A 57,671-nucleotide genomic window follows, 5' to 3' on the forward strand; every position below is an offset into this window, starting at 1 on the left:
GCCTGGCGACAACCACGGCCGGCACCGCCCTCGCCTGGGGCGGTAACTACTCCGGCCAACTGGGCAACGGCACCAACAACCACAGCAACACCCCACTGAACGTCAACCTGCCAACCGGCACCACCATCACCACCATCGCCGCCAGCGCCAGCCACAGCCTGGCGACAACCACGGCCGGCACCGCCCTCGCCTGGGGCGGTAACTACTCCGGCCAACTGGGCAACGGCACCAACAACCACAGCAACACCCCAGTGAACGTCAACCTGCCGACCGGCACCACCATCACCACCATCGCCGCCGGCGCCGGCCACAGCCTGGCGACAACCACGGCCGGCACCGCCCTCGCCTGGGGCGGTAACTACTCCGGCCAACTGGGCAACGGCACCAACAACCACAGCAACACCCCACTGAACGTCAACCTGCCAACCGGCACCACCATCACCACCATCGCCGCCAGCGCCAGCCACAGCCTGGCGACAACCACGGCCGGCACCGCCCTCGCCTGGGGCTACAACTACTCCGGCCAACTGGGCAACGGCACCAACAACAGCAGCAACACCCCAGTGAACGTCAACCTGCCGACCGGCACCACGGTCACCGCCATCGCCGCCGGCAACGACCACAGCATGGCCCTCACCGAACCACCAAGTTCCACCACCGCGCTGGAGGTCTCACCGCGGAACCCGGAACCGGATCAGGACGTCACTCTCACCGCCACCGTCATCTGCACCACCAGCGCCCCCACCGGAACCATCACCTTCCGAAACGGCAGCAGTGACCTCCACACCATGCCCCTGGATGGCACCAACACCGCCACCCACACCACCAGGCTCCCGGCCGGTACCCACACCCTCACCGCCCACTACACCAGCACCAACACCTGCCCCAGCGGTCAGTCGGAGGCCACCACCATCACTATCGACACACCCACCAGCCCCGGCCCCGATACCCCCGATGACCCCGGCCTCCCCACCACCGGCCCAAGCCTGCCCACCACCGGCCCAAGCCTCCCCACCACCATCGGCGCCGCCGCCCTACTCCTCCTCACCGGCACCACCCTGATCCACCTCGCCCGCCGACGCCGACCAACACACCAGCCGCACTGAGCGAGCCATCGTTGGTCGGCCCCCTCAGCGCTACCTCTCCTCCTGGGTGAGTCGGTCAAGCAGATCGCTCGAACGACCCACTTCAGTCTTCACGCCGAGCGCCGCCAAGAAGCCGCGCTCCACGAGGCGGCGAGCCGAGCACGGAAACGGGTCGCCATAGGTGCAAGGGCCGGCATCGGTGAGTTGGTGGCTGCGGTGCAGCCGGTAGCTCAGCCGCCAAACGGTCGGCGACACGCACTCGGCCGGCGGGTCCTCCGGCGGGTCCTCCGGATCGCAGCTGAGCCGCATCAGTCCACCATCAACCCGAACCGCCTACGCCAGGCCCAGGTGAGCAGCGGTGCCGTGAGCCGGATGGAGTCTGGATTCATCGCTGTCCACCTACCCGAAAGTCAGAACGGGCCGCCAACGCAGACTGACTGACGCCGAGCCCGTCCAGCTCTCCACCGTCATTGACGAGTGCGCCCTTCGCCGGCTGGTGGGCAGCCCGGAAGTCATGCGGGCACAACTCGCTCACCTGCGTTCTGTGGCCACCTGGCCGAATGTTGAAATCATGATCTTACCGGTCGATGCGGGCGCACATGCCAGCCCGAACGGTTCCTTCGACGCCTTCCGAATGCGCCGGCCGTACCCGCCAGTCGGCTGCATCGCCACTGCCGCCGGCAGCATCGTGGTCGAGGGAGACAAGGCACACCCACTCTTACGACGCTACGATCGACTGCGCAGCACGGCCCTACACAATGGGGCCGTGCAGCGGTTCCTCTTGGATCTGGAAGCACGTCTGGAGTGAGCATGGCGGCGAAGAGCTGGGTCCACCCGATCGAGCCGAGCAGGGTCGCCTGGCACGTCAGCACCCGCAGCGGTAGTGGCGGCGGCGACTGTGTCGAGGCGGGGCCGGTGCTCGACGGGAGCAGGCGGGTCGCCGTGCGCGATAGCAAGGACCGTTCCGGCCCGGTCCTCGGCTTTTCCGCCACCAGCTGGACCGACTTCCTCACCGGCCTACGGTCCGGCACCCTGACCAGCTAACCCGCCGTCGACCACTTGCGCTGAAGAGCCACGCCGGCCTCCAACTCCAACAGCTTTACCTTCCGGTCGATCCCGCCACCGAAGCCGACCAGTTTGCCGCCGGAGCCGACGATCCGGTGGCAGGGCACGATCACCGGCACCGGGTTCCGGTTGCACGCCACGCCGACCGCCCGCGCCGCCGAGGCGTCGCCGAGCCGCCGGGCCACGTCGCCGTAGGTGAGCGTCTCCCCGTAGTCAATGGCGGTCATCTCCCGCCACACCGCCCGCTCGAACTCGGAGCCCCGGGGGATCCGCACCGGCACGGTGAAGGCGGTCAGCTCGCCGGCGAAGTAGGCACGCAGTTCAGCCACGGCGCGGGCAGCGAGGTCGTCGGCGGGTTCGTCGGCGGCCTCGGCGACCCGCGCGAAGTGCGCTCCGCACACGCTCTCACCGTCGGTGGCCAGGGAGAACTCGCCAATCGGCGAGTCGAGCACGGTCCAGCGCATCCGCCTATTCTCCTTCGCCGGTACGACCCGCGCTTGGGTGGCTGTCCCATAACCGCAGATACGTGATCTTGGAATGGTTTTGTTGGGGCGCTTGGATAATTGGCGCTGTCACCGGCCGAGGTAGTTACGGCAGGAGCAGGTCGTGGATGTTCCAGGCGAGCTTCCCGGCGGACCAGGAGGTGTTCGCGCAGATGGCGACGTCGATGTTGAGGCTCGGGTAGTGGTAGAGGCGGGTGCTGACGCCGTCTTCCTCGCCGGTGTGGCCCCACCGGATGACAGTGCCGTCGTCGTCGAGGATCGACATGACGCCGTAGCCGTAGTGCCAGAGGTAGCCGCGGACCTTCTCCTCGCGCTCGGCGACCCGGGGGGCGAGCATCTCGGCCACTGCCTGATCCGGTAGCAGGGCGCCGGCGCGCAGGGCCTGGGTGAAGGCGATCAGGTCGGCGGCGGTGGCGGTGGCGCCGCCGTCGGCGGCCGGCTCTGGGGTGGTGGCGTAGATGTTGCGGGTCCAGCCGGTGATCGTGCCGGTGCCGTCGCGGGCGGGGACATAGCCGTCGGCGACCCGCGGCGCGTCGGCTTCCAGAGGCAGGAGGTCGGTGTCGGTCATGGCGGCGGGGTCGAAGACGTGCTCGCGCAGGTGCTCGGCGAACGGCGCCATGGTGAGCTGCTCGATGAGCATGCCGAGCAGGATGTAGCTGGCGCCGTTGTACTCGTGCCGCTCACCTGGAGGGAAGCGGGCCGGTTTGTCGGCAAACAGCGGCAGGTAATCGGCATTACGACGCAGCAGATACACCGGGTGCGTGCGGAGCAGTTCGGCCCAGGTGGCCTCCCAGTCGCCGGTCTCGTCGAACCAGTCGGCGATACCTCCGGTCATGGTCAACAGCTGCCGCACCGTCACCTGCGCCGAGATCGTGGTGTCGGCCAGATCGAGCAGCTCGACGATGGGTGCGTCGAGGTCGAGCCGGCCCCGCTCGACGAGTTGCAGGACCCCGACCGCGGTGAACATCTTCGACACCGACGCCACCCGGAAACGGGTATCGAGGGTGTGGGGCACCTGCCAGGCCCGCTGCGCCAACCCGGTCACGCAGGCGTGCAGGGTGTCCTCGCCGCGGCGGATCAGGACCACGCCGGAGAAGCCGTCCGTCTCGGCGGCGCGGGCGACAGCGGCCGGAATGTCGGCCGGTACGGAACTTTCGGGCATCGTGGCTGCTCCTGGGATCGCGAGGTCGGGCGGGAGGACCCGGCGGGATCGTAATGACTGATCATTGTCGCGACCACCGATTTAGGACGTGCGTCCAAGTTGGTGCCAGGCTTGAGCCTGACGTGATGACCTCGCCGGCCTTGAGTAGGGCCGCGGACTGCTTCTCCCACGAGTGCCCGTCCAACGGGTAGCCGTGGATGAGTACCACCGGCTGTCCCTGACCGTGGTCCTCGTAATACACGTCGATGTTGGTGCTGTTCTCGGTCCCGACGGTGATGTACGGCATGACAGGCCTCCCAAACCAAAGACGAGAACGATCGTTCTCGCTTGCGTTGGGTAGTACGTTAGAGAACGAACGTTCCCCTGCGCCAGTCGGGGCAGCATGACCGTCACCACACTTGACCGGGACAAGAGGAAGCCATGCCCCCCACCACCCGAAACCGGACCACCGCCCAGACCGAGCAGATCCGCGAAAATGTCCTGATCGCCGCCGACCGGCTCTACTACAGCCGCGGCATCCACGCCGTGGGCATGGACGCCCTACGCGACGAGTCCGGCGTCTCCCTCAAACGCCTCTACCAGCTGTTCCCCTCCAAGGAGAACCTCGTCGAAGCCGTCCTGCACCGCCGCCGCGGCATCTGGAACAGCCTCGTCGAAACCGCCGTCGCCACCGGCAGTGACACACCCCGGGACCAACTACTCGCCGTCTACGACGTGCTGGCCCGCTGGTTTGACGAGGACGACTTCCGTGGCTGCGTCTTCATCAACACCTTCGGCGAGCTCGGCGGCACCGCACCCCACATCGCCATGCTCATCCGCGAACACAAGGCGAGTTTCCAGGCACGCCTGGCCGAACTGGTCACGAAAGCCGGCGCCCCCGCCGCACTCGCCCACCAACTCGCCATCCTCGCCGAAGGAGCCCAGACCACCGCCGCCATCGCCGGCACCAACGACGCCGCCCACCACGCCCGCGCCGCCGCCACCACACTCATCGACACCGCACTGGCCACGAACCGGCCGGCCACAAGCCACCACAACGACGGGGTAGACCCCCCGGTCACCACCTGACCGGGTTCAGAGGAGGTTCACCCCGAGCAGCAGGGTGCCGGCGCTGAGGCTGGCGCCGCCGGCGACGGTGAGCCAGATGAGTTTGTTGGGCTTCGTGTCCCGGGGCCGGACCACCGAGAGGAAGAAGCCGAGCGGCATCAGGATCGGGGCGGCGACGATGAGCAGCCGGATCAGCGTACGGGTGCCGTCCGCCACGTCGGCCTGTTCGATGTAGGGCAGGGCCACGAGGGCGAAGAGGACCAGCACCCCGGCGTGCGCGTGCCCGGCGGTCCAGAGGCCTCGGCGGACCGGATTGTCCAGGTAGCCGGCGGTGCGCCCGGCGAGGTGCCGGAGCAGGGCCAGTCCGCCGAACCCGATCGTCACGACGGTGATCAGCAGGATTCCGGCGGTGTTCAGGGTGGACGGGGACATGCGGACACCTCCAACTAGTCAATGTAAAGATGCACCCTCGCCCGAATCTTGTCAATAGCTAGATTCCTGAACGGGCAAACTCTCAGCGGTCGCCGGCGTCGGAAGTTACGGAGGTGACCGGTGTCCGAACGCATCGACGGGGAGTTCACCGCCTTCGTCAACGAACGCGGTGGTGTTCTACTGCGGGCCGCCTACGCCCTGGCCGGCAGCCAGCACGGCGCCGAGGACCTGCTCCGGACCGCGCTGGCCAAGGCGTACGCCCGCTGGCCCCGGATCCGGGGGGACGCCGAGCCATACGTACGCCAGATCCTCTACCGGGACCAGGTGTCCGGGTAGCTTGATCAAGCCGACATCGAGCCGTGGCCGCCTCTGTGTCATCAATGGAAGGCGATGACCAGTCCGCTGCGGACCCCGTTCACGGATGAGGCGCTCACCTCGGATCGAAGACGCCGGCGTGCAGGGCTGCGGTGGTCGCGGCGGCAGCACGTCGGGCGAACTCCTCGTCGATGGGTTCGTTCGACTGGATCGAGCAGGACCTCGATCCGCGGTACGGTTCCGGCGTACTTCCCGAGGTCATGCGACCGCTGGTCTTTGTCGACCCTGCTCGGCGATTCCCTACTCGACGATTCCCTGCTCGCGGGACCAGCGCAGCAGCTCGGCCTCGGCCTCGTCCCGCCCCAGCGGGCCCCGCTCCAGCCGTACCTCCTTGAGGTGTTTCCAGGCCTGCCCGACGACCGGACCCGGTGGTACGCCGAGCAGCTCCATGATCGCGTTGCCGTCCAGGTCGGGGCGGACCCGGGCCAGGTCCTCCTCGGCCGCGAGCCGGGCGATCCGCTCCTCCAGCGCGTCGTAGTCGGCGGCGAGCTGGGCGGCCTTGCGTCGGTTGCGGGTGGTGCAGTCGGAGCGGGTCAGCTTGTGCAGCCGCGCCAGCAGATCACCGGCGTCGGTGACGTACCGGCGCACCGCCGAGTCGGTCCACTCACCCCGGCCGTACCCGTAGAAACGCAGGTGCAGCGCGACCAGTGCGGTGACCTTGGTGGTGGTCTCCTTGGGGAAGCGCAGCGCCTTCATCCGGGCCTTGGTCATCCGGGCGCCGACGACCTCGTGGTGGTGGAAGCTGACCCGACCGTCCGACCCCACCGCCTTCGTCGCCGGCTTGCCGACGTCGTGCATGAGCGCGGCCATCCGGAGGATGAAGTCGCAGCCGTCCTCCTCGTACGAGACGGCGTTGCGCACCACGGTCAGCGTGTGCTCGTACACGTCCTTGTGTTGGGCGTGCTCGTCGATCTCCAGCTTCAGCCCGGTCAGCTCGGGCAGGAACCGCTCGGCCAGCCCGGTGTCGACCAGCAGCCGCAAGCCGGCGACCGGGTCGGCGCCGCAGAGCAGCTTGGTGAACTCGTCCCGGATCCGCTCCGCCGTGATCCGGTCCAGGTCGGCGGCCATCCGCACCATCGCCGCCCGGACGTCCGGGTGCACGGCGAACCGCAGCTGTGCGGCGAACCGGGCCGCCCGCAACATCCGCAGCGGATCATCGCGGAACGACTCCTCGGGCGCCGCCGGGGTACGGACCACTTTGGCCGCCAGATCCGCCAACCCGCCGTGCGGGTCGGTGAAGCGATGCTCGGGCAGGCTGACCGCCATCGCGTTGACGGTGAAGTCCCGCCGCTTCAGGTCCTCGGCGAGGCTCGTGCCGTACTGCACCACCGGGTTGCGGCTGACCTGGTCGTACACCTCCGCGCGGAAGGTCGTGATCTCCAGCCGCAGACCGTCGCGCTGCACTCCGATGGTGCCGAATTCCCGCCCGGTCTCCCAGATCGCCTCGGCCCAACCACGCACGATCCGCAGCGTCTCGTCCGGCTGCGCGTCGGTGCAGAAGTCCAGGTCGTCGCCGAGGCGGCCGAGCAGTGCGTCGCGGACCGACCCGCCGACCAGGTGCAGTTCGTGACCGGCGCTCGCGAAGCGGCGGCCTAACTCGTCGGCGACCGGGGAGACCCGGAGCAGTTCGGCTACGGCGGTGCGCTGCGCGGCGGTGAGTTCGCGGCGGTCGGCGGCGTGCGGTGCGGAGTCGGACATGGGAGGGCCAGCCTATCGGTCCGACCGGGCCCGGCGTCCGCCGGGCGCGGATGACGCCGGGCCGACCACTAGTCTGTGTCGAGGCCCTCGCCCGCGGACCCATGGTCGGTGCTGGGCACCGACCAGACCCTGGAGGCGACAACGATGAGCGGCCGGCTCTACCGCAGCGCCAACGCGCTGGGCAACGGTGGCCGACCGACGGATGACGACGCGATCTTCATCTCGGCCGAGCCGCTGAACCAGCCGGCCGCCGAGGCGGTGGCGCCTCCGGACGAGGCGGTGGCCGAGGGGAGCGCCGCGGCGAACAGCCTGGTGATGGCCGCGGGCAGCCTGGTCAGTCGGGGTACGGGCTTCATCCGGAACCTGATGATCGGCGCGGCCCTGGGCAACCTGGTCGGTAACGCGTACACCACGGCGATCTTCCTCCCGAACCAGGTGTACGAGTTCCTGCTCGGCGGAGTGCTCACCAGCGTGCTGGTGCCGGTGCTGGTCCGACGACGCAAGGCCGACCCGGACCGGGGCGAGGCGTACGCCCAGCGGCTGCTCACCCTGGCGGTGGTGGCGCTCGCCGCCGCCGCCCTGATCGCGGTGATCCTGGCTCCGGTGCTGACCGGCATCTACGCCGGCGGCAAGGACGAGGACTACCGGGGCCTGGTCACCAACCTGTCGTACCTGATGCTGCCGATGTTGTTCTTCACCGGCATCAGTGCGCTGATCGCCGCCGTGTTGAACACGCGCGGGCACTTCGCCGCCCCGATGTGGGCGCCGATCCTGAACAACCTGGTGGCCATCGGCACCTTCGGCCTCTACATCTGGGTCTACGGCGCGCAGGCGCTCCAGCCGGGCCAGGTCGGGCCGGACCGGATCCTGTTGGTCGGTGGCGGCACCCTGCTCGGGGTGGCGGTACAGGCCGCGGGGCTGCTGCCCGCCCTACGCAAAGTCGGCTTCCGGTGGAAGCTGCGCTTCGACTTCCGCGCGTTGGGGCTGCGGGAGTTGGCCCGGCTCGGCGCCTGGATGTTCTGCTACGTCGCGGTCAACCAGCTCGGGCTCTTCGTAGTGGTCAACCTGCTCACCCGGGTGGCCGGCGAGGACGACGCCGGCCTGCTGATCTACAACAACGTCTTTCTGCTGCTGATGATGGCGCACGGTGTCATCGCGGTCTCGATCATCACCGCGCTGATGCCCCGGATGAGCGCGGCCGCGGCGGACGGCCGGTTCACCGACCTCACTGCCGACCTGTCTCGGGGCACCCGGATGGTCACGGCCGTACTCGCCCCGGTGGCGGTCTGCTACGCGGTGCTGGCCGCGCCGATCTCCGTGGTGGTGTTCCGGTACGGCGCGTTCACCGGCGAGAACGCGGTGGCCACCGCCACCGTGCTGCTGGTCGCCGCGATCGGCCTGGTGCCCTTCGCGGTCAGCCAGCTCCTGACGTTCGCGTTCTACGCGCTGCCGGACACCCGTACGCCCGCGCTGGCCAACATTCCGGTGGTGGCGCTGCGGGTGCTGCTCCAGGTCGGGCTCTACGTCGTCCTTCCTGCCACCTTCGCGGCGGCCGGCATGATGCTCGGCAACGCGATCTCGTACCTGGCGGCGGTGGTGCTCTCCGCGCTGCTGCTGCGGCCCCGGGTCGGCCGGATCGGGCTGGGCGGGATCATGCGTACGGTGGGCAAGGTGTTGGTCGCCGCGCTCGGAGCCGCGCTGGTCGGTCTCCTGGTGGTCCGCCTGCTGCCGGGCCGACCGGAGGAGCTTGGGTGGTTCGCGGCGGCTGTCCAGCTGCTGATCGGTGGGGCGGCGATCGGTCTCAGCTACCTCGGGCTCGCGATGCTGCTCCGGATCGGGGAGGTCACCGAGGTGGTCGCCATGGTCCGCCGCCGGCTCGGTCACTGAGCGTCCCGTTCTGACCGTTCTTCGCAGCCTGGGCATTCGGACCTGCCCACCGCAGGGAGTGCACTCTGCGTAACCAAGGATCACCAGCCTGGGGATGTGGCTGTGGATAACTTTCGCCCCGCCGCTCAGTTGCCGAGTCATCCTGTGGATAACTAGCCGGGCGGGAAGGCATGTCCGGTGCTGACCCGGGAATCTGGGCCGGGTGCCCCGCCACCTGACCCCAGCCCCTGCGGCAACTACTAGCGGTCAACCTCTAGATTGGCTAGTACATGCGCCAGCAACACCGCCAACAACGGACATAACCGGACAGGTAACCCGAGCCCCGCAGCCGCTACCGGTGCGGTGGGAAGATGACATGCTGGGGAAGGCAGGGAACCCAGGTAAGGTCGCTCTCGACGGGTGTGGCAGGCGTCGGCACAGACGCCGACAACGGCCGGCCGGTTCGTGGGAGGCAGAGCGGAAGCCACAATGCCCAGCAACACGGGTCCATCGATCGACACGATCACCGAGGGAGGACGGGTGACCCAGGTCGGCGAGGGTCAGGAGGCGGACGAGAACGCTCCGCCGATCATGACCTTCGGTGCTCCGATCGCCGGTGACGTACTCGCCGAGCGGTACGAACTCGTTGAGCACATCAACAACGACAGCGCTGGCCGGCTGCTCTGGCGCGGGATCGATGTCGTGTTGCGCCGTCCCGTCGCAGTAGTGCTGCGCTACCCGGGCGGCAACTCTGCCACCGAGATGCTTCAGGCCGCCGTCGCGGCCAGTCGGGTCATCCACCCCAACCTGGTCGGTGTCTACGACGCGATCGACGAGGGCGAGCGGGCATACGTGGTCCGCGAGTGGGTCGACGGACAGTCGCTGCGGGAGCTCGTGGCCGCGGGGGCGCTGGACCCGGCTCGGGCGACCGCCGTCGGTAACGCCGTCGCGAGCGCCCTGGCCGCCGTGCATGCCACCGGAATGGTGCACGGCAACGTCCACCCCGGCACGATCATGATCAGTGACGACGGCCGGGTGGTGTTGGCGGACGCGCGCACCGACGGGGCTGACAGCCAGGCCAGCGATATCCGGGCGGTCGGTGGTGTCCTCTACTTCGCGCTTACCGGCCACTGGCCACACGCTGAGGTCCCGTTACACGGCGCCACCGCCGGGCACGGGCGGGCGGCGACCCCGGATGCGGTTCGCGGGCCGGAGGGTGCGCTCGCCGGGCCGCGCCAGGTGCGGGCTGGGGTTCCGGCGTACCTGGACGACCTCACCATGGACCTACTGGACGGCTCGCTCCCGCCCCCGCCGTCGGATGTCCTCGCCGCGGAGTTGGCCCGGCTGGACGTACCGGCCGATGAGCATTTCCTGGAAAGCAACGGCCCACTGCAGTTCACCGCCGAGACCGGAGACGAGCCGTCACCGCTGGCCGCGGCCGGCGGGCGGAAGCTCGCCATCGGGATCGCCAGCCTCCTCGCCGTCGCGCTCGTCGGCCTCCTGATCGGCATCAGCGCGCTCAGCGGAGATGGGGACGGCGACCAGAACGCGGCACCGGCCGCCATTCCCGCTCCCACCACGCCGGCCGACCAGGACTCACCCGACTCCACAGCGGCCGAACCACCGAAGATCAGCGCTGCGAAGATCATTGACCCGGATAGCGGGGACCGCGCTGAGGTCCGCGACGCCGAGAAGGTATTCGACGGCAGTCTGGATGAGGGCTGGGCGACCCAGACTTACCGGGGGCACCCAGACTTCGGCAAGATCAAGCGCGGCATGGGCATCTGGCTCGACCTCGGTGAGCCCCGCACCATCAAGTCCCTGCAGGTCCAGCTCTCGGCACGGGGCGCGTCGGCCCGGTTGTACACGGGCACTAGCGAGCACCCCTCCTCGAGCGCGGGCGACAATGCGCTCTTCGAGGAGTACGAGCAGAACGCGATCGGGCCGGCCAAGAAAGACGCCGGCACGACGATGACCTTCGACGCATTCGATGCTGACGCGAAATACCAGTACCTGCTCTTCTGGCTGACCGAGTTGCCACCGAGCGACGGTGGTTACAAGGTCGGCATCCAGGAGATCAAGGTCTCGTGATCCGCTCACCGCGTCCCCGGCACCGTCTCCGCCGGACGTGGTGATGACGACGAACGGGTCGACCGAGCGGCCGGTGGGCGACGACAGACCGCCGGCGGTCGATCCCTCCTCCGATCTCGACCTGCTGCGCGCGCACGTCGCCGGCGATCGGGACGCCTTCGCCGAGCTATTTCGCCGGCACCGGGACCGGCTCTGGGCGGTGGCGCTCCGCACCCTCGGCGACCGGGAGGAGGCAGCCGATGCGCTGCAGGACGCGCTGCTCTCTGCCCACCGGGCCGCCGGGCGGTTCCGGGGTGACTCGGCGGTGACCACCTGGCTACATCGGATTGTGGTCAACGCCTGCCTGGACCGGATCCGACGCCGCCAGGCGCATCCGACGGTGCCACTGCCCGACGGCGTACGCGACCTGGCGGGCGCCACTGGGGGCACGGAGCCGGCCGCTCCCATGCCCGACCACGACACCGCCCTGGTGGTCCGGAAGGCGCTGGCCGCGCTACCGGTCGAGCAGCGTGCCGCGCTGATCCTGGTTGATGTGCAGGGCTATCCGGTAGCCCAGGTTGCCCGCATCCTCAATGTCGCTGAAGGGACGGTGAAGAGCCGGTGTGCCCGGGGCCGGGCCCGACTGGCGGCGGCGCTCGGGTATCTCCGGACGGCACCGGAGCAGCTGCTCTCGGGTGAAGGCACGCCAGCCGTCCCGGGACGGAACCAGCAGCCGCGCGGTGGCGTCCGATCAGTGTCGGGGCGACCCCGACGCGAAGCCAACCAGGAGGAGCTGTGACGACTGGGGGGTTCCGGGAGGTCGACCACGAGCTGCTCGCCGACTACATCGGTGGGGCACTCGCGGGCACTCCCGACGAGGTGATCGTCGCCCGCCTGGTCGAGCGGGACGGGGCCTGGGCGGACGCCTACGCCTGGCTCGCGCCGGCGGTCGCGGAGGTCCACGCCGCCCTGGTCGCCTATGGGACGGCGGAGGAGATGCCCGCGGACGTGGCGGACCAGATTCACACCGCGCTGGCCGGGACCGACGATGCGGTGACCGAGCGCACGTCAGCCAAGGGCGCGACGGCCGGCAGGGCAACGCGCCCTTCGGTCGTGCCGACTCAGCCGCACGCTGGTTCACGGCGCCCCGGTGGCATTCCCCAAGTGGCCGCCGCCGGCCCCGGCCGACGGCGCCGGCGGTGGCGGGTCGGCGCTCCCGCCGCACTCGCCGCGGTAGCGGTGGCCGCTGTCGGGCTGCTCGGCCTGGATCAACTCGACCGGGGAACGGGCGGTCCGGGGTCGAGCACCGGCACCACTGAGCAGGCCGCCGCCGGGCCGGTGAGCACCACCGCGCCGCCGATGCAGACCGGTACGGACTACCAGCGGGAGGACTTGGCGTCCCTGGCCGCCTCGCCGCGGCAGTCAGCCGCCCCGCCGCAGCAGTTCTCCGGCGAGGGCACCGCCGAGTCGGAGTCATCCGACGTGGGAATCCAGAGCGACCGGATGGCCGGGCCGATCGGACTCGATCGGCTGGCGGATCCGGGCGCGCTCGAAGCCTGCCTGGCTGAGATCGGCACCGAGCACGACGCTGGTCGGTTGACGGTCGAGGTGGTGGACTACGCCCGCTTCGAGGGCCAGCCGGCGCTGGTCGTCCGGTTCACCGATGCGACTGGTGCCCGCTGGGCCTGGGTCAGCGGGCCCGAGTGCGGGGTACCCGGGTCGGGCACGGACACCCGGTACCGTACGCGGGTAGGGTAGGACCCCTGTCGTGGGGTGTTGTGCCGTGACGTGAGCTGACCCACCGGATGACCGGCTCGGGAATTCCCGGTTCGTACGATGGCGTTCTCTACATCAGCTGCCGACGCCTGATTCAGGGTGTCGGCACCGACTCGCCGTCGGTGCGCGCCGTCGGCGAACACACAGACGAATCGGGAGACGGCAGTGGACGACGTCCGCAACCTGATCATCATCGGCTCCGGGCCAGCCGGGTACACGGCGGCGGTTTACGCCGCGCGCGCGAACCTCGCGCCGCTGGTCATCGAGGGGGCGCAGTCCGGTGGCGCGTTGATGACGACGACCGAGGTGGAGAACTTCCCGGGGTTCGCCGACGGCATTCTCGGTCCCGAGCTGATGGACAGCATGCGCAAGCAGGCCGAGCGCTTCGGTGCTGAGTTCCTGACTGACGATGTCACTCGGGTTGAGCTCAAGAACACCGGCGAGGTCGGCTCAGACGCGGTCAGCACCGTCTGGGTGGGGGAGACCAGCTATCGGGCGAAGGCCGTCGTCCTCTCCACCGGCTCCGCCTGGCGCCCGCTGGGTGTGCCGGGTGAGCAGGAATACCTCGGCCACGGTGTGTCGTCCTGCGCCACCTGCGACGGCTTCTTCTTCCGCAACCAGAACATCATCGTGGTCGGCGGTGGTGACTCGGCGATGGAGGAGGCCAACTTCCTGACCCGCTTCGCGGAGTCGGTCACGATCGTCCACCGCCGGGACAGCTTCCGGGCCAGCAAGATCATGGCCGAGCGCGCGCTGGGCAACGACAAGATCAAGGTCGAGTGGAACTCCGTGGTGGAGGAGATCCTTGGCACCGACGGCAAGGTTTCCGGCGTCCGACTCCGCCACGTGCACACCGGCGACTCCCGGGTGCTCGACGTGACTGGCGTCTTCGTGGCGATCGGCCACGACCCCCGCAGCGAGCTCTTCCGTGGCCAGGTGGACCTGGACGACGAGGGGTATGTGAAGGTGGACGCGCCCAGCACCAAGACCAACATCCCGGGGGTGTTCGCCGCCGGTGACCTGGTGGACCACACCTACCGGCAGGCCATCACCGCCGCCGGTACGGGCTGCGCCGCCGCCCTGGACGCCGAGCGCTTCATCGCCACGCTCCAGAGCTGAAATTCCGAAACACATCCCCCGAGGAGGGAACGTAGTGGGAGCAACCAAGTCGGTCACTGACGCCAGCTTCACCACCGAGGTACTGAAGTCCGACAAGCCAGTTCTGGTGGACTTCTGGGCGGAGTGGTGCGGGCCGTGCCGGAAGGTGTCGCCACTGCTCGAAGAGATCGCCGGTGAAATGGGCGATCAGGTCACCATCGTCAAGCTCAACATCGACGAGAACCCCGAGACCGCCCGTAACTACCGGGTCATGTCGGTGCCGACGCTCACCGTGTTCAAAGACGGCCAGCCAGTGCAGTCGATCGCCGGCGCCAAGCCCAAGGGGGAGCTGGTCAAGCTCATCCAGTCCGCGCTCTGACCAGCATCCGACGCAGACCTACCCTCCGCATCCGCTCCGCCGGGTGCGGAGGGTAGGTCTTTTCCCGGCCGCCACACCTCAGGCCCGGCAAGCGCCTAACCTCAACCCCAGAGACACCACCGCCGGTCATCGGCGGGGCCACCGGCACCGGACATCGGCGGCCTCGCCGGCCCATCCGGCCAGCCAGCGTCCGTGCAAAAGGGGGTCGAGCGTGCGTCCGATCCGACCCGGCGACCGTGGACCGGCGGTCACCGAGATCCGTAAGGTGCTGGCCGGCCTCGACCTGCTCACCCCGGCAGCACCAGCCAGCGACGAGTTCGACGCCCACACCGAACGTGCCGTGCGAGCCTTCCAGCAGTCCCGCGGGCTGAGCGTGGACGGCCGGGTCGGCGCCGAGACATGGCAGGCACTGGACGCGGCCCGCTGGCGGCTGGGTGCCCGCACCCTCTACCACTCCGTTCCGGAACCGCTCATCGGTGAGGACATCCGGTCACTCCAGGAACGGCTCCTCGAAATGGGTTACGACGTGGGCCGGGCGGACGCCATCTACGGTGTCCGAACAGCCCGGGCGCTCGCCCAGTTCCAACGCGAGGTGGGGCTGGCCCCAGACGGTACCTGCGGCCCCCACACCGTGAACTCGCTCCGACGCCTCGGCCGCAAGGTGGTCGGCGGACGCCCACAGTGGCTCCGTGAATCCGACGCCATCCGACAGTCCGGGCCCACCCTGGTTGGGCGGACAGTGGTCATCGACCCGGGGCACGGCGGCAGCGACCCGGGCGTGACCGTGCCCGAGGGACAGCTGCACTGGACCGAGGCCGACCTGGTACACGACCTCGCCAGTCGCCTCGAGGGACGGCTCGCCGCGGCCGGGGTACGAGTGCAGCTGACCCGCGGCCCGGCACAGCGGGACCAGCTGCCCGACGTTGACCGGGCCGCCCTGGCCAACTCGCTCGGCGCGGACGTGTTCATCTCCCTGCACCTCGACTGGCACGCCAATCCGGCCGCCGAGGGGGTGGCCACCTACCACTACGGAACCGACAACGGCGTCACCTCCACCACCGGCGAACGCCTCGCCAGCCTCGTACAGCGGGAGATCGTGGCGCGAACCGGGCTGCGCGACTGTCGGTCCCACGCAAAGGCGTGGGACCTGCTACGGCTGACCCGAATGCCGGCCGTCCGGGTCGAGGTGGGCTACCTGACCTCGCCAGCGGACCGCTCCCGGCTGATCGACCCACGGTTCCGGGACCGTGTGGTGGAGGCGATCGTCGCCGCCGTCCAGCGAATGTACTACCCGATCGAACAAGACGTACCCACCGGGTCGATCGACGTGAGCAAGCTGCGGGCGATGGTGGCGGCTGGGAGCGTGGCCGCCGGGACCGTGGTCGACTGACCGAAGCGGTGCCCTCGGGCGGTCAGCCCGCGCTGGAGCGGGTCGCCGGAGTGGGACGGACCGGTCGGAGCAGGCTCTCCGGGCTCATCGAGCCGAGCAGTTTCTCCAACGCGTACTCGACATCGGACTTCCAGCTCAGTGCGGTGCGCAACTCCAGGCGCAAGCGGGGAAAGCGGGGATGCGGACGGACCGTCTTGAAACCCACGGAGAGGAAATAGTCCGCCGGGGCCACACACGCCCGCGCCGAGTCGTCGGCGTCGCCGAACTTCGCGTCACCGAACACCTCGATCGCCTTGATTCCGCGCTTCGTCAGATCCCGGGCGACCCCCTGCACGAGCATCCGACCAAGCCCGCCACCGGCGAAGGCCGGAATCACCCTCGCCGTCATCAACAGCGCCGCGTCGGGGGAGACCGGTGAGGTCGGAAAGGCCATTGATCGCGGCACGTACGCCGGCGGGGCATACAGCACGAACCCGGCGGGCATGTCGTCCACGTAGATCAGCTTGCCGCAGGCGCCCCACTCCAGCAGGGTCTGCGAGACCCAGGCCTCCTTCTCCAGATCGGGATCCCCGGCCCCGCGAGCCCGGTCAGCGGAGACCGGATCCAGCTCCCAATAGACGCACTGCCGGCACGTACGGGGCAAATCCTCCAGGGTGTCCAAGGTCAGGCTGACCAGACGTCGCGACATCGGCGCATCCCCACAGTAGGCTCGGAGGTAGACCGCCCTTCGGTGTCCCCGACCAACGATCGTACGCCGGATCCGGACACCGCGGGAAGGGATACGCGAAACGACCACCGGGCAGGTGACAGCGGAACATGACCGGCACGACGCTCGACGACTACACCGACCGCTACGCCCGACGGGTCCGAGGCATGACCGCCTCGGAAATCCGGGCACTCTTCGCGGTCGCCAACCGGCCAGAGGTGGTCTCGCTCGCCGGAGGTGCGCCGTACGTCGCTGCTCTTCCCCTGGACGCGGTCGGCGAGATGCTCGGCCGGCTCGGTGCCGACCACGGCAGCACCACCCTCCAGTACGGCATCGGCCAGGGCACCCCGGAGCTACGGGAGCGGATCTGTGAGGTGATGTCGCTCTCCGGCATCGACGCCGCCTGCGGCGCCTCCCCCGACGACGTCGTCGTCACCGTCGGCGGCCAGCAGGCGCTGGACCTGGTCGCGCGCCTCTTCCTCGACCCGGGCGATGTCGTGCTCGCCGAGGGCCCGACCTACGTCGGGGCGCTCGGGGTCTTCCAAGCCGCCCAAGCGCAGGTCGTGCACGTGCCGATGGACAACGACGGACTGATCCCCGAGGCCCTGGAGACGGCCATCGCCGATCAGGCGCGCGCCGGGCGCCGGATCAAGTTCCTCTACACCATCCCCACCTACCAGAATCCGACCGGTGTGACGCTGACCGAGCAGCGGCGCGAACGGATCCTCGACATCTGCGAACGCGCCGGCCTGCTGGTGGTGGAGGACGACCCGTACGGGCAGCTCGGCTTCGAGGGCGATGCCCCGGCCCCGCTGCGCGCCCGTCGCCGCGATGGCGTCTTCTACCTGAGCACCTTCTCGAAGACCTTCGCGCCAGGGCTGCGGGTCGGCTGGATCCTCGCCCCGCACGCGGTGCGGGACAAGCTTGTTATCGCCAGTGAGGCACAGATTCTCTGCCCCAGCGGCTTCGCTCAGGCGGCCGTGGCCACCTACCTCGGCACAATGCCGTGGCGGGAGCAGCTCAAGGTGTACCGGGAGGTCTACCGGGAACGGCGGGACGCGCTCCTCGCGGCCATGGCGGACCTGATGCCGGCCGGCACGGCGTGGACCCGGCCCGGAGGCGGCCTCTTTGTCTGGGCCACGCTGCCGGACGGGCTGGACTCAAAGGCGATGATGCCCCGCGCCATCGCCGCCCGGGTGGCGTACGTGCCGGGCACCGGCTTCTACGCCGACGGCACCGGCAACGATGCGATGCGCCTCAACTTCTCCTTCCCGCCGCCCGAGCGAATCCGGGAAGGCATACGGCGACTCTCCGGAGTGATGGAACAGGACCTCGCCATGCGCCGGGTCTTCGGCGCGGTTGGCCCTCCCGGCTCGCCTCGAGGACGGGCCGGTTCGGACACCCCCGGACCGGACTTGGCATGATTCTGACATGGGTAAGACCGCTGCCGACCCCGCTGTCCTAACCGACCTGCGCGTACTGGTACTCGCCGGCGGGCTCTCCTACGAACGGGACGTCTCGCTACGATCCGGCCGGCGGGTCCTCGACGCGCTGCGCGCCGTGGGGGTGGAGGCGGAACTGCGCGACGCGGATGTCGCCCTGCTGCCGGCGCTCATCGCCGACCCGCCGGACGCGGTGGTCATCGCACTGCATGGCGCCACCGGCGAGGACGGCTCGCTCCGCGGTGTGCTGGACCTCTGCGACGTCCCGTACGTCGGCTGCGACGCCCGCGCGTCCCGCCGCGCCTGGGACAAGCCCTCGGCCAAGACCGTGCTGCGAGAGGCACGCATCCCCACCCCGGACTGGGTGGCCCTACCCCATGACCGCTTCTCCGAGCTTGGTGCGGTGGCGGTGTTGGACCGCATCGTCGACCGGCTGAGCCTCCCACTGATGGTGAAACCCGCGCAGGGTGGCTCGGGTCTGGGCGCCGCCGTGGTCCGGGACAGCGCCGCCCTGCCGGCCGCGATGGTCGGTTGTTTCGCGTACGACTCCACCGCCCTCGTCGAACGCTACCTGCCCGGGACAGACGTGGCGGTATCCGTAATCGACCTCGGTGAAGGACCGCAGGCCCTGCCAGCGGTGGAGATCGTGCCCCGGAACGGCGTATACGACTACGCCGCTCGATACACTGCCGGCCGCACCACATGGCACACCCCGGCCCGACTGACCGCCGAAATGGCCGAGGCGGTCGCCGAGCTCGCCGTAGCCGCACACACCGCGCTCGGGTTGCGCGACCTCAGCCGGGTCGACCTGATCGTTGATGCCGACGGTCAGCCGCACGTACTCGGGGTAAATGTCGCACCCGGCATGACGGAGACCTCACTGCTACCGCTCGCGGCTCAGGCCGCCGGTCTCGACTTCGGTCGAATGATCGGGACTCTGGTTTCCCAGGCTGCTGCCCGGGCAGCCTAAGCCGGCGAAGCGCGTCGTAGTCGGCTGCCAGCCTCAGGACGACGGAGGCGCGTTCGAGGCTGATGGCCGCGGAGGGGAAGCGTCACCGGCCTGCTCCAGGGCACCGGAGTCGCTGCGGCCGGCGGGGCCCTCAACCGCACCGACCAACACGGCTCCGCTCTCGGCGTCCGGGGCTTTCTCGCCGTCCGCTTGAGGTCCTGATTCATCAGCGCCCCGGGGTGGGGTCGACTGGCCCTCCGAAACACCGGCACCGCCCGCCGCAACGTCAGCGTCAGCGGTGCCCGCGGTGCTTCCGGTCTCCCCGATCTCCCCGGCCTCCCCGATCTCCCTGCCGGGCGCCGTGGCAGACCCCGCCGTGACAGACCCCGCCGCACCGACGCTCTCCGCCATGCCGCCGCTTCCTGTCGCGCTCTGCCGCCCGGCCACAAAAACCGAGTTTCCTTCGTTCACGGTCGTCTCCGCGCGCTCCGCCGCTTGGGCCGTCTCCGCCGCCTCAGTGGCCGCGACCCTCTCCACGACGGTCTCCACAGCCGTCTCCGCGGCCTCCGTTGCGGTCTCCGCAATCTCTGCGGCACCGAAGCTGGCCGGTGTCTGCCACTGGATTCGAGGTGGTTCGGCGAGTTGGCGCCCGCCGAAGTCCGCCAACCACGCGGCGACGAGGGCAAGGTTCTCCCGCCACGTCGACTCGGGGATTGGCGGCAGAATCGAATCCCACAGCGGCAGGAAGGTGCCCCGAAGCTGAAGCTGACCGTACGGCCGGGCGAGGAACCAGAGGTGCAGGTGCGCGGATCCGTCACCCCAGCGGTTCACATGCACCCGGGACACGCCGTCGAGAGACCGGATGGCGCGCTCCAGCCGGACCGTCAGCACGCCGAGTTCAGCCGCGAGCAGATTCGGTAGGTCACCTAGATCCAAGTGCGAGCGGGACTCAAGGATCAACACCATCGGTAGGCCGGTAGGTCGATCCATCGCACGTACCCGCCACCGCTCGCTGACCCAGATGTACGCCTCATCCGGGGCGCCGCAAGCGGTGCATTCCCGGTCGCCTTCACCGCGACGGGGCGGCTCGGTCGCGACCGGATCATCGAGTTGTTTGACGCGGAGATCGCCCTCAAAGGGGAAGGAGGGCCATTGGGTGAAGGTCGGCACTGAGGGAGGGGTGTCGGGCACGAGGGTGACCCTAACTGTTTCTGGGACCGCTGTCCCCATCTCCTTCGACCGTCGATCCGCCGGGCCGGCGCAACCGCCACCCACCCATGTCTCGACGTTATCCACAGGAGGTCGGGGGTTATCCACAGCCGCCTTCCACAGGTCAACACGGAGGTTGAGGCGCTGTTTCACGTGAAACAGCGCCACCTGTGGACAACTGCTGTGGATAACGTTGGGAACGAGACCTCTGCTACACCCGGCACCGCCGGCCAGAGTCGCGGGGCGCCACTGGCTAGGTGCGCCCGGTGGTGGACCGACACTGGCGTGGAGGCAACCGCTCGCCAGGTCGATCCGAGTTGGCGCCCATCCGTTGGAGAGTCGGTTCAAGAAGCGGGCGGGCGGAGCGGGCGAGCAGAATGGGGCGGGCGGGAAAGTGGGGGCAGCGAGTCCGGCGAGCGTTGAGTCAACTGGGCCAAGCGGGCGAGCGGACCAGGTAGATCGGAGCGAGCAGATAGAGGGGAGTGGCCGAGATCGGATCAGGCATGTTGCCGAACTGAGCTGCCTCACCTGGTCCACGGTCGGGCCCGCTCCCTGGGTGTCCGTGCCCGATCCGGGTACCCCGCCGAACGACAACCGCCCCCGTTTCACGTGAAACGGGGGCGGCGCCCTGGGCAGAAGTCGACCTTCGCGGTCAGTCCTCGGGCTGCTCCCGCTCGACCCCGATGATGTCGACGATCCGCTCCAGGTCATCCACGCTGCCGAACTCGATCGTGATCTTCCCCTTGCTCCGGCCGATGTCGACCTTGACCCTGGTGTCGAAGCGGTCGGAAAGCCGATCGGCGAGATCAGTCAGTGCGGGTGCGTGCGGCTTCGGCCGGCGCTTCGGCGCTTCCTTCTCGCTGGTGTCATCGCTGAGCGAGAGCGCCACCACCTCCTCGGTTGCCCGCACAGACAGCCCCTCGGCGACGATGCGTTGGGCAAGCCGCTCCTGCGCCTCTGGGTCGTCCAGGCTCAACAGCGCTCGGGCATGGCCAGCAGAAAGCACTCCAGCGGCGACCCGGCGCTGCACCTGGGCGGGGAGGTTGAGCAGCCGGATCGTGTTGGAGATCTGCGGCCGGCTCCGGCCGATCCGCCGGGCCAGTTCCTCGTGAGTGGCGCCGAACTCGTCCAACAGTTGCTGGTACGCCGCCGCCTCTTCCAGTGGGTTCAGGTTGGCGCGGTGAATGTTCTCCAGCAACGCGTCCCGGAGCATCGAATCGTCCCGGGTATCCCGCACGATCGCCGGAATGGAGTTTCGACCAACCGCCTGTGCGGCCCGCCAGCGGCGCTCACCCATGACGAGTTCGAACTTCTCGTCGTCGAGCTGGCGGACGACGATCGGCTGGAGGAAGCCGACTTCCTGGATGGAGACCTTCAGCTCCTCCAGCGCGTCCTCGTCGAAGACCTGCCGCGGCTGCTTGGGGTTGGGGACAATCGCGTCGACCGGGATTTCGGCGAAGTGAGCACCCGGGACCGGGCTAAGTGACTCGGACTCGGGCGCGGGTGGTGGCGTACTCACCGCCGCCAGGCCAGCGGTCGGTGTCACGGCTGGGTTACTGGCGAATGGGGCGGGCCCACTGGGCACCGCCTCGGTAGGAATGAGGGCGCCCAGCCCTCGGCCGAGTCCACCCTTGGGACGATTCTTCATACCTGGCCTCCCCGTGGCCTGTCCGCGCTATGCATTGCGGCTCACCTCGGCCTTGATGCCCCGCTCAGCGATCTCCTGGGCGGCCTCGAAGTAGCTCGTCGCCCCCCGCGACCCGGGATCGTAGGTCATCACAGATTGGCCATAGCTGGGCGCCTCGGATACCCGGACGTTACGTGGGATGACCGCCTGCAGCACCTTATCCCCGAAGTGGTTACGGACATCCTGCTCCACGGCGTCCGCCAGCCGCGTACGCCGGTCGTACATTGTGAGCAGGATGGTGGAGACCTCCAGCCGGGGGTTGAGGTGCTGCCGGACAAGGTTGATGTTGTTGATGAGTTGATTCAACCCCTCCAGCGCGTAGTACTCACACTGGATCGGGATGAGCACCTCCTCCGCGGCAACCAACGCGTTCACCGTGAGCAGGCCAAGCGACGGCGGGCAGTCGATGAGGACGTAGTCGAAGTGGCCCGGGTAGCCGGTGATGGCGCGGGCCAGCCGCGACTCCCGGGCAACCACCGAGACCAGTTCGATCTCGGCGCCGGCCAGGTCGATAGTGGCGGGCACACACCACAAGCTGGGGATTCCCTCGACCGGCTGGGCGACATCCTCCAGGGGTAGGCCGTTGATCAGACAGTCGTACACGTCCGGCACCCCGGTGTGGTGCGGGACGTTGAGCCCGGTGGACGCGTTGCCCTGCGGATCGAGGTCGACCACCAACACCCGGTTCCCGTGCAGTGCTAGCGCCACTGCCAGGTTCACCGTTGTGGTGGTCTTTCCAACGCCGCCCTTTTGGTTCGCGACGCACATGACCCGGGTCCGCTCTGGACGAGGCATCGTCACCTCGCCGCTCGGGTTCAGGATCTGCACGGCGCGCATAGCTTCCATCGCCAACGGTGGGTCATCCTCTTCGCGCGTCGGTGTTTCACGTGAAACGTACGTGTCATCAACCCCGTCCTGCCCGGAGGGCAGATTCGGAGCCTTGGTCGGTTCGGCCGGCCGCCCCGGCATTGCCCGCTGCGGCACAGCCACCTCGACGCGTGCCGACGTGGCTGTCTTCCCCCGTACCGACGCGGCCTGCGCGGCCGCCGGTGAATCGCCAACCCGGGAACTCTCCCCGGCACTGCGGCTCAACGGTACTTCCGGCGACGATTGGCGGGTACGTCCCGGAGTTGGCGCCGCTCGCCGGAAGGCATCGTCCTGCGGCACTCGGGTAGGCGGGCTGACGGAGAGGCTGGGAGCACCCCAACCGGGATCGTCGGTTTCACGTGAAACCAGGTCGCCCGTTGACCCGGTCGCGCGCGGATCGTCGTACCTGCCGTCGTCATGCACCTGTCATCCCTGCCCGCTTCGGATGGTCGGTCCGCATCCTGTCAACGGGTCGCTCAGGTAGTCACACCCGGAGCGTGCGGCCCGTTGGAAGCGGTCGGAATCCGGTGAGCACCGGCGCCGCCCGCTCCACACTATCGACGCGCGGCCAGCCTACGGGGATTGGGCGTGGTCGGTCCACGTCGGGCTTCGCATCCCGCCTGCCACCCGTACCTGTTCAACGACGCAGCTGCCGCTTCGGCAAGGCCACATTCGCCGAATTCCGGCAGCCCGCCGAATGGCTCACGGGTCGGCGGCGGCCACATGAGTCTCGCCGACTCCGCTGGGCGTCGACCGGGATCGGCGATCAAGGGGCCAGCGAAGCGGTGCCCCGACGAATCAACGCCGCCGACCGCCACGGGAACGTTTCGCGGACTTGGGTCGCGGCGGTGCCACCACCCGCTCCCGAACGATCTCGATCACCGTCGTCGGCGGCTCGACAACGCCCGTACCGCACTGGTGCACCTCTGGCACACCGCCGCCAAGCCGCTCCACGACGGCGGCATGCTCGGCGACCTCCTCCGCAGCCGAGGCACCCTTGAGGGCGATCAGCTGTCCGCCCGGTACGGCCAGCGGCAGGCACCACCGGGCGAGCCGATCCAGCGGGGCCACCGCCCGAGCGGTCACCACATCACCGGTGAGCGGCTCGACTTCGCCAGCACCGGCGGCGATCTCCTCGGCCCGGCCCCGCACGACCTGGACCGAGGCCGCCAGGTCGAGCTGCGCGACCGCCTCAACGAGGAAGGCGGTACGACGGGCGAGCGGCTCGACCAGGGTGACCGAGAGATCCGGCCGGGCGACGGCGAGCACGAGGCCCGGCAGTCCGGCCCCGCTACCGACGTCAAGCACGGTCGCGCCCGGCGGAATCCGCTCCGCCACCGCCGCACAGTTGAGCAGATGCCGTTCCCAGATTCGCGGAGCCTCCCGCGGGCCGATGAGTCCCCGAACCACCCCGTCGGTCACCAACAGGTCCACGTACGCAACGGCCAGGCCCAGCCGGTCACCGAAGAGGGTACGAGCCGCGGAGGCCACCTCCGGCGGCGGCGCGGCGTCCCCCGCACCCAGCACGGGGCGATCGCCGACAGGCAACGGCCCGGGTGGCGTACCACCCGGGCCGGACGCGAAGCGCGCCGCTGTGTCGTCGTGAGTCACCCGCTCAGTCCACCGGCCGAACGATGATGCGCCTGCTCGGCTCGACGCCCTCGGACTCGCTCGCCACGCCGTCGATGGCGTTGACCACGTCGTGCACACACTTACGTTCGAAGGCGGACATCGGCTCCAGTCGCACCGACTCGCCGTGCTCCTTGACCTTCTCGACGGCGTTCTTCGCTACTGCGGCGAGTTCCTTACGGCGGCCTGCCCGGTAACCGCCCACGTCGAGCAGCAGCCGGCTGGGAGTGCCGGTCTGCCGGAAGACCGCGAGCCGGGTGAGTTCCTGAAGCGCCTCCAGCGTGGCGCCGCGCTGGCCAACCAGGCTCTGGAGCCGGCCGCCGACCACCTCCACGACCGGACGCCCGCCGGAGACCAACTCGTCGATGTCCCCGTCGTAGTCAAGGATGTCGAGCAGGCCCTCCACGTAGTCGGCGGCGATCTCACTCTGCCGGAACAGGTCGCTCTCACCGGTGGACCGCTGCTCCGTGCCGCCAGACTCGGTCTCGGCCGCCTCGGTCTGGCCCCTCGCCGTCGTCTCCGTCCCCTCGTCGTCCTGGGACTCGTCAGCGCGGGACGTGCTGATCTCGGTCACGGTCTCCTCCGTACTCACTCGGCCGGACCGTCGGGTCCGCTGGTTTCCCGTGGTACCGGCGGAAATGCCGGTACCACGGGCAGGTCTATCCGGGCAGTCTCGCCCATGGCCGCGGGGTGCGGCGGCGTTTTGTCCTCCGGCGCCGGCCCTCCGGCAGCGGCCCGGTTGCGGTACCAAGGTAGATACCGCTGGACACCGGTCGGATCAGCCCTGCCGTTTAGCGGGGCGACCTTTCTGGTTCGCGGGCTGGCCCTTCTGCTGGCCGGTGGCCTGGCCCTTCTGGCTGGCGGGCTGGCCCTTCTGGTTGGCGCCTTGGCCCTTCTGCTGGCCGGCGGTCTGGCCCTTCTGGTTCGCGGGCTGACCCTTCTTCGGGCTGGTGGGCTTGGCACCCGGCTTCGGGGCAGCGACCTTGGTAGCGGCCGGCTGAGTGGTGGCCGGAGGGGTGGACTTGCCACGGCCGAAGAGGCCACCGCTCTTCGCCGGCTGCACCGGACCACGCGTACCAGTGGTGCTGGACTTCGCGCTCGGCGGCGGCGGGAACTTGCGCAACACCCACTGCTGCTGGGCCAGCGTGAACAGGTTGTTGGTGACCCAGTAGATGATTACACCGATCGGGAAGATCGCGCCGGAGATGAGCAGCGACGCCGGGATGCCGTAGAGCATCAACCGCTGGATCATCCGCTGCTGCGGGTCCTCGGCCCAGCCGGTCTTGAGGATCATCTGCCGGCTGGTCAGGTAGGTGGTGCCCATCATCAGCAACACCAGAATGCCGGCCATGACCTTGACGGTGGTGCCGTCGGCGCCCAGCGCGGCGAGTTCTTCGGGGGAGGAGCCGAACTTGCCGGCGATCGGCGCGGTGAACAGCTTCGCGACCGAAACGCTGTCGAACTGGTCAACGGTCCAGCCGTAGAGCGTCTTACCGCTTTCGGCCTTGTTCGGGTTGAGCCGGCGGAGCACGTGGAACAGGCCGAGGAAGACCGGAATCTGGAGGAACATCGGAAGGCAGCCCATGAGCGGGTTGGCCTTTTCCTTCCGATATAGCTCCATCATCTCCTTCTGGAGCGTCTCCCGGTCACCCTTGTGCTTCTCCTGCAGCGCCTTCACCTGCGGTTGCAGCGCCTGCATCGCCCGCTGTGACTTGATCTGCTTGACGAAGACCGGGAAGAGGATCACCCGGACGGTGACCACCAGGAAGATGATGGCGAGGATCCAGGACCAGTTGGTGCCGAGCACCGCGCCTTCCGGCACCCCGACGGCGTCCCAGAGCTGGTGCCAGCGCAGCAGGATCCACGAGATCGTGTAATAGATAGGGTCGAGCAATTCTCAGACTCCAGTCACATCGGCGCGGCGGCGACCGTCCGGCTCCGGCACCGGATCGAATCCACCCGGGTGGAAGGGGTGGCAGCGCATCAACCGCCGGGCCGTCAGGCCGGCTCCCCGAACCGGGCCGTGGCGGGTCACCGCCTCCAGGGCGTATGCGCTGCACGACGGGTAGAACCGACAGCGGGCCGGCAACGCCGGACTTATCCACCGACGGTACGCGATGATGGGCCCAGCCAGCACCCGGGCACCGAGCGAGGTTGGCTGTGGCGGATCTGGTGCCGAACTCACCGGGACCGCCGCCCGCGGGGGGCGCGTGCGGCCGCGATCGCGGCATCGAGGTCGACACCGAGCCGCTGGTACGACCGGTGCGCCGCGGCGGGCAGGGCACGGACGATGAGGGTGCTCCCGGCCGGCAGTCCGGGAAGGCGCTCCCGGACCAGGTGCCGCAGCCGGCGGCGGACAGTGTTGCGGACGACTGCGTTGCCAACCGCCTTGGAGACGACGAAGCCGGCGCGGGCTGGTGCGGATGTTTGCTCCGGACCAGTGTCCCGCGCCGGCTCCGGCGAGGAGACATCCGGCGGGGCGCCAGGCGAGGTCAGATGGACGACGACCACGCCGCGCCCGACGCGTCGGCCACCACGGACTGCCGCGGCGAAGTCAGTGCTGCGCCGCAGACGCTGCGCGGCGGTCAGCACGACTCTCCACGCCCTGCCGATCGGACCTGGCGGCCTCAGGCCGCCAGGCGAGCACGGCCCTTGCTGCGACGGGTCGAGATGATGGCGCGGCCGGCACGGGTGCGCATGCGCAGCCGGAAGCCGTGGGTCTTCGCGCGCCGGCGGTTGTTCGGCTGGAAGGTGCGCTTGCTCACGTCAGGCTCTCCGTTGTCCTACCCCTAGGCGAGGGATCGCCGGGGTCGCGTCTGGTCCGAGGTCGTCCCAGTTTCAGGTCGTGTCACGATCCGGGTCGTGTCATGATCCGAATCAGGTCATGATCCGGAACACCTTCGCGGCGCCCCCGATCAACGCTGCCCGACGCTGCGGACAGCAAGCATCCATCACCCTAGCAGAGGGTGAGAGAGCAGCCGCTCCAGCCTACGCAGGGGCGCAACGAGCGTCAACGCTCCCACCGACCGGCCCAACACTGGCTGTTCCGACGTTTTCGCTGCTGCCGCTGACGGTCAGCGTACGTCCGCTGTTGATGGCTTCCGGACATCGCTGTTACCGTGCCCGATTGCGGTGCAGGGCTGTTGGCCTGAATCGCGGTGAGTGGCTGTCGGAAGCCCGGCGTCGGTCCGGCTGTGGTCGCCGCCGGCAGGCAAGACCGAATCGGGCGGTGGATCGTTCGGCAAGATGACCCGCTTCAGCGCCCGTTCGTACCGGGGGAGGTCTGACCCACATTCGGGGGCAGCCACAATCGGTGCCCACACAGGCTGTGGATAACTTGTGGACAAGGACCGGTCGGTCAGCCGGGGTGGGGAAGCATCGCGTGAACGCGGCGAGCCCAGGACGGCCGGCGGGAAGGACGGCGGCATCCGGGAACAGAGGCGAGGGGGTGGCACGACGGTGACGGGTACAACCGACCTTGCCGCGGTGTGGACGGCAACAACCGACGAGCTCGCCGACGAGATCGTCTCCGCACAGCAGCGGGCCTACCTGCGGCTGACCCGACTCCGCGCCATCGTCGAGGACACCGCGCTGGTCTCCGTCCCGGACGCCTTCACCCGGGATGTCATCGAGTCCCGGCTCCGCCCAGCGATCACCGAGGCGCTCACCCGCCGGCTGGGGCGGCCCATCCAGGTAGCTGTCACGGTGCGAGCGCCGGAAGACAGCTCCGGCCGCCCGGCCGGCACCGTTTACGGCAGCGCCCCGAGCCCGGAGGCCGGCGCGTTACCCGGCGACACTTCCGGCGGCGCCGCAGGAGGTGACCCGGACGAGGGCATGGACCAACGGTTCCCGCTGATTCCCGGGCAGGCCCAGCCGGAGCGCCGCGCTGCCGTACCCGCCAGTTCGTACGGTGAGCAGCCGCCGTCGGCGTCCCGGGACGGCCAGGAGCCGTTGTTCGGGTCCGCCTTCGCCGGGCCGCCCCGAGGCAATCGACGCGACTTCGACGAGCAGGCCCGGCTTGGCCCGCCGGTGGCCGAACGCCCGTTCGACGCCCGCTACCGAGTAGAGGCGACAGAACAGCACGGAGGGCAGGCACTGCCCCGGGAACTCGGCACGGACAGCGGGCCGGGGCGGGTGGACCACCGGTCTGGTGCCCGCGAGGACCGTCGGCTGCCAGCGCCCGCCGACAGCGGTGGCAACCGGCTCAACCCGAAGTACATGTTCGAGACGTTCGTCATCGGTTCGTCGAATCGATTCGCCCACGCGGCTTCGGTGGCGGTCGCCGAGTCACCGGCGAAGGCGTACAACCCGCTGTTCATCTACGGCAGCTCGGGGCTGGGCAAGACGCACCTGCTACACGCGATCGGCCACTACGCCACAACACTCGGCAACGCCAACTCGGTCCGGTACGTCTCGACCGAGGAGTTCACCAACGACTTCATCAACTCGCTGCGCGACGACAAGACCAGCGCCTTCCAGCGCCGGTACCGGGATGTCGACATCCTCCTGATCGACGACATCCAGTTCCTGGAGAACCGGGAGCGGACGCAGGAGGAGTTTTTCCACACCTTCAACACCCTGCACAACGCCAACAAGCAGATCGTGATCACCTCCGACCGGTCGCCGAAACAGCTGGCGACCCTGGAGGACCGGTTGCGGACCCGGTTCGAGTGGGGTCTGCTCGCCGACATCCAGCCGCCAGACCTGGAGACCCGGATCGCGATCCTGCAGAAGAAGGCCGCCCAGGAGCGGCTGTTCGCCCCGCCGGACGTACTCGAGTTCATCGCGTCCCGGGTGTCGAACTCGATCCGAGAGCTCGAGGGCGCGCTAATCCGGGTCACCGCGTTCGCCAGCCTCACCCGGTCGTCGGTGGAGCTGTCGCTGGCCGAGGAGGTGCTGCGGGACTTCATCCCGGACGGCACCGGACCAGAGATCACCGCCGACCAGATCATGGTGGCCACTGCCGACTACTTCGGGGTGAGTCTGGAGGACCTGCGTGGGCATTCCCGCTCGCGAGTGCTCGTCAACGCCCGCCAGGTGGCCATGTACCTGTGCCGGGAGCTGACCGATCTGTCGCTGCCCCGGATCGGGCAGGCGTTCGGGGGCCGCGACCACACCACTGTCATGCACGCCGACCGCAAGATTCGTCAGCAGATGGCCGAACGGCGGTCGCTCTACAACCAGATCGCTGAGCTGACCAACCGGATCAAGCAAACCACCTGAGGCACCCACCGCACCCACCGCACCCACCGCACCACCCCCTGAGCCGCTGAACCGGCGCGCCGTCATGCTGTGGCGCCGCCGCAGCGGCGCTCCTGCCGCGTTCCACCACCTTCACCAGACCCGCCGGCGGCCGCCCGAGCCCGGGCGGTGGGTCGAATCCGGGTGTCCCGTCGGCGTTAAGAAGCCCCACTCGTTGTCCACAGCTTCCGCTCCCGTCGGTGGAGAACGTTGGGCCGCCGGCCCTCGCTATCCACAGGCTGTGGAAAAACCTGGGGGTAGTGCTGTGGACGCTTGGGGATAACGATGTCGTTGTCCACCGACGGCGGACGGGGTGTGGACGAGCTGTTGAAGGTTCTGGGGATAACTCGGGTCGAGCAGCGAGCGGCGGTCCACAGGCCTGGGGAAGAAGTCGGTGGATAACCGGTGGATAACCGGTGGACAACGGTGGACGGGCTGGGGGTAACTCTGGCCTGTGGATGAACGCTCGGGTTTTCCCCCGGCTTCTCCACAGGAAACCCACCGGTGGATTCCCAGGCTGACCTGCGTAAACGTAAGTTCTCCACAGTTTGCACAGGTGCGACGAAGACGATGAGTTAGATCTCTAAAGACAACAAAAACCAATCATCACCGTTGGACTTCCTGTGGATCGGGCCGTAGACCGCCGCTGCCGGTCAGCGGCACCTGGACACGCATGGGGTCGGACGTACCGCCGATGCCCACGCGCCCTAAGGTGCCAGGAGAACCGGCACGCCCCGGCGGGTCGGCAGGCAGCGGTCGGCATGAGAGAGTTGGCGCTGACGTTGACGCGGAGGCATTGATGAAGTTCCGAGTAGAGCGCGACGCGCTCGCCGAGGCCGTGGCCTGGACCGCGAAGAGCCTGCCGAGCCGGCCGTCGGTGCCGGTGCTCGCCGGAGTGCTGCTGCGGGTTACCGACGGCAACCTGCAGGTCTCCGGCTTCGACTACGAGGTCTCCAGCCAGGTGACCGTCGAGGTGCAGGGGGATGCCGACGGCGCCGCCCTGGTCTCCGGTCGGCTCCTCGCCGAAATCACCAAGGCGCTACCGGGGAAGCCGGTCGACATCGCAGCGGTCGGCGCCCACCTCGAACTCGTCTGCGGCAGCGCCCGATTCACCCTGCCCACCATGCCGGTTGAGGATTACCCCACGCTCCCGGAGATGCCGGTCAGCGCTGGCACCATCGACGCCGCCGCGTTCGCCGCCGCCGTTGCCCAGGTAGCCGTGGCAGCCGGCCGGGACGAAACCCTGCCGATGATGACCGGCGTTCGGCTGGAGCTCTCCGGCGGCACGTTGGCCCTGCTCGCCACCGACCGCTACCGTCTCGCCCTGCGGGAGATCGAGTGGAACCCGGAAGACCCGGAGATCAGCCTCAACGCGCTGGTACCGGCCCGGACGCTGCACGACACCGCCAAGGCTCTGGGGCCGCTCGGCGGCCAGGTAACCATGGCGCTTTCCCAGGGGGCAGCGGGCGAGGGCATGATCGGTTTCGTTGGCGGTACCCGTCGTACCACCAGCCGACTCCTCGACGGCGCCAACTACCCGCCGGTGCGCTCGCTCTTCCCCGCCACCCACAACGCGCAGGCCCAGGTGCCGGTCAGCGCGCTCATCGAGGTCGTCAAGCGGGTCGCGCTCGTCGCCGAACGCACCACACCGGTGCTGCTGAGCTTCAGCGGCGACGGCCTGGTGGTCGAGGCCGGTGGCACCGAGGAGGCCCGTGCCAGCGAGGCGATGGAGGCCAGCTTCAGCGGTGATCCATTGACCGTTGGCTTCAACCCGCAGTATCTGATCGACGGTCTCTCGAACATGGGGACCCAGTTCGCTGTTCTGTCGTTCGTTGACGCCTTCAAGCCGGCGGTGATTTCCCCCGTCGACGAGGATGGCGAGGTCGTGCCCGGGTACCGCTACCTCATCATGCCGATCCGCGTCTCCCGCTGATCGCACCCGACACGAACCACAACGCACGGAGGTACGGACAATGCAGCTCGGCCTGGTAGGGCTCGGCCGGATGGGCGGCAACATGCGTGAGCGGCTGCGTGCCGCCGGGCATGAGGTGATCGGCTACGACAACCAAGCCGAGCTGAGCGACGTCGCGAGCCTGGCAAAGATGGCGGAGAAGCTGGACGCGCCCCGCGCGGTCTGGGTCATGGTCCCCGCCGCCGTCACCGACGACACCATCGCCAAGGTGGCGGAGGTGCTCGACGCCGGCGACATCATCGTTGACGGTGGCAACTCGCGGTTCAGTGACGATGCTCCGCGCGCCGAGCGGCTGAACGAGCGCGGCATCGGGTACGTCGATGCCGGGGTTTCCGGGGGTGTCTGGGGCCGGCAGAACGGGTACGCCCTCATGGTCGGCGGCGCCCAGGAACACGTCGATCGGTTGATGCCGATCTTCGAGGCGCTGAAGCCGGCCGGAGAGTTCGGCTTCGTGCACGCCGGCCCCGTCGGTGCCGGACACTACGCCAAGATGGTGCACAACGGTGTCGAGTACGGTCTCATGCATGCCTACGCCGAGGGCTACGAGTTGCTGGCCAAGTCTGAGCTGGTTACCGATGTCCCCGGTGTCTTCAAGTCCTGGCGGGAGGGGACAGTCGTCCGCTCCTGGCTGCTCGACCTCCTCGACCGTGCGCTCGATGAGGACCCGAAGCTGGCCGAATTGAGCCCCTACACGGAGGACACCGGGGAGGGGCGGTGGACCGTGGACGAGGCGGTCCGACTCGCCGTTCCGATGAACGTCATCGCTGCCGCGCTCTTCGCCCGCTTCGCCTCCCGTCAGGACGACTCGCCCGCGATGAAGGCCGTCGCCGCGCTGCGCCAGCAGTTCGGCGGGCACGCCGTTCGCAAGCGCTGACCGGTCCCACCACCCGTGTACGTTCGCCGGCTGGAACTGGTTGACTTCCGCTCGTACGAGCGGGTCGGCGTGGATCTCGAACCGGGGGCGAACGTCCTGGTCGGTCCCAACGGGGTCGGCAAGACCAACCTGATCGAGGCGCTCGGTTACGTGGCGACCCTGGACTCCCACCGGGTCGCCACGGACGCCCCGTTGGTTCGGATGGGTGCCGACGCGGGGATCATCCGCTGCGCCGTGGTGCACGAGGGGCGGGAACTGCTGGTCGAGTTGGAGATTGTTCCGGGGCGGGCCAACCGGGCCCGGCTCGGTCGATCCCCGGCCCGGCGGGCCCGGGACGTGCTCGGTGCCCTGCGGCTGGTGCTCTTCGCCCCGGAAGACCTGGAGCTGGTCCGGGGCGATCCGGCGCAGCGGCGCCGCTACCTCGACGATCTGCTGGTGCTCCGGCAGCCCCGGTACGCCGGGGTGCGGGCCGACTACGACCGGGTACTCCGGCAGCGGAACGCCCTGCTGCGCACCGCGTACCTGGCGCGTAAGACCGGTGGGACCCGCGGCGGCGACCTCTCCACGCTCGCGGTCTGGGACGACCACCTCGCGCGGCACGGTGCCGAACTGCTCGCCGGTCGGCTCGACCTGGTCGCCGCACTCGCCCCGCACGTCACCCGGGCGTACGACGCGGTGGCCGCCGGTTCGGGCGCGGCCGGCATCACGTACCGATCGTCGGTCGAGCCGGCCAGCCCGACCGCGGACCGGGCTGCGCTGACCGCGGCGTTGAGTGACGCGCTCACCGCCGGCCGGGCCGCCGAGATCGAGCGGGGGACCACCCTGGTCGGCCCGCACCGGGACGACCTCAACCTCACGCTGGGACCACTGCCCGCCAAGGGGTACGCCAGCCACGGCGAGTCCTGGTCGTTGGCGTTGGCGCTCCGGCTGGCCGGGTACGACCTGCTGCGCGCTGACGGGATCGAGCCGGTGCTGGTGCTGGATGATGTCTTCGCCGAGCTGGACACCGGCCGGCGGGATCGCCTCGCCGAGCTGGTCGGTGAGGCGAGTCAGCTCGTGGTGACCTGTGCGGTGGCAGAAGATCTCCCCGCGCGTCTGCGCGGAGCGCGATTCGTTGTCCGCGAGGGGGAGGTACAGCGTGTCGAGTGAGGTGGAACCCGCCGCCGGACCCCGTGCGACGGCGGCGAGCGGCGCGGGCGGGGTCCCCCCGGCGTCCGCTAGCGGGGCGGAGGCACCGGCCGGTCCGCAACTCGCGCGGGCGGTGCTGGATGCGGCGAAGGCTCGCCGGCAGACGGCGCAGCCGCAGCGGCGCAGCCGCAGCGGTGGGGCGGCCGGTGGGGGGCGACGGCTGCGGGGCTACTCCGGCCCGGGGCCGGACCCGCGCGACCCGCAGCCGCTCGGCGCGGTACTGGATCGGCTGGTGAAGGCCCGGGGCTGGCAGCAACCGGCGGCCGAGGCGACGGTCTTCGGCGCCTGGGAACGGGTGGTCGGCCCGGACGTGGCCCAGAACAGCCGGCCGGTGAAGCTGGAAGGGGGTGAGCTGACCGTGGAGGCGCGTTCGACCGCCTGGGCAACTCAGCTCCGGCTCCTCGCCGGCTCACTGCTGCAGCAGATCGCCCGCGAGGTGGGCCACAACGTCGTACGTCGGCTGCACATCCACGGTCCGGCCGCACCGTCCTGGTCGCGTGGCCCTCGTCGGGTGCGGGGCCGCGGCCCCCGGGACACCTACGGCTGAACGGCCCGGCGGGGTGCCACCGACTCGGCGTAGACCGCGAAGCCCCGATCGGCGCAGCGGCGGTAGAACGCGGCGAGGACGCTCAGCTCCGCGCAGGTGAAGGTCCACTGCGGTGGAGCTCCGCTGTCGTCGCGGAGCCGGTCCAGCCGGCTGTCCAACCAACGCAGCTGCTGTGCGGCCAAGCGTCCGTCGCCGAGTAGCGCGCGAAGCACCTCGCTGACGGTTTCGAAGGTGACTGCCTCACCGACTGCGCGGTGCCGGGCCACGAACCGCTCGACTCCGTCGGCGATCCACCCGCAGCCGTCCGGGTCGATCACCGGGTCCTCGTCTTCTTCCGAGTTCTCTGTGGCGTATAGCACATTATCCAAGCCGAGGATCAGATCGACCAGCTCGGTGTACGCGGTTGCCCGGACCGTGCCGCTCTTGGCGATCAGCTCGGCGAGCGCGGCGGTTGGTGCGGAGATCTGCGGCATGTCGACGATCTCGCCGAAGTCCACGAACTCCGCCGGCGCGACCGGGTCGTAGAAGCGGCCAGTCCGCGGCCAGTTCACCACGACGTTGTCCAGCCCCATCTGGTGTCACCCCTCAGCCCATGTCCGTACGAACGGGTCGATCGTCCGGTTCCAGCCGCCAAAGATCAAGCCGGTGTTCCTCGCGAGATAGACACCCGTCGGACGGAGAACGCTACCGGCCGATGCGAGCCAATGGTCGGCTCGGTGTGCGTAGGGGGAGTCGTGGACTGAGCGGTCGGCCGGCTATGAAGGTCTCAGCCGCCGCGCAAGGGGTGCCGAGTGGTGGTTCTGTCGCCGAAGCCCAGTAGGATTGGGCCTGAGACGAAGACCCGGTGCGGAGCGATGAAACCCGGGGCCGGCCCGGGCCCGAGATCATCGTCCCGCATCAGGTCGAGCCGATCGCGATCCGCGGGCAACCGCGGCGGCCGGCGCGTTCGACCCCCAGCCCGGATTACTCTCCGGTGCCGGTCCGCGCGCCCGACGTCGCGTTCTGTCCGCCGAACCCCGTGACCGGTCGCGCCAGCTGGCGTGGCCGACGCGAGAAAGTGGCCGAGGGTGGCAGCGCAGGACAAGCAGGAGTACGGCGCCGAGTCGATCACCGTCCTCGAAGGGTTGGAGGCGGTCCGCAAGCGCCCCGGTATGTACATCGGGTCCACCGGCGAACGCGGTCTGCACCACCTGGTGTGGGAGGTTGTGGACAACGCGGTGGACGAGGCGCTGGCCGGGCACTGCGACACCATTGACGTGGTGCTGCTCGCCGACGGCGGGGTTCGGGTGACCGATAACGGCCGGGGTTTCCCAGTCGACCCGCATCCGAAGTTGAAGAAGCCGGGCGTGGAGGTGGCGCTGACCGTGCTGCACGCCGGCGGCAAGTTCGACGGCAAGGCGTACGCCGTCTCCGGTGGCCTGCACGGCGTCGGTGTGTCGGTCGTGAACGCCCTCTCTACCCGGATGGCTGTCGAGATCCAGAAGGACGGCTACTTCTGGCGGCAGTCGTACACGGATTCGAAGCCGACGCCGCTGGAAAAGGGTGAGCCGACCGACGCCACCGGTTCGGCGGTCTCCTTCTGGCCCGATCCGACGGTCTTCGATACCGTCAACTTCAACTTCCAGACCATCTACCGCCGGCTCCAGGAGATGGCCTTCCTCAGCCGGGGTCTCACCATCCACTTCCTCGACGAGCGAGTCGACGAGGGCGATGACAGCAAGCCGCGGGAGGTCACCTTCTGCTACCAGGGTGGCATCGCCGACTTCGTCCGGCACCTCAACGCCTCGAAGACCTCGATTCACAAGTCGGTGGTCGAGTTCGGCACCGAGGAAGACGGCATGTCGGTCGAGATCGCCATGCAGTGGAACGAGTCGTATGGCGAGTCGGTCTACACCTTCGCCAACAACATCAACACGCACGAGGGCGGCACCCACGAGGAAGGCTTCCGGTCGGCGCTGACCAGTGTCATCAACCGGTACGGTGCGGAGAAGCGGCTACTCAAAAGTGACGAGAAGCTCTCCGGGGAGGACATCCGGGAGGGGCTGGCGGCGATCATCTCGGTGAAGCTGACCAACCCGCAGTTCGAGGGGCAGACCAAGACCAAGCTGGGCAACACCCCGGTCAAGAGCTTCGTGCAGCGGGTCTGCAACGAGTGGCTGGTGGACTGGCTGGACCGTAACCCGGCCGAGGCGAAGGTCATCATCACCAAGGCCTCTCAGGCCGCGCGTGCCCGGGTCGCCGCCCAGCAGGCCCGCAAGCTGGCCCGCCGTAAGTCGTTGCTGGAGTCCGGCTCGATGCCGGGCAAGTTGGCCGACTGCCAGTCAACCGATCCCCGCGAGTGCGAGGTCTTCATCGTTGAGGGCGACTCGGCGGGCGGCTCCGCCAAGCAGGGGCGCGACCCACGGACGCAGGCGATTCTGCCAATCCGCGGCAAGATCCTCAATGTGGAGAAGGCGCGGATCGACCGGGTCCTGAAGAACAACGAGGTCCAGGCGCTGATCACCGCGCTCGGCACCGGCATCCACGACGACTTCGACATCGAGAAGCTGCGGTACCACAAGATTGTGTTGATGGCCGATGCGGACGTCGATGGTCAGCACATTCAGACGCTGCTGCTGACGCTGCTCTTCCGCTTCATGCGGCCGCTGGTCGAGTTGGGCCACGTCTATCTGGCCGCCCCGCCGCTCTACAAGATCAAGTGGAACCGGAAGGGGGACGACGCGCAGTACGCGTACTCCGACCGGGAGCGGGACGGGCTGATCACCCTGCGTCAGCAGAAGAAGCCCAACGCAAAGCCGGACGACATCCAGCGCTTCAAGGGGCTTGGCGAGATGAACTATCCCGAGCTTTGGGAGACCACGATGAATCCGGCTACGCGCACCCTGCGCCAGGTCACGCTCGACGACGCGGCGACCGCGGACGAACTGTTCAGCGTGCTGATGGGGGAGGATGTCGAGGCTCGTCGCTCGTTTATCCAGCGTAACGCCAAGGACGTGCGGTTCCTGGACATCTGAGGGTCACTCGGATCCGGCCGACCGTCGTCTGCGGCGGCCACGACTCATCCACAGAGTTATCCACAGCCAGGCCGATTTCCACAGCGGTTATCCACAGCACAAAAGCGACTCTGAGTCTGATAAGGGTTAACAAGTGACCGATACCCCCGAGTCCACACCGAACGAGCCCGACGTCCCCGAGACCGCCGGCGCCGTCGTGGCGCACGACCGGATCGAGCCGGTCGGGCTCGAGGTGGAGATGCAGCGCTCCTACCTCGACTACGCCATGAGCGTGATCGTCGGGCGGGCGCTGCCGGACGTCCGGGACGGGCTGAAGCCGGTCCACCGCAAGATCCTCTACGCGATGTTCGACTCGGGGTACCGGCCCGACCGGGGGTACGTGAAGTGCTCGCGGGTGGTCGGCGACGTGATGGGCCAGTTCCACCCGCACGGCGACTCGGCGATCTACGACGCGCTGGTCCGGATGGCCCAGCCCTGGGCGCTGCGCTACCCGCTGGTGGACGGCAACGGTAACTTCGGCTCACCGGGTAACGATCCGGCCGCGGCGATGCGGTACACCGAGTGCAAGCTCCAACCGCTGGCGATGGAGATGCTGCGGGACATCGACGAGGACACCGTCGACCTGCAGGACAACTACGACGGCCGGGCCAAGGAGCCCACGATCCTGCCGTCCCGGATCCCCAACCTGCTGGTCAACGGCTCCGAAGGCATCGCGGTCGGGATGGCCACCAAGATCCCGCCGCACAACTTACGGGAGATCGGCGCGGCGGTGCAGTGGTGCCTGGAGCACCCGGAGGCCGACGAGGCGAGCACCCTGGAAGCCCTCCTCGGGATCGTCAAGGGGCCGGACTTCCCGACCCACGGACTGATCGTCGGCCAGGCGGGGATCCAGGACGCGTACCGCACCGGTCGTGGCTCGATCCGGATGCGCGCCGTGGTTGAGGTCGAGGAGGACAAGCGAGGCCGGCCGGCGCTGGTGGTCAGCGAGCTGCCGTACCAGGTGAACCCCGACAACCTGGCCGAGCGGATCGCCGAGCTGATCAAGGAGGGGAAGCTCGGCGGGATCGCCGACATCCGGGACGAGTCCTCCGGCCGCACCGGCCTGCGGCTGGTACTGGTGCTCAAGCGCGACGCGGTCGCCAAGGTGGTGCTGAACAACCTCTACAAGCACACCCAGCTGCAGGAGACCTTCGGCGCGAACATGCTGGCGCTGGTGGACGGTGTGCCGCGCACCCTCAACCTGGCCCAGTTCATCCGCTACTACGTCGATCACCAGATCGAGGTGATCCGCCGGCGGACGGCGTACCGGCTGCGTAAGGCCGAGGAGCGGGCGCACATCCTGCGCGGTCTGGCCAAGGCGCTGGACGCCCTCGACGAGGTGATCGCGCTGATTCGGCGCTCGCCGACCGTGGATGACGCGCGGCAGGGCCTGATCCGGCTGCTGGACATCGACGAGATTCAGGCGACCGCGATCCTGGACATGCAGCTGCGCCGGCTGGCCGCGCTGGAACGGCAGCGCATCCTCGACGACCTGGCGAAGCTGGAGCTGGAGATCGCCGATTTCAAGGACATCCTGGCGAAGCCGGAGCGGCAGCGGCGGATCGTCTCGGAGGAGCTGGGCGAGATCGTCGCAAAGTGGGGCGACGACCGGCGCACCCAGATCATTCCGTTCGACGGCGAGGTCTCGATGGAGGACCTGATCGCCCGCGAGGACGTCGTGGTCACCATTACCCGAACCGGGTACGCGAAGCGCACCAAGGTGGACGCGTACCGCTCGCAGCGACGGGGCGGCAAGGGGGTCAGCGGCGCAACGTTGCGGCAGGACGACATCGTCAGCCACTTCTTCGTGTGCTCGACGCATGACTGGATTTTGTTCTTCACCAACAAGGGCCGGGTGTACCGGGCCAAGGCGTACGAACTCCCGGAAGCCAGTAGGGTGGCCAAGGGCCAGCACGTGGCCAATCTGCTCGCCTTCCAACCAGACGAGCAGATCGCACAGATCATCGAGATTTCCGACTACCAGGTCGCCCCCTACCTGGTTCTGGCCACAAAGAACGGGGTGGTAAAGAAGACGAAGCTCGAGGAGTTCGACTCCAACCGGTCCGGCGGCATCATCGCGATCAATCTGCGCGAGGACGACGAACTGGTCGGTGCTTCCCTGGTGGCGCCGGAGCAGGACCTCCTGCTGGTGTCGAAGAACGCTCTGGCGATCCGGTTCAACGCCTCCGACGAGGCGCTGCGACCGATGGGGCGGGCCACCTCGGGCGTGATCGGGATGCGGTTCAGCGAGGACGATGAGTTGCTCGCGATGGAGGTCGTCCGGCCTGACCTGGATGTCCTGGTGGCCACCAATGGCGGTTACGCGAAACGTACTCCGATTGAGGAATACCCGGTCCAGGGCCGGGGAGGTAAGGGCGTGCTGACTGCGAAGATCACCGAGCGGCGCGGTGGTCTGGTCGGTGCTGTGGTGATCGACCCGGACGACGAGCTCTTCGCTATCACCAGTAACGGTGGTGTCATTCGGACTCCGGTGAAGCCTGTACGCCGTACGCGCGACCGGAACACAATGGGGGTCAAGCTGATGGACCTTCCGGATGGCGTAACCATCGTGGCGATTGCTCGCAATGCCGACGAGCCTGACGAACAGGACTAGTTGCATGACGGAGACACAGGCGAAGTCGGGGAACGCGGGGAACCCGGCTAACCCGGTCGACGAGGACGGTGCCACGAGCGGTGCCTCAGCCGCCGGCCGTGCGGCAGTGGGCCGAGCCACCGTCCCCGCCGACGTGCCGGCCCCGAAGTTCACCAGGGCTCCCGGGATGGCCCCGCCGCCGGACAAGCCGGCTAAGGAGCCGGAATCCAGCGCGGAACCGGCTGAGGCCACGAAGGTCGAGACACCGCGCACCGATGGTGCAGCCGCGGAGAAGACCGCCGCGGCCACCGTGCCGTCAACCGCTGGCGGCGCTGGGCAGACCAGCACGGTCGCCGGGAGCGCGGCTGGTCTCGGAAGCACGGCTGCCCTGGGCGGCGCGAACGGCGTCCCCCGACTCGATGACACCGGAAGCCAGCCGCGGGTCACCGGGACGGCCCGCCCGCAGCCGAACTCCGCTGGCCGGCCCCAGGGCGGTACCCTCCCGCCGGGAATCAGCGGGGTGGCGGCCATCGGGGCGGCGCGCGTCGGTGACGCGGTCCGCGCCGCGCGTACCGCGGTTAGTTCTGCCGCGTCTCGCGGGCCACGCCGGGCCCGACTGAACCTGCGGCGGATCGACCCGTGGTCGGTGATGAAGTTCGCCTTCGCGGTTTCGGTGGTGCTCTTTATCGTTGTCGTGGTCGCGACCTCGGTGCTGTACCTGGCGCTGGACGCGATGGGCGTGTTCGCCAGCGTCAACGACAGCCTGAGTGATCTGGTCAACGCCGGCGGCGGTCAGAGCGCAAACGGCTTCCAGATCACCGCTCGCGGGGTGATCCTGAGTTCTGCGTTGATTGGCTTGGTCAACGTCGTGCTGTTCACGGCACTGGCAACGCTGGGCGCATTCGTCTACAACGTCTGCGCCGACCTGGTGGGCGGCATCGAGCTGACGCTCGCTGAGCGCGACTGAGTAAGTCCGCGTTACCCGGGTCACCGGCCGGTGACCCGGGTACCCGCACCCAGCGGCACCGGGGAGTGCCCGGAGTCACCCCCGATTTTGGGGCGGCCGGGCTGATGGGTTAACCTTGCTCGTCGCAACACGGGGCTATAGCTCAGTCGGTTAGAGCGCAGAGCTGATAACTCTGAGGTCGCTGGTTCGATTCCAGCTAGCCCCACCTTCCACTCGGTCCTCACATTCTGAGGGCCGAGTTTTTTCGTAGCGCCGTCTGACGTCTCCACTCCGCGCCCGGCCGCTACTGGCCCGATTCCGGGAAGCGCTCTGCTCGCCGAGATGTCAGAACCCCCAGCCGTTACCGGCCGGACAACCTGGGCGCCAGCGGCGACGCCGGTACGGCAGCAGGTGGCGAAAGTGTCGTAGCCCACGCCTAGTCTGGCGCCGTTCGATGTTCCGTCCCGGCCCGGTTCCATGGGTCGGTTCGCCTTCGAGGAGGTCCGGTGCTCAACCACCTTGGCATTCAGGTTCGCGATTTTGATGCCAGCCTCGCCTTTTACGATGCTGTCCTGGCCCCACTTGATGGGCGTCGCCTGATGGAGTTCCCGCAGGCGGTCGCCTATGGCGGCAGCACCCCGGACTTCTGGCTCAGCCCGCTGGGTGGCGCGGCCGGGGGCGTCGAGACGCACATCGCCTTCACCGCGCCGGACCGGGCTGCGGTGCAGGCATTCCATGACGCCGCGGTGGCGCTCGGGGCGGAGGTGCTGCACGCGCCCCGAGTCTGGCCGGAATATCACCCGACCTACTTCGGCGCTTTCGTCCGCGATCCGGATGGCAACAACGTCGAGGCGGTCTGCCATCAGCCGGAGTGATCGATCCCGCAGCGTCGGCGGGGAGCGGGACACGGTGCTGAATCCTCCGGGGGTACTGCGTCGACGATGCTGACTCGTCCGGGCCACTGCTACGGCGGGCCCGTTTACCGGACCTTGCTTCCGGCTGATACGGTCCTCGGGTAGGTCCGACGGCACTGTCGAGCGTGAGGGGTTGCCCTAATGTTCAAGAAGCTGCTGATCCTCGTCGGTATCGTCGGTGTGGCGGCAATCGTGGCCAAGCGAGTCAAGGAAACCAACGACGAGCGTGCCCTCTGGCACGAGGCCACCACCGCGCCCGACCTGCGCTGATCCGCACCCGATCAGCGTTTGGGCGGCACGGACCGCTTCCGGGGCCCTAGCTCAACTGGCAGAGCACTGCCTTTGCAAGGCAGGGGTTAGGGGTTCAAGTCCCCTGGGCTCCACCAATGCCGTCTTTGAACAGGCGATCCGTCCTCGCAAGAGCGACGGGCACAAGCTGGGCGCATGTCAGTCATGATCTTGCGTTTGGCTGGTCGCCCTGTTGACACGCCCCACCGGGATGTGGTGCTGGCCGTGAGCGATATCGACTGTGTGGAAGCTGGGCGTCACGCCTGCGGGAGTGACGCCGGTGACCGTGGCGTCGATGGTGCGGGTTGAGGCCCGGGTTGTCTACTTCACCAGCCGCATTGGCCGATCCGTCAAGAGGCTGTAGGCGAGAACGATCAAGGAAATGAGACCGACTGCAGCGAGAGCTACGCCGATCAGCCGTTCCAGCCGGATGAATCGCGCTAGCCGCTCATCGTGTGAGACGCCAGGTAACCAGCGCCACGGCGGAAGTCGCCGGAGCACGCTCGCGGTGAGCATCGACCGCTGTACGTGCCACGCGGTCACGCCGCGAAAGTTGCTAGCGAGAGCTACGCCTAGGAGGCACAGAATCACACTCATGGCGGCACCCGCCAGGAAGCGCCAGGTCTCCATCTGACCCCCCCCACGATGTGATTATTGGACCTTAGTTGCCGGCTCATGTGTAGCAGCTGCGTCGCCGACAGCTGGGTGAGTGCTGGCTCGCGCATCAGCAGGTCAGCACCGTGAGTGTCGTGTCTTCAAACCGGTGAGACGGGAGAGTCGTCGGAGGTTCGTGAAGCGCGCCCATGTCCGGCATCCACGCCAGCCGGGTCGCACTGTGCGTCAACGTCTCCGCGTCACCGCCGTCCGTCCCGCCGGGCCTGGCGTCTTCCTAAGGGCTCGTGCGAAGTCCGGCGGGCCCCTGGTTGGTGAGTCGGGCTTCGGCGATGAGGGCCTCGATGGTGGCTTTGCGTTCGGGGCCGCTGCCATGATGGTGCGCACGGACATGGGAGGGGTGCACTGTGCCGAGCTATCTCCGTTCCCGGGTCTCTGCCTACGCGCTCGTCCTGCCGATGGCCTTCCTGTCCGGCTGTGGGGAGGACACTCCAGGACGGACCGTGGAGGCGAACGGCGTCATCACGTTCGTGGCACCGGAGGCCGATGGGGGCCGGGACGCCAAGATTGTCGGTGAACTTGTGGTGGGCAAGGGCCAGTGCCTGGCCGTGCAGACCGCGGAGAATCGGAGACTGGTCGTCGTGTGGCCGGCCGGAAGTGAACTGAAGACCGGAGACGGCACCACCGGGGTCAAGGTGCCCGGCGCAGGCACTGTCCAGGTCGGCTCCACTTTCACTGCAGGTGGCGGCTACGCCTACCCACCGCTCGGTGACGACATGCCCACCATCCCCGAAACCTGCGCCAGCGGCGCGGAGGAGGTCGCAGTCATCGACAATCTTCACGGCCAGTAGCACCTTCGACTTCGGGGTGACGCAGGATCTTTCTTCGTCGATGTAGCCTGGCGCTGGTGAGCGATGCCGGAGGTCGCGGGAGCAGTTCGAGTCAGGCGGACGAGGCTGCTGCGACACAGTTGGCGGCGGCGCGGGCCGGTGACGGCGATGCCTTCGGCCGGTTGGTGGGGCCGTTGCGGGACGAGCTACGCGCCCACTGCTACCGGATGCTGGGGTCATTCCATGACGCGGAGGATGCGGTCCAGGAGACCCTGGACCGGGCGTGGCGCAGCCTAGAGCGCTGTGAGGACCACGGGTCAATCCGGCCTTGGCTGTACAAAATTGCGACGAACCGGTCGCTGACGATCATTGAGCGTCGGGGTCGGCGCGAGTTGCCCACGGATCTGAGTCCGGGCGGTGCGCCGCTGACCGAGGCGGCGTGGCTGGAGCCGTACCCCGATCGGCTGATGGATCCGACGGCGCGGCTGAGCCCCGAAGCCCGCACCGTGGCACGGGAGAGCGTGGAGTTGGCGTTCGTCGCCGCCTTGCAGCATCTGTCGGCGTCGCAGCGAGCGGTGCTGTTGCTGCGCGACGTGCTCGGCTACGCCGCCGGTGAGGTCGCTGACGTGTTGGACACCACGGTGGTCGCGGTCAACAGTGCCCTACAGCGGGCCCGCAAGGTCGTCGTGAAGCTGTGCCCCGAACCCAGCCAACAACAGACCTTGCAGACGCTCGGCGACGCGGAGCAACGGAAGGTGGCCCGGCAGTACGTGACCGCCTGGGAGGCTGGTGACGTCGACGCGATTGTGGCGATGCTGACTGAGGACGCACGGTACTCGATGCCGCCGCTGACGAGGTGGTACGCCGGCCCGGCAGATATCCGCGGGTTCCTGGTCGAGACGGTGCTGGGGCATCGCTGGCGGTTCGTGCCGACGTCGGCGAACGGGCAGCTCGCGTTCGGCACCTACCTGTGGAGCGACGGGCGGGGCGCGTACGTCCCGGCGGGTGTGGATGTGCTGACGCTGCGCGGGCGGCAGGTGGCCGAGGTGGTCTCGTTCCTGGACGCCGATTTCCCGACCTTCGGCCTGCCGGAGCAGCTGGGGAAGAGAATTTTCTCGGCACGCGATGATTTTGCGGACTGGCCCGGGTTGTAGTCCTGACGGACCCATCAACCCGGAAGGATCGAGCCGACCATGGCTAGCAACGAGGAGCAGATCCGCACCCTGATCGAGCGCTGGGCCAAAGCGGTCCACCACGGTGATCTCACCGGAGTCCTTGCCGACCACACGGAGGACATCGTGATGTTCGACGTGCCGCCGCCGCAGCAGGGGGTGCGGGGTCTCGATGCCTACCGCGAGACCTGGCCACCATTCCTCCGGTGGCAGGCCCAGGGCGCCTCGTTCGACATCGAGTCGCTGGAGGTCACCGCGGGCGAGGATGTCGCCTTCGCGTACGCCCTGCTCCGCTGCGGCACCGAGCGCGACTTCGCCGATAACCCCGATAACCGGCTGCGGTTGACGTTCGGTCTGCGTAAGCAGGACGGCCGGTGGCTCATCGTTCACGAGCATCACTCATTTCCGCTCGCCGACGGGTCCACCGCGGCCAACCCCGCCCCGCATCAGGACCACGCTGCCACCGACCAGGAGCGCGCTGCTGCTGAGCAGGGCCACGCTGCCACCGAGCAGCACCTGCGTCAGCTACACCAACGGTGGTTCGCCAGCACCGCCGCCAAAGACCTCGACGGCCTGATGGCCCCCATCGCCGAGGACGTCGTCTCCTATGAGCATGACCAGTCGCTGCAGTGCATCGGGGCTGATGCTGTCCGTGAGGTCTGCAAGGCCGGTCTCGACGCGGCCGGCGACAGCAGCGTCACCTGGCACGTTCCCGACCTGAAAGTCCTGGTCAATGGTGACCTTGCTGTCGCCTGGGGGCTCAACCATGTCAAGGTGTCCGCTGGCAGCCAGTCAGTGGACACCTGGTCCCGCGGGACCCGCATCTTCCAACGCCGGGACGGCGCCTGGTTGATGACCCACCAGCACCTCTCCTACCCCTTTGACCCGGTCACCGGCGACGCCAAGACCGACCTACGCCCGTAACGGAACGGCGCGTTCAGCACGGCGGGTTGTCGACCAACTGCTTGGGAGAATGGCGATGTCGGGCACGGGTGTGCACCCAGACGCTGCTCGCCACCGAACATGTGCTGCGGTCCCGCCGGGAACTGTCCCTCGGTATGGGGCCGGCGCGGAGGATGTGGCGACCGGAGGTGCTGCCGGTGGTCTGCCGGCATTTCTCGCCGCTACTGGTGGCGGCCATTCCCAGTCGATGCCGGCCCGGCAGGGATACGGCACCGCATTGGCCCGGGGCGAGCTGCACCTGCGTGCACTCCGCTACCTACCGCTATCCGGTAGGAGGCGGAGTGCCGGTGCAGCCCGGCCCCGTCAGCCGAGTGTGATCTCCGGCGTCAACGGCGTGTCCGCCTCGGCGGTGTCGACCTCCCGCACCACCCCCGCGGCCCGAACGTCCCGGCTGACCAGAGCGAAGGCGGCGAGGTCGCTCGGGCGCCCGCGGAGGGTGAGTTGGGCTACCGGCACCCGCATCGACTGCTTCGCCTCGGACTTTGCCCGGCGGATGGCGGCGAGCACATCGGAGGCGAGCCCAAGCAACTCCGTCCCGTCCGGCACGGCACGGTCGGCCTCTGCGGAACCACGGGCTCCGGTGGGGCCACAGGCTTCGGCGGGGCCACGGGCTTCGGCGGAGTGGTTGGCCTCAGTGGGGTCGCCGGGGCTGACGAGCTCCTGTCGGGCCGGCCACGACGCCCGGTGCACCGAACCCTCCTGCCACCACGACCAGGCTTCCTCGGTGACGAACGGCAGCATCGGCGCGAAGAGTCGCAGCAGCGTGTGCAGCGCCAGCGCGAGCGCGGCGTGGGCCGAGCGGACAGCCGGATCGTCAGGCTCCCCGTACGCGCGCTCCTTGACCAACTCCAGGTAGTCGTCGCAGAACGACCAGAAGAACTGCTCCGTGCACTCGAGGGATCGGGTGTAGTCGTGCTGGGTGAAACCGGTGGTGGCGGAGTCGACGACGGAGGCCAGGCGGGCCAGCATCGACCGGTCGAGCGGTTCGGTCACCTGCGCCACGTGGGGTGCCAACAGCGTTGGGGAGCCGAACCGCAGCACGAACTTGGTGGCGTTCAGGATTTTGATGGCGAGTCGACGGCCGACTTTCATCTGCCCGGTGTCGAAGGCCGTGTCGGTGCCCGGCCGGCCGCTGACCGCCCAGTACCGGACGGCGTCGGAGCCGTACTCCTCCAGGAGAGCCATCGGCGTGACCGTGTTCCCCTTGGACTTCGACATCTTCTTGCGGTCCGGGTCCAGGATCCAGCCCGACAGCAGCGCGGTGTTCCAGGGCAGGAGGTTGAACTCCTGGTGCGACCGGAGCACGGTGGCGAATAGCCAGGTCCGGATGATTTCGTGCGCCTGCGGACGGAGGTCCATCGGGAAGACCCGGGCGAAGAGGTCGTCGTCGACCGTCCACCCGCCGGCGATCTCCGGGGTGAGCGAGGAGGTGGCCCAGGTGTCCATCACATCCGGATCCGCCCTGAAACCGCCCGGTTGGTTGCGCTGGCTCTCCTGGTAGCCGGTCGGGACGTCGCTGCTGGGGTCAACCGGCAGCGCCGGGTCGTCCGGCAGGATGGGGTGCTCGTAATCGGGCTCGCCCGAGTCGTCGAGCGGGTACCAGACCGGGATCGGCACACCGAAGAAGCGCTGTCGGCTGATGATCCAGTCCCCGGAGAGACCCTCGACCCAGTTCTCGTACCGGCTGCGCATGAACTCGGGGGACCAGGTCAGCTCGCGCCCCCGATGGACCAGCGCGGCCCGCAGTGCGGTGTCCCGACCACCGTTGCGGACGTACCACTGTCGGGTGGTGACGATCTCGAGTGGCTTGTCGCCCTTCTCGTAGAATTTGACCGCCTGGATGGTGGGGCGGGGCTCGGTCTCGAGATTCCCGGCGGCGCGCAGCAGCTCCACGATCTTCGCCTTCGCGGAGAACGCGGTCAGGCCGGCGAGCGTCCGGTACGCCGCCACCGCGTCGGCGTTGACGACCCCGGGTGGTGGCTCGGGGAGCAGGCGGCCGTCGCGACCCATCACCGGCCGGGTCGGTAGGGCCAGCTCCCGCCACCACAGCACGTCCGTCAGGTCGCCGAAGGTGCAGATCATCGCGATGCCGGAGCCTTTGTCCGGCTGAGCCAGCGGGTGCGCCTTGATCGGCACCGGGACACCGAAGAGTGGCGTGACGGCGGTGCTGCCGAAGAGATGTTGGTACCGCTCGTCATCCGGGTGGGCGACGAGCGCGACGCAGGCCGGCAGCAGCTCGGGCCGGGTGGTCTCAACGTAGATCTTGTCTCCGGTCGCCGAGTGAAAGGCGAGCCGGTAGTAGTTGCCCTGACGCTCGCGATCCTCCAACTCGGCCTGCGCGACGGCCGTGCGGAAGCTGACGTCCCAGAGGGTCGGGGCGTCCGCCAGGTACGCCTCACCCCGGGCCAGATTACGGAGGAAGGCCCGCTGGGAGATCGCCCGACTCCGGTCATCGATCGTCGCGTACGTCAGGGACCAGTCGACAGAGAGGCCCAGGTGCCGCCAGAGGGCCTCGAACACCTGCTCGTCGAGCTCCGTGAGGTTTCGGCACAGCTCCACGAAGTTACGCCGGGAGATCGGTTGCGGCCGGCTCGGGGGCTCGGCCGGTGGCGTGTAGCCCGGGTCGTACGGCAGGGAGGGATCGCACCGGACCCCGTAGTAGTTCTGCACCCGCCGCTCGGTGGGCAGACCGTTGTCGTCCCACCCCATCGGGTAGAAGACCGTCCGGCCCCGCATTCGCTGGAACCTCGCGATGGCGTCGGCGTGGGTGTAGGAGAAGACGTGACCGACGTGCAGCGCCCCGCTGACCGTCGGCGGCGGAGTGTCGATCGAGTAGACCTCGTCCCGGGTTACCGAGCGGTCGAAGCGATAGGTGCCGGTCTGCTCCCATACCCGCGACCAGACCTTCTCGATGCCCTCGAGGGACGCCTTGGCCGGCACAGCTATTCGCTTCCTGGTGTTCTCGGTCACTGTCGGACTATATGCCGCTGGTCCAGTGATTTGGCCGCGCTAATTGGGTCGGCGACGGGCGGGCAGGTCCGGCAGGCTAGCGTCGAGGCGTGAGCACGCCGCGAGTACTGCCCGCTGACAGCGGTGTCGCCGAGGCCGCTGTCATCCTGCGGTCCGGTGGTCTGGTCGCCCTGCCCACCGAGACGGTGTACGGCCTGGGCGCGAATGCACTGGACGCCCCGGCGGTGGCTCGGATCTTCGCGGCCAAGGCGCGGCCGAGTTTCGACCCGCTGATCAGTCACCTGGCTGAGGCGGCGGAGCTGGAGAAGCTGGTGGGGACGGTGCCGGCGGCGGTGGCGGTGCTGGCCGAGCGATTCTGGCCCGGGCCGCTGACGCTGATTGTGGACCGGCCGGCGGCGATCCCGCCGATCGTCACCTCCGGGCTGGAGACGATGGCGGTGCGGGTGCCGGACCATGCAGCGACGCGCGAGTTGATCGCGGCGGCCGGGGTGCCGGTGGCGGCACCGAGCGCGAACCGGTTCGGTCAGCTCAGCCCGACGCGGGCCGAGCACGTGGTGGCGGGGCTGGGGGCGGCGGTTGACGTGGTGCTCGATGGTGGGCCGACCCGGTGTGGGATCGAGTCGACGATCGTGGATGCGCGAGGCGACCATCCGGTGGTGTTGCGGTTGGGCGCGCTGCCGGTGGAGTCGCTTCAGGAGGTGGTCGGTCCGGTGCTGGTCCGGCCGGGCAGTTCGGGGCAGCCGGTGGCCCCGGGGACGCTGGCGGCGCACTACGCCCCGCGTACGCGGCTGCGGTTGGTCACCGATGTCGAGCCGGCGGACGGCGGCGTTTCCCGGCGGGGGTTCCTGGGCTTCCGCGACTGCCCGGCGGGGGACTGGGCGGCGGTGGAGGTGCTGTCCAGCAAGGGTGACCTGACCGAGGCGGCGGCCCGGTTGTTCGATGCGCTGCACCGCCTGGATGGGGCCGGTGTTGACGAGATCCTGGTTGAACCGGTGCCCGAGGTGGGAGTGGGGCGGGCGATCAACGACCGGTTGCGCCGCGCCGCCGCTACTTGGAAGTAGCCGGCTGCCGGGACGAGCCACGTCCCGGCGGGTGCCGGGAGAGTCCTCGCGACCTGGTGTTTGGCGACGGCCGTCGCCCCCTGGTGCTAGCCGCTGTGCCCCCGGAGGCGGGCGAGCAGGTCGTGCAGGTCCACCCCGGGGCGGGGTGGGGCCGGTAGTTGCTCCACCAGGCGGGCGACTGTGCTGTTGGCGAAGGCGGCGCCGGCCGCGGAGCCGGTGGCGATCGTCCAGCCGATCGGGCCGAGCGGGGTGCAGCCGAAGAAGTGGCTGAGGCCGGGAGTCTGTACGACCAGGACGAGTACCCCCACCGAGCCGGCGGTGGAGAGCAGGACGCCGGGGGTGGTGCCGCCGGCCAGCAGGGTCTGGCCGAGCTGGGTGCCGATCAGCGACACCAGGGCGACCGTGCCGGCCCGGCGGGGCGAAGCTGCCACCCACCGGGACAGCACCCAGCCGGCGGTGGCGCCCAGCGCGGTGGAGGTGGCGCGGACACCAAGTTCTCGGTTGAGGGTGGCGCCGAGGGAGGTGTCTGGCCCCTCCCGGAGCAGGTTTTCGCTGTATTCCGGCGGGGGTGGCCGGACTGCCACGGCCAGGGCGGGGGCCAGATCGGTGAGCAGGTTGACGAGCAGCAGCTGCCGGCCGTTGAGCGCGGAGCGGCCGTCAATGGCGGCGGTGACGATACTGAACGCGATCTCGCCGAGGTTGCCGCCGAACAGGATGCTCAGCGCGTGCCGGACCGACGACCACATGGCCCGCCCTTCGGCGAGGGTGGCGATGATGGTCTCCAGCCGGTCGTCCATGACCACCAGGTCGGCTGCGGCGCGAGCCGCGGGCGTGCCGCGCTGTCCGAGGGCGATGCCGACGTCGGCGAGTCGGATGGCGGGTGCGTCGTTGGCGCCGTCACCGGTCATCGCCACGGTACGACCGCAGGTCTGGAGCGCCTGGATCATCCGTACCTTGTGGGCTGGGGTGCATCGGGCCACGACGTCGGTGGTGACCAGGCGGGCCGCCAGCGCCTCGTCGTCGAGGTCCACGAGGTCGTTGGCGGTCGCCACCCGCTGGCCGTCACCGGGGCTGATCACCGAGGCGATCGCCTCGGCGGTGGCCGGATGATCGCCGGTGATCATGATTGTGTGCACTCCGGCCTTGCGGATGCTCTCCACCGCCGGGGCGGCGCTGGCCCGGATCCCGTCGGCCAGCGCGAGGATGCCGACGAAGGTCAGGCCCTGGACGTTGTCGTCGGCGATGGACTCGTCGGACACGGCCCGTTCGGCGAGGGCCAGCACCCGCTGACCGGCCCCGGCGTGCCGGAGCAGTTCCTGCTGGACCGCCTCTCGGGTCGCGTCGTCCAAGGGCACCACCCCGGCCTCGGTCCGTCGGTTGTGGCAGCGGGGCAGGACGGTCTCCGGGGCGCCCTTGACGCTGAGGACCAGGCCGGCGTCGCAGGTGCCGACGGTGGCGTGGTAGCCGCGGGACGGTTCGAAAGGAAGCCCTCCGGCGGGACGCCACTCTTCGGCGCCGGTCTGCTCCACCGTGCTGGTCTCCTGGGCGGCCCGTCGGATCGCCCGGTCGGCCTGCTCGGGAAGCTGCTCCGGGTCCTCGGCGTCCGGAGTGGCGCGCAGGGCGACCGCGAGGATCATGCGGAGGTGGTCGTCGAGCTGGTCCACGGTGGCGAACCGAGTACCGTCACCGACTCCGGAGAGCACCAGCCGCCCTTCGGTCAGGGTGCCGGTCTTGTCGAAGCAGAGCACGTCCACGCGCCCCAACGCCTCAATCGTGCGGGGGTTTCGCACCAGGGCGCCGCGTTCGGCCAGACGCCGGGCCGCCGCCAGCTGCGCGGCGCTGACCAGGAACGGCAACCCCTCGGGCACCGACGCGACGGCCAGGTTCGCGGCGGTTGAGGCGGTCTCCGCCAGCGGTATGCCGCGCGCGACGCCGGCTCCGGCGACCGCGACCGCGGATCCGAGTGCGAGCGGTATCGCCGAGCCGGTGAGCCCGCCGAGTCGTGCTTCGACGCCGCCGCTGGGTCGGGCCTGCCGAGCGAGGTGGAGACTGCGCCCGGCCTCCGTGTCGGTACCGGTGGCGACGACCACGCCCCGGCCGTGACCGGCGGCGACGGTGGTGCCCTCGTACAGCATCGAATGGCGGTCGGCGATGTCGGACGCAGCCACCGGTTGGTCGGTCTTGCCGACCGGCAACGACTCGCCGGTCAGCGAGGACTCGTCTGCCTCCAACCCGGTGGCCTCGAGGATCCGGCAGTCGGCCGGTACGGCGTCACCCGGCTCCAGGATGATCACATCACCGGGGACCAGTTCGTCGGCGGGTAGCTGCTGTTCGGCGCCGCCCCGCCGGACCCGGGCGGTGACCGCGGTACGGGACAGCAACTCGGCCAGCGATCGCTCGGTGTTGCGTTGGTGTACCGCCCCGACCAGGGCGGAGCCGCCGACCACGCCGCTGACCAGGGCGGCATCAACCAGCGATCCGAACGACGCGGAGAGCACCGCCCCGGCGGCGAGGACCGGAGTCAACGGGTTGGACAACTCCTCCAGGAAGGCGCGGAGCAGGGTCGGAGTCGGACTGCCGTCGGCGACCTGGCCGGAGCGCCGGCGGCCGGCCTCCACCGGATCCAATCCGTCGAAGCCGCTGCCCAGCTCGTCGAGGACGGTTCCCACCGGCATCAGGTGCCACGGAACCGTCGTCCGCCCGGCGGGGGCCTCGGTCGGCTTGGGTAGATGGTGGGCCCGCCACACGCCATGGGCGAAGGCCAGTGCCGCTGTCCCGTTGACCGCGGCCTGGGTCCGGTCTGGGAGCTGTTCCCGGGCGGCGGTGAGTGCGGACAGCGTCCCGAGACCGGCGCCCCCGAGCCCCAGCCGGATGTTCTGCGTCGTCATCCGGCGCGCCACCCCAGCCGCCTCGACCACCAGCGCGCAGGCCCCGAGGTCGGTGCCGACCAGTAGGTGCGCACCCCACGGTGGCAGCTCCTCGTCAACGGTCAAGCCGAGGCCGCAGTCGGCTGCCGCGAGCGCCCCCCGGCTATCGGAGAGCAGCATCACGACCGCGCCGTCGCGTTGCAGCTGGCGTACGGTTTCGGTGAGCTGGGCACCGCCGGCGAGGACGGTGTCGGCGAAGTCGTACCGGCCCGGGTCGTCGTCCGCCACGACCAGCCGCAACCCCGCCCGTCGAGCGGCGGCCGGCAGGAGGTCCACGCCGGGAGCCGGCTCGGCTTCGACCCGCAGCAGCGCGACGAGCCGACCGCCGTGTGCCAGGCCGAGGAGTCGGCCGCCGGATGAGCGAAGCCGGTCGCTGTGCAGGGTGTCGCCCGGGTCAGCGGCGTCGAGGCGGTCCAGCGGGCCGAGACTCCAGCCGTCGCCGTGCTGGGCCGCCGCCGGCTGAGCCGGGTCGAAGAGGGCAAACGCTCGGGCGCCTACCTCGCCCAGTTCCGCGTCGCCCAGCGGCGCCAGATCGGTGAGGATGCCACGGTCGGAGCCGAGGATCGTGGCGTCCAGGACCAGCGTGTCGATCCGGTCGAGTTCGCGGAGCACGCGGCGGTCCATGGCGATGACTCCGCGTCGCGCGAGCAGGCTACCGAGCTGGGCGGCGTAACCCTCCCGGCCGGCGCCGCTGGACTTCGGAAGCGCGGCGAGGCCGAGTGCGGCGGCGCGTTTCGGGCCGGTCACCGGGGTTGCGGCGGCGGCGGCCACCGCGCCGGCGTGCAGCATCCGGACTACATACCTCTCGGCCGGTCCATCCGGTTTCGGGCAGGGCCGTTCGGCTGGCAGGACGGGGGCAGCGGCCCGCCCCGGTGCACCGGCGAGCCGGGGTTCGGCCGTCGTCCACGCGGCGAGTTGGGCCCGCGCCTCGCCCCACTGCACCACCCGCTGGAGACTGTCCAGGACGATGCCGGTCCAGCCGCCCGCGAGGCCCTGTGTCACCGCCTCGGCCAGCGGGAAGAGTAGGTCGGCGCGTGGATCAGCCCGCACTCCCCGGTCGGCGAGGGCGTGCAGCCTCGGGTGTAGGTCAACCGCGTTGAGGAGGCCGGAGATCTCACCCGGTACGGGGGTGAAGGGCAGGATCCGGGTGGCAGCGGAGATCGTCAGACCGAGCGCGTCGGAGGCGAGGGCGCCGAGCGTCCGGGGGGTGCGGGGGCCCTCCTCCGGCGGGTGCGGCGGTGGGATCTCCGGGTCCGGTTCGTGCGGGCTGATGCGTTCGGCGCGGGCCACGGTGGCGATCAGATCGCGCAGCCTCGGCTCGGGGGAGCCAACGGCGACCACCACCCGCCCCGAGGGGGCGTTCACCCGCGCCCAGCTCACGCCGGGTACGCGTGCCAGGGCCGCTTCGACCTGCCGGGCGAGCCGCTCCCCGCCGTCCTGATCGACCCCGTGTACCTCGATGTGGTGTCGGCCGTAGCGGGACCAGACCTGGCGGTTTGTCAGACCGGTGAGCCGAGCGGCCCGGGCAGCGGTGGATCCGAGGTTGCGGGCCGCCTGCCCCATCAGCTCCGGCACGGTCGGCACGCGTACGCTGCCAGCGACGCGGCCCAGCGGGATCATCGAGGCGTACGGCGGGACTCGTATCGGCCCGATTCCCCGGTGTCGCTCTTCCCGTACGCCATCCCGCCTCCCACGCCGTGTGTCCCGGCGGTCTGACTTCCCGCCCGACCGTCCGTTATGCCCCTGGCCGGCGGTGAAGTTGTACCGGCCAAGCCGGCATGGAGGGCGGCGACGGTGGAAAACCACGGCGGTCACCGCCGTTTCTGGGAGGTCGAGATGAGTATGTTGACCCGGGATCTCAGTGGGAGTCGGGACATGATCCGGACGTTCACCCGCCGAGTGGAGGTGCCAATACTGGGGGAGGTGGCCATCCCGCCGCCGGACAAGTTGGCGTACTACGCGGGCGTGGGTCTGCTCACCCTGTTGCAGGTCATCGAGTGGCCGGTGGCGTTGGTGGTGACCGCTGGTCACGTGCTGGCCGACCAGCATCTATCCGGGCTGGCCAAGGGGCTCGGGGAGGCGTTGGAGACCGCCTGACACCCTCGGTGGGTGTACCCGGCGACCCTCGGCGCTCCCGGCCGGGTGGGGGTAGTGGGCGCTGTACACGTACGGGGGAACCCGTTCGCGGCCAACGCCCCACCCGGTTCGGGCGAACCTACGGTGGCCTCATGTTCACCCTGGTCACCACTGTGATTCTGTACGTCGGAGGTTTCGTCTTCCTATACGGAGTGATCCGCCTCGCGATCCGGCACGCCTTGGAGGAGGCGGAGGTGCGTCGGATCCAGGCCCAGCGGGCCGAGGAGTTGGCCGCCCACCGTGATCGGACCCTACTGGAGGGGAAGGGCTACCTCGCCGGGAGTTGATCCGGTGGTAGCGCGCACTCAGGCAGCTGTGGCTATCAATGTTGTTGCACGTGAAACATCGGCATGGTCGATGCGCCGGGTCGGTGCTGGCCTACTCCATCAGGCCCCGGTCGCCACGTGCCGCTGGGCCTCGGTCAGAGCGGCGAGTAGGGCTGACGAATCCTGCGCGCCGGTCACGGCGTACCTGCCGGCGAGAATGTAGGTCGGCACGCTGGTGATGCCGAGTTCCCGCGCGGTGGCCAACCCGGCGCGGACCGCGGCTACCTGCCCGTCGGATTCGAGGAAGGTGTGGGCTGCCGTGGCGTCCAGGCCGACCTCGCCCGCGATCGTGGCCAGGGCTGGTCGGGAGCCGATGTCGATACCGTCGCGGAAGTGGGCCCGGTGCAGTGCCTCGACCGTCTCGGCGGCCCGGTCCTGTTCGATCGCCCAGGCGACCAGCCGATGCGCGTCGAAGGTGTTCGCGGCGAGCGCCCGGTCGAAGTCGAATTCGATGCCGTCCCCGGCGGCGGCCCGAGTGACCTGGTCCGCCATCTGCCGTGCGCGCTCCCGGCCGCCGAACTTCACGCCCAGCGCGTCCAGCAGCGGCAGCGGCTCGGGCACCGGCGCCGGGTCGAGCTGGAACGGTCGGTAGCTGACGGTCGCGGTTCCGTCGTAGGACGCGAGCGCCCGCTCCAGCCGGCGCTTGCCGAGATAGCACCAGGGGCAGACCAGATCGCTGTAGATTTCGATCTCCATAACCGAAGGCAACCCGGTGGTCAGCTTGTCTGTTCCCGGACCTGCCGCTTGAGCCGGGCCAGGACCGCGGTGCCGCCCCGGATCCGCAGCGGACTGACCGCCTGGGCCAGCCCCATCTGTTGGTAGAGGTCGTCGGGGACAGCCAGCACCTGCGCTGGTCGAGCGCCGGCGAGCCCTTCGGCGAGGATGCCCGCAAAGGCGCGGGTGGTGGCCGCCTCGGGTGGGCAGTCGAAGACGGTCTCGACGCCGCCCTCCGGAGTCACGCGTGCGCGCAGGAAGAGAGCCGTCTGGCACTCCGGGACCGGCTCCAGCTCCGCGCGGTCGGCGTGCCCGGACGGCAACGGCCCAACGGCATCGGCATACTCCAGCAGCAGCTCCAGCACGATGTCACGGGGAGCTGTGGCGAATTCGTCCACGATCTCGACCAGCCGGGGAGGCATCTCGGGCATCCCGCCAGGCTACCGTCGCCCGGAATTCAGATCGGGCAGTATGCCGACGGAGCGCACCCGTCTCCTGGCGGCAGGGCTGTGCCCCGCACCGCGTTGGGGCGTGCCCCACGGTGGCGGGCGGGCCCCCTCCTAGCGGCGGGCCTGCCCGCGTCACGGCGTCGGGGCTTGCCCGCTGAGCTGGCCGAGTGCCGATTGGGGGTCGAGCCGCAGGGCGAGGTCACCGAGGGAGACGATGCCGACCAGCTTCCGCTCGTTGTCGCAGACCAATACTCGCCGTACGCCCCGTTCCCGCATGAGGGCCGCCGCCTCGCCCACGGTGCAGTTCTGTTCGATCATCACCACCTCACGGGTGATGATCGAGTCAATGGTGGTCCGGGCTGGGTCACTCCGCTGGGCGACAGCCCGGACCACGATGTCCCGATCCGTGAGTACGCCGGCGAGCGTGGCCCCGTCGGTGGCGACCACGTCCCCGATATCGGCCTCCTTCATCACCCGTGCGGCTTCATCCAGCGTGGTCTCCATCGGCAGGTAGATGACCTGCTTTGTCATCACGTCACTGACCCGGAAACTGGTCATGGAACTCCTCCAGCAGCGATTCCAGCCCGATCGGGACGCGGTTCCCCGTTCCACCCTTACTACACCTACCTCTACGGTCACCCCTTCGACCAGAGGCTGTCCGGCTCCCCGTCAGCTCGATGTCACTTGGTTCCCCGTCGGCCCGATATCAGCCGGCCCGACCCCGGGGGCACCGGCAGTAGCACCATCGGTGAGAAACTATCGCTTCTCAGGCGGGGCTCGCCGCTACCGGAGGCGGAGACACGGGTCCTTCCCTACCCTGGAGGGTGTAGTGAGCTGGCGCAGTTTCGTGGCGGTCGGGGACAGCTTCACCGAGGGCCTGAACGACACGTACCCGGACGGTGGCTTTCGGGGCTGGGCCGACCTGGTGGCCGCTCGGCTCGCCGTCGAGGCCGGGTCGGAGTTCCGGTACGCGAACCTCGCTATTCGTGGTCGGCTCTTCCCTCGGGTCGTGGACGAGCAGGTTCCCGCTGCGTTGGCGATGCAGCCGGATCTGATCAGTTTCGCGGCAGGTGGGAACGACGTGCTGCGGCGAAACTTCGACCCGGATGACCTCATCGCGCGCTTCAATGACGTGGTGGGGCGGCTGCGCGCAGGCGGGTCCGACGTGGTCCTGTTCCGCTTCGCCGACGTCATGGCCCGCCTGCCCGGGCAGCGGCTGGTCGCCCCCCGGGTGCAGCTACTCAACCGAGCGGTTGGTGACACGGCGGAACGGCATGGCGCGATCTTGGTCGACCTGTACGCCGACGACACGTACCTGAACCCGATGCTGTGGAGCACCGATCGGTTGCATCTCTCCTCGGCCGGGCACCGGCGGGTGGCAGCCCAGGTGCTGACCGCGCTGGGGGTTAGCTGTGCCGAGGAATGGTTGCTGGCTCCCGAACGTCCGCTGCCCAAATCGT

49 protein-coding genes, 2 tRNA genes and 5 pseudogenes (1 of these 56 only partly in view) are annotated in these 57,671 nt (G+C 69.2%); 33 read left to right on the forward strand and 23 right to left on the reverse strand.

What is annotated here, in order from left to right; translation table 11 throughout:
• Positions 1–1,106 (forward strand): RCC1 domain-containing protein (locus tag B116_RS28555; RefSeq protein ID WP_033667837.1); only part of this gene is annotated, 1,106 nt, incomplete at its 5' end.
• Between the two features lie 30 nt (positions 1,107–1,136).
• Here B116_RS28555 and B116_RS0124175 read toward each other — a convergent pair.
• On the reverse strand, positions 1,137–1,394 hold the full coding sequence (locus tag B116_RS0124175; RefSeq protein ID WP_027661587.1) for a hypothetical protein: 258 nt from the start codon (positions 1,392–1,394) through the stop codon (positions 1,137–1,139).
• Between the two features lie 91 nt (positions 1,395–1,485).
• On the opposite strand from B116_RS0124175, the pseudogene B116_RS28560 reads away from it, so the two are divergent.
• Positions 1,486–1,893: pseudogene (locus B116_RS28560) on the forward strand (DUF5753 domain-containing protein); the annotation flags it as partial.
• Between the two features lie 2 nt (positions 1,894–1,895).
• The gene (locus B116_RS0124190) at positions 1,896–2,129 is read left to right on the forward strand and encodes a DUF397 domain-containing protein (protein ID WP_027661588.1); all 234 of its coding nucleotides are present in this window, start codon (positions 1,896–1,898) and stop codon (positions 2,127–2,129) included.
• Here B116_RS0124190 and B116_RS0124195 read toward each other — a convergent pair.
• From B116_RS0124195 to B116_RS0124205, 3 genes and pseudogenes are all read right to left on the reverse strand, one after another.
• Complete coding sequence (locus B116_RS0124195; RefSeq protein WP_018722579.1) at positions 2,126–2,614, reverse strand: methylated-DNA--[protein]-cysteine S-methyltransferase; 489 nt, start codon at positions 2,612–2,614, stop codon at positions 2,126–2,128. The two genes, B116_RS0124190 and B116_RS0124195, sit on opposite strands and share 4 nt — an antisense overlap.
• Before the next feature lie 124 nt (positions 2,615–2,738).
• A complete protein-coding gene (locus B116_RS0124200) occupies positions 2,739–3,815 on the reverse strand; it encodes a serine hydrolase domain-containing protein (protein ID WP_027661589.1) in 1,077 nt (358 codons plus the stop codon).
• A gap of 121 nt (positions 3,816–3,936) precedes the next feature.
• Positions 3,937–4,101 (reverse strand): annotated as a pseudogene (locus B116_RS0124205) (alpha/beta fold hydrolase); the annotation flags it as partial.
• Between the two features lie 134 nt (positions 4,102–4,235).
• Here B116_RS0124205 and B116_RS0124210 point away from each other — a divergent pair.
• Positions 4,236–4,883: a TetR/AcrR family transcriptional regulator gene (locus B116_RS0124210; protein WP_018722576.1), complete on the forward strand. Its 648-nt coding sequence runs from the start codon at positions 4,236–4,238 to the stop codon at positions 4,881–4,883.
• Positions 4,884–4,889: 6 nt separating this feature from the next.
• Here B116_RS0124210 and B116_RS0124215 read toward each other — a convergent pair whose 3' ends face one another.
• The gene (locus B116_RS0124215) at positions 4,890–5,294 is read right to left on the reverse strand and encodes a hypothetical protein (RefSeq protein WP_018722575.1); all 405 of its coding nucleotides are present in this window, start codon (positions 5,292–5,294) and stop codon (positions 4,890–4,892) included.
• A 120-nt stretch (positions 5,295–5,414) separates the two neighbouring features.
• On the opposite strand from B116_RS0124215, the pseudogene B116_RS25860 reads away from it, so the two are divergent.
• Positions 5,415–5,627: pseudogene (locus tag B116_RS25860) on the forward strand (sigma factor); the annotation flags it as partial.
• 97 nt (positions 5,628–5,724) lie between these two features.
• On the opposite strand, the pseudogene B116_RS27740 reads toward B116_RS25860, so the two are convergent.
• Positions 5,725–5,811: pseudogene (locus tag B116_RS27740) on the reverse strand (TetR/AcrR family transcriptional regulator); the annotation flags it as partial.
• Positions 5,812–5,909: 98 nt separating this feature from the next.
• A complete protein-coding gene (locus B116_RS0124230; RefSeq protein ID WP_018722572.1) occupies positions 5,910–7,367 on the reverse strand; it encodes a CCA tRNA nucleotidyltransferase in 1,458 nt (485 codons plus the stop codon).
• A gap of 144 nt (positions 7,368–7,511) precedes the next feature.
• Between B116_RS0124230 and murJ the strand changes: the two genes are divergently transcribed.
• The 7 genes from murJ (at position 7,512) to B116_RS0124265 (ending at position 15,946) form a co-directional block, all read left to right on the forward strand.
• Complete coding sequence (murJ, locus tag B116_RS0124235) at positions 7,512–9,254, forward strand: murein biosynthesis integral membrane protein MurJ (protein WP_026321771.1); 1,743 nt, start codon at positions 7,512–7,514, stop codon at positions 9,252–9,254.
• A 468-nt stretch (positions 9,255–9,722) separates the two neighbouring features.
• Complete coding sequence (locus B116_RS0124240; RefSeq protein ID WP_018722570.1) at positions 9,723–11,324, forward strand: protein kinase family protein; 1,602 nt, start codon at positions 9,723–9,725, stop codon at positions 11,322–11,324.
• A gap of 43 nt (positions 11,325–11,367) precedes the next feature.
• Positions 11,368–12,102, forward strand: coding sequence for an RNA polymerase sigma factor SigM (gene sigM, locus B116_RS0124245; RefSeq protein ID WP_027661590.1), 735 nt, complete (start codon positions 11,368–11,370; stop codon positions 12,100–12,102).
• Positions 12,099–13,061: a hypothetical protein gene (locus B116_RS0124250; protein ID WP_027661591.1), complete on the forward strand. Its 963-nt coding sequence runs from the start codon at positions 12,099–12,101 to the stop codon at positions 13,059–13,061. Before sigM ends, B116_RS0124250 begins: the two co-directional genes overlap by 4 nt.
• Before the next feature lie 183 nt (positions 13,062–13,244).
• Positions 13,245–14,198, forward strand: a complete 954-nt coding sequence (trxB, locus tag B116_RS0124255) for a thioredoxin-disulfide reductase (RefSeq protein WP_027661592.1) — start codon at positions 13,245–13,247, stop codon at positions 14,196–14,198.
• A gap of 34 nt (positions 14,199–14,232) precedes the next feature.
• Positions 14,233–14,556 carry a thioredoxin gene (gene trxA, locus B116_RS0124260; RefSeq protein ID WP_018722566.1) on the forward strand — a complete coding sequence of 108 codons (324 nt, stop codon included), beginning with the start codon at positions 14,233–14,235 and terminating at the stop codon, positions 14,554–14,556.
• A 211-nt stretch (positions 14,557–14,767) separates the two neighbouring features.
• Positions 14,768–15,946 carry an N-acetylmuramoyl-L-alanine amidase gene (locus B116_RS0124265; protein WP_018722565.1) on the forward strand — a complete coding sequence of 393 codons (1,179 nt, stop codon included), beginning with the start codon at positions 14,768–14,770 and terminating at the stop codon, positions 15,944–15,946.
• Positions 15,947–15,968: 22 nt separating this feature from the next.
• Here the strand turns inward: B116_RS0124265 and B116_RS0124270 are convergent, their stop codons facing one another.
• Positions 15,969–16,634 (reverse strand): N-acetyltransferase GCN5, encoded by a 666-nt coding sequence (locus B116_RS0124270; RefSeq protein WP_018722564.1) that lies wholly within the window; start codon positions 16,632–16,634, stop codon positions 15,969–15,971.
• 128 nt (positions 16,635–16,762) lie between these two features.
• Here B116_RS0124270 and B116_RS0124275 point away from each other — a divergent pair, with 128 nt between their 5' ends.
• On the forward strand, positions 16,763–18,076 hold the full coding sequence (locus B116_RS0124275; protein ID WP_027661593.1) for an aminotransferase-like domain-containing protein: 1,314 nt from the start codon (positions 16,763–16,765) through the stop codon (positions 18,074–18,076).
• Positions 18,077–18,083: 7 nt separating this feature from the next.
• The gene (locus B116_RS0124280) at positions 18,084–19,064 is read left to right on the forward strand and encodes a D-alanine--D-alanine ligase family protein (protein WP_027661594.1); all 981 of its coding nucleotides are present in this window, start codon (positions 18,084–18,086) and stop codon (positions 19,062–19,064) included.
• Positions 19,065–19,097: 33 nt separating this feature from the next.
• Here B116_RS0124280 and B116_RS0124285 read toward each other — a convergent pair whose 3' ends face one another.
• From B116_RS0124285 to rpmH, 9 genes are all read right to left on the reverse strand, one after another.
• Positions 19,098–20,009, reverse strand: coding sequence for a hypothetical protein (locus B116_RS0124285; protein WP_397540863.1), 912 nt, complete (start codon positions 20,007–20,009; stop codon positions 19,098–19,100).
• Positions 20,010–20,904: 895 nt separating this feature from the next.
• Positions 20,905–21,900 carry a ParB/RepB/Spo0J family partition protein gene (locus B116_RS0124290; RefSeq protein WP_027661596.1) on the reverse strand — a complete coding sequence of 332 codons (996 nt, stop codon included), beginning with the start codon at positions 21,898–21,900 and terminating at the stop codon, positions 20,905–20,907.
• Between the two features lie 27 nt (positions 21,901–21,927).
• Positions 21,928–23,229, reverse strand: a complete 1,302-nt coding sequence (locus B116_RS0124295; RefSeq protein ID WP_082312888.1) for a ParA family protein — start codon at positions 23,227–23,229, stop codon at positions 21,928–21,930.
• Positions 23,230–23,604: 375 nt separating this feature from the next.
• A complete protein-coding gene (gene rsmG / locus B116_RS0124300) occupies positions 23,605–24,333 on the reverse strand; it encodes a 16S rRNA (guanine(527)-N(7))-methyltransferase RsmG (RefSeq protein WP_027661597.1) in 729 nt (242 codons plus the stop codon).
• An 88-nt stretch (positions 24,334–24,421) separates the two neighbouring features.
• On the reverse strand, positions 24,422–25,027 hold the full coding sequence (locus B116_RS0124305) for a Jag family protein (RefSeq protein WP_018722557.1): 606 nt from the start codon (positions 25,025–25,027) through the stop codon (positions 24,422–24,424).
• Between the two features lie 186 nt (positions 25,028–25,213).
• The gene (yidC, locus tag B116_RS0124310) at positions 25,214–26,329 is read right to left on the reverse strand and encodes a membrane protein insertase YidC (RefSeq protein WP_027661598.1); all 1,116 of its coding nucleotides are present in this window, start codon (positions 26,327–26,329) and stop codon (positions 25,214–25,216) included.
• A 3-nt stretch (positions 26,330–26,332) separates the two neighbouring features.
• Positions 26,333–26,620, reverse strand: a complete 288-nt coding sequence (yidD, locus tag B116_RS27260) for a membrane protein insertion efficiency factor YidD (protein WP_018722555.1) — start codon at positions 26,618–26,620, stop codon at positions 26,333–26,335.
• Complete coding sequence (gene rnpA, locus B116_RS0124320; RefSeq protein WP_018722554.1) at positions 26,617–27,027, reverse strand: ribonuclease P protein component; 411 nt, start codon at positions 27,025–27,027, stop codon at positions 26,617–26,619. The genes yidD and rnpA overlap by 4 nt, the downstream gene beginning before the upstream one ends.
• Before the next feature lie 35 nt (positions 27,028–27,062).
• Positions 27,063–27,200 (reverse strand): 50S ribosomal protein L34, encoded by a 138-nt coding sequence (rpmH, locus tag B116_RS0124325; protein WP_018221882.1) that lies wholly within the window; start codon positions 27,198–27,200, stop codon positions 27,063–27,065.
• A gap of 694 nt (positions 27,201–27,894) precedes the next feature.
• Between rpmH and dnaA the strand changes: the two genes are divergently transcribed.
• The 5 genes from dnaA (at position 27,895) to B116_RS0124350 (ending at position 34,257) form a co-directional block, all read left to right on the forward strand.
• Positions 27,895–29,658 carry a chromosomal replication initiator protein DnaA gene (gene dnaA / locus B116_RS0124330; protein WP_027661599.1) on the forward strand — a complete coding sequence of 588 codons (1,764 nt, stop codon included), beginning with the start codon at positions 27,895–27,897 and terminating at the stop codon, positions 29,656–29,658.
• An 817-nt stretch (positions 29,659–30,475) separates the two neighbouring features.
• Positions 30,476–31,609: a DNA polymerase III subunit beta gene (gene dnaN, locus B116_RS0124335; RefSeq protein WP_027661600.1), complete on the forward strand. Its 1,134-nt coding sequence runs from the start codon at positions 30,476–30,478 to the stop codon at positions 31,607–31,609.
• Positions 31,551–32,522 (forward strand): phosphogluconate dehydrogenase (NAD(+)-dependent, decarboxylating), encoded by a 972-nt coding sequence (gene gnd, locus B116_RS0124340; RefSeq protein WP_263404938.1) that lies wholly within the window; start codon positions 31,551–31,553, stop codon positions 32,520–32,522. Before dnaN ends, gnd begins: the two co-directional genes overlap by 59 nt.
• A gap of 15 nt (positions 32,523–32,537) precedes the next feature.
• A complete protein-coding gene (gene recF / locus B116_RS0124345; RefSeq protein WP_018722550.1) occupies positions 32,538–33,671 on the forward strand; it encodes a DNA replication/repair protein RecF in 1,134 nt (377 codons plus the stop codon).
• Positions 33,661–34,257, forward strand: a complete 597-nt coding sequence (locus B116_RS0124350) for a DUF721 domain-containing protein (protein WP_027661601.1) — start codon at positions 33,661–33,663, stop codon at positions 34,255–34,257. The genes recF and B116_RS0124350 overlap by 11 nt, the downstream gene beginning before the upstream one ends.
• On the opposite strand, the gene B116_RS0124355 is transcribed toward B116_RS0124350, so the two are convergent.
• On the reverse strand, positions 34,248–34,829 hold the full coding sequence (locus B116_RS0124355; protein WP_018722548.1) for a hypothetical protein: 582 nt from the start codon (positions 34,827–34,829) through the stop codon (positions 34,248–34,250). The genes B116_RS0124350 and B116_RS0124355 overlap by 10 nt on opposite strands.
• Positions 34,830–35,324: 495 nt before the next feature.
• Between B116_RS0124355 and gyrB the strand changes: the two genes are divergently transcribed.
• The 10 genes and pseudogenes from gyrB (at position 35,325) to B116_RS0124415 (ending at position 45,589) form a co-directional block, all read left to right on the forward strand.
• Positions 35,325–37,271 (forward strand): DNA topoisomerase (ATP-hydrolyzing) subunit B, encoded by a 1,947-nt coding sequence (gyrB, locus tag B116_RS0124365; protein WP_018722546.1) that lies wholly within the window; start codon positions 35,325–35,327, stop codon positions 37,269–37,271.
• 133 nt (positions 37,272–37,404) lie between these two features.
• Positions 37,405–39,924 (forward strand): DNA gyrase subunit A, encoded by a 2,520-nt coding sequence (gyrA, locus tag B116_RS0124370; protein WP_027661602.1) that lies wholly within the window; start codon positions 37,405–37,407, stop codon positions 39,922–39,924.
• A 4-nt stretch (positions 39,925–39,928) separates the two neighbouring features.
• Positions 39,929–40,870, forward strand: coding sequence for a DUF3566 domain-containing protein (locus B116_RS0124375; RefSeq protein WP_027661603.1), 942 nt, complete (start codon positions 39,929–39,931; stop codon positions 40,868–40,870).
• Positions 40,871–41,001: 131 nt separating this feature from the next.
• Positions 41,002–41,075 (forward strand) — tRNA-Ile (locus B116_RS0124380).
• A gap of 280 nt (positions 41,076–41,355) precedes the next feature.
• On the forward strand, positions 41,356–41,724 hold the full coding sequence (locus B116_RS0124385; protein ID WP_027661604.1) for a VOC family protein: 369 nt from the start codon (positions 41,356–41,358) through the stop codon (positions 41,722–41,724).
• Positions 41,725–41,904: 180 nt separating this feature from the next.
• Entirely contained in the window at positions 41,905–42,033 is a 129-nt protein-coding gene (locus B116_RS28565; RefSeq protein WP_011903934.1) for a DLW-39 family protein, read from the forward strand.
• A gap of 40 nt (positions 42,034–42,073) precedes the next feature.
• Positions 42,074–42,149: transfer RNA gene (locus B116_RS0124395), tRNA-Ala, on the forward strand.
• 921 nt (positions 42,150–43,070) lie between these two features.
• Positions 43,071–43,514, forward strand: coding sequence for a hypothetical protein (locus B116_RS25865; RefSeq protein WP_027661606.1), 444 nt, complete (start codon positions 43,071–43,073; stop codon positions 43,512–43,514).
• 119 nt (positions 43,515–43,633) lie between these two features.
• A pseudogene (locus B116_RS0124410) lies at positions 43,634–44,622 on the forward strand (sigma-70 family RNA polymerase sigma factor).
• 64 nt (positions 44,623–44,686) lie between these two features.
• Complete coding sequence (locus tag B116_RS0124415; RefSeq protein WP_027661608.1) at positions 44,687–45,589, forward strand: YybH family protein; 903 nt, start codon at positions 44,687–44,689, stop codon at positions 45,587–45,589.
• 342 nt (positions 45,590–45,931) lie between these two features.
• Here B116_RS0124415 and valS read toward each other — a convergent pair whose 3' ends face one another.
• Entirely contained in the window at positions 45,932–48,568 is a 2,637-nt protein-coding gene (gene valS / locus B116_RS0124420) for a valine--tRNA ligase (RefSeq protein WP_027661609.1), read from the reverse strand.
• Positions 48,569–48,705: 137 nt separating this feature from the next.
• Here valS and B116_RS0124425 point away from each other — a divergent pair, with 137 nt between their 5' ends.
• Positions 48,706–49,659, forward strand: coding sequence for an L-threonylcarbamoyladenylate synthase (locus tag B116_RS0124425; RefSeq protein WP_027661610.1), 954 nt, complete (start codon positions 48,706–48,708; stop codon positions 49,657–49,659).
• Between the two features lie 86 nt (positions 49,660–49,745).
• Here B116_RS0124425 and B116_RS0124430 read toward each other — a convergent pair whose 3' ends face one another.
• Entirely contained in the window at positions 49,746–54,206 is a 4,461-nt protein-coding gene (locus B116_RS0124430; protein ID WP_027661611.1) for a cation-translocating P-type ATPase, read from the reverse strand.
• Between the two features lie 117 nt (positions 54,207–54,323).
• Between B116_RS0124430 and B116_RS0124435 the strand changes: the two genes are divergently transcribed.
• On the forward strand, positions 54,324–54,683 hold the full coding sequence (locus tag B116_RS0124435) for a hypothetical protein (protein ID WP_018722534.1): 360 nt from the start codon (positions 54,324–54,326) through the stop codon (positions 54,681–54,683).
• A gap of 131 nt (positions 54,684–54,814) precedes the next feature.
• Positions 54,815–55,009: a hypothetical protein gene (locus tag B116_RS0124440; RefSeq protein ID WP_018722533.1), complete on the forward strand. Its 195-nt coding sequence runs from the start codon at positions 54,815–54,817 to the stop codon at positions 55,007–55,009.
• Between the two features lie 99 nt (positions 55,010–55,108).
• Here B116_RS0124440 and B116_RS0124445 read toward each other — a convergent pair whose 3' ends face one another.
• The 3 genes from B116_RS0124445 to B116_RS0124455 form a co-directional block, all read right to left on the reverse strand.
• A complete protein-coding gene (locus B116_RS0124445) occupies positions 55,109–55,744 on the reverse strand; it encodes a DsbA family oxidoreductase (RefSeq protein ID WP_027661612.1) in 636 nt (211 codons plus the stop codon).
• 20 nt (positions 55,745–55,764) lie between these two features.
• A complete protein-coding gene (locus B116_RS0124450) occupies positions 55,765–56,193 on the reverse strand; it encodes a SufE family protein (RefSeq protein WP_027661613.1) in 429 nt (142 codons plus the stop codon).
• A 150-nt stretch (positions 56,194–56,343) separates the two neighbouring features.
• Positions 56,344–56,769: a CBS domain-containing protein gene (locus tag B116_RS0124455; RefSeq protein WP_018722530.1), complete on the reverse strand. Its 426-nt coding sequence runs from the start codon at positions 56,767–56,769 to the stop codon at positions 56,344–56,346.
• Positions 56,770–57,040: 271 nt separating this feature from the next.
• Here B116_RS0124455 and B116_RS0124460 point away from each other — a divergent pair, with 271 nt between their 5' ends.
• A protein-coding gene (locus B116_RS0124460) for an SGNH/GDSL hydrolase family protein (RefSeq protein ID WP_027661614.1) crosses the window boundary here: on the forward strand, positions 57,041–57,671 show its 5' portion. It continues 137 nt past the right edge of the window; the window shows 631 of its 768 coding nt (coding positions 1–631); it begins with the start codon at positions 57,041–57,043; the stop codon falls past the right edge of the window.

This window comes from Salinispora fenicalii, assembly GCF_000514815.1.
Lineage (GTDB): Bacteria > Actinomycetota > Actinomycetes > Mycobacteriales > Micromonosporaceae > Micromonospora > Micromonospora fenicalii.

What these genes read in the sequence shown, in the direction of transcription:
- B116_RS0124450 (WP_027661613.1), bottom strand. Translation starts at nt 56,193, where the DNA reads ATGCCCGAGATGCCTCCCCGGCTGGTCGAGATCGTGGACGAATTCGCC.
- B116_RS0124440 (WP_018722533.1), top strand. Translation starts at nt 54,815, where the DNA reads ATGTTCACCCTGGTCACCACTGTGATTCTGTACGTCGGAGGTTTCGTC.
- B116_RS0124195 (WP_018722579.1), bottom strand. Translation starts at nt 2,614, where the DNA reads ATGCGCTGGACCGTGCTCGACTCGCCGATTGGCGAGTTCTCCCTGGCC.
- B116_RS0124285 (WP_397540863.1), bottom strand. Translation starts at nt 20,009, where the DNA reads ATGGTGTTGATCCTTGAGTCCCGCTCGCACTTGGATCTAGGTGACCTA.
- B116_RS0124270 (WP_018722564.1), bottom strand. Translation starts at nt 16,634, where the DNA reads ATGTCGCGACGTCTGGTCAGCCTGACCTTGGACACCCTGGAGGATTTG.
- B116_RS0124175 (WP_027661587.1), bottom strand. Translation starts at nt 1,394, where the DNA reads ATGCGGCTCAGCTGCGATCCGGAGGACCCGCCGGAGGACCCGCCGGCC.
- B116_RS0124230 (WP_018722572.1), bottom strand. Translation starts at nt 7,367, where the DNA reads ATGTCCGACTCCGCACCGCACGCCGCCGACCGCCGCGAACTCACCGCC.
- B116_RS0124200 (WP_027661589.1), bottom strand. Translation starts at nt 3,815, where the DNA reads ATGCCCGAAAGTTCCGTACCGGCCGACATTCCGGCCGCTGTCGCCCGC.
- B116_RS0124240 (WP_018722570.1), top strand. Translation starts at nt 9,723, where the DNA reads ATGCCCAGCAACACGGGTCCATCGATCGACACGATCACCGAGGGAGGA.
- B116_RS0124415 (WP_027661608.1), top strand. Translation starts at nt 44,687, where the DNA reads ATGGCTAGCAACGAGGAGCAGATCCGCACCCTGATCGAGCGCTGGGCC.
- B116_RS0124455 (WP_018722530.1), bottom strand. Translation starts at nt 56,769, where the DNA reads ATGACCAGTTTCCGGGTCAGTGACGTGATGACAAAGCAGGTCATCTAC.
- B116_RS0124290 (WP_027661596.1), bottom strand. Translation starts at nt 21,900, where the DNA reads ATGAAGAATCGTCCCAAGGGTGGACTCGGCCGAGGGCTGGGCGCCCTC.
- B116_RS0124430 (WP_027661611.1), bottom strand. Translation starts at nt 54,206, where the DNA reads ATGATCCCGCTGGGCCGCGTCGCTGGCAGCGTACGCGTGCCGACCGTG.
- B116_RS0124190 (WP_027661588.1), top strand. Translation starts at nt 1,896, where the DNA reads ATGGCGGCGAAGAGCTGGGTCCACCCGATCGAGCCGAGCAGGGTCGCC.
- gnd (WP_263404938.1), top strand. Translation starts at nt 31,551, where the DNA reads ATGGCGAGGTCGTGCCCGGGTACCGCTACCTCATCATGCCGATCCGCG.
- B116_RS0124355 (WP_018722548.1), bottom strand. Translation starts at nt 34,829, where the DNA reads ATGGGGCTGGACAACGTCGTGGTGAACTGGCCGCGGACTGGCCGCTTC.
- B116_RS0124445 (WP_027661612.1), bottom strand. Translation starts at nt 55,744, where the DNA reads ATGGAGATCGAAATCTACAGCGATCTGGTCTGCCCCTGGTGCTATCTC.
- B116_RS0124435 (WP_018722534.1), top strand. Translation starts at nt 54,324, where the DNA reads ATGCCCCTGGCCGGCGGTGAAGTTGTACCGGCCAAGCCGGCATGGAGG.
- B116_RS28565 (WP_011903934.1), top strand. Translation starts at nt 41,905, where the DNA reads ATGTTCAAGAAGCTGCTGATCCTCGTCGGTATCGTCGGTGTGGCGGCA.
- sigM (WP_027661590.1), top strand. Translation starts at nt 11,368, where the DNA reads ATGACGACGAACGGGTCGACCGAGCGGCCGGTGGGCGACGACAGACCG.
- B116_RS0124375 (WP_027661603.1), top strand. Translation starts at nt 39,929, where the DNA reads ATGACGGAGACACAGGCGAAGTCGGGGAACGCGGGGAACCCGGCTAAC.
- B116_RS0124210 (WP_018722576.1), top strand. Translation starts at nt 4,236, where the DNA reads ATGCCCCCCACCACCCGAAACCGGACCACCGCCCAGACCGAGCAGATC.
- B116_RS0124280 (WP_027661594.1), top strand. Translation starts at nt 18,084, where the DNA reads ATGGGTAAGACCGCTGCCGACCCCGCTGTCCTAACCGACCTGCGCGTA.
- dnaN (WP_027661600.1), top strand. Translation starts at nt 30,476, where the DNA reads ATGAAGTTCCGAGTAGAGCGCGACGCGCTCGCCGAGGCCGTGGCCTGG.
- B116_RS0124215 (WP_018722575.1), bottom strand. Translation starts at nt 5,294, where the DNA reads ATGTCCCCGTCCACCCTGAACACCGCCGGAATCCTGCTGATCACCGTC.
- B116_RS0124275 (WP_027661593.1), top strand. Translation starts at nt 16,763, where the DNA reads ATGACCGGCACGACGCTCGACGACTACACCGACCGCTACGCCCGACGG.
- murJ (WP_026321771.1), top strand. Translation starts at nt 7,512, where the DNA reads ATGAGCGGCCGGCTCTACCGCAGCGCCAACGCGCTGGGCAACGGTGGC.